The following is a 57,671-nucleotide window of genomic DNA, read 5'->3' as shown; positions in this document are numbered from 1 at the left end:
GCACGCCGACAACCACATGTTCTGGCTCGTGGTCAGTCTGCGAAGCCCAGAAGGTTAGACCGAGTTCTGCGCCGTCATGAGAAATGAATGCGTCCCGTTCAGGCAGAAACTGTGGAACGGGGTTGGTAACATTGGCAAGTGCGCCAGCCGTGACGGGATGAACGCACCCCGAGAGCAGGAAGGTCGCGTAAAGAATTATCAGCGCGCCAAAGCCCCACGCACTTCGGCGCGCAATGAGGGCAAGACCTCTCGTTCGAACCAGGGGTTGCGTTCTAGCCAAGACGTGTTTCTCCAACTCGGATGCGGTAATGTGAATATTCGCTCACTTGCATACTCCTTCCAGCATCGAACGGTTTCAGTCAAGCTGGATTTGCGACGTGCGCCCAGGTGCCAAGCCTGCGCATGGGCACCGATGAGCAAGGTCACTTTAGTGTTCGTCAACAGGTCGAGCGTTTGCGTTCGCCAGGTCTGGGCGCAAATCCGCATGGGCGGGCGGTCCCCACCATTTCGGTCATATCCGGGAAAGCAGAAGCCCATTGGCAGGATGGCGACCATTCCGGGATCATAAAAATCTTGCTCAGATATCTGCATCCAGTCGCGAAGCCGCGATCCCGACGGATCTTTGAAGGGCACACCAGAGCGATCAGCCTTGTTGCCTGGTGCCTGACTCGCAATGAGAATGCGCGCACCGGAATGCAGTTGAAGAATCGGGTTCGGCTGGCGATCCATCTGGCCTTCGCACAGACGGCAAGCCCGAATTTTTTCGAGTTGTGTTTTCAAATGGAGAGACATGGCGTTTCATACAGTTTCTAACTGTGTCCTGATTGCAGAAGGCCCGAGCCGATGCCCATATCCCGCATTATTGCCCCCCGTATGCATGATCTCGGAGCCGGTTTTCTGGTCCGAAGAATTCTTCCATTTCACGCCCACAAATCTGTGGGGCCTTTCGTGTTCTTCGATCACTTCGGTCCGACTGAATATCCGCCGGGCTCGACATTTGACGTTCGCCCTCACCCACATATCGGTCTTGCGACCGTCACCTTCCTTTTTGATGGTGCGATCCGACATCGGGATTCACTCGGTACCGACTTGGTGATAGAGCCCGGCGCCGTCAATTGGATGACGGCAGGGCGAGGCATTGTTCATTCGGAGCGCACTCCAGATACTCAGCGCGAGAACGGGCAAAACTTGCACGGCCTTCAGACCTGGGTTGCCCTGCCCAGGGATGAGGAGGACAGCGCGCCCACCTTTGTCCACCATAGTGCCGATACTCTACCGGAGTTCCTAGTGGACAATGTGACTGTCAAAATACTTGCCGGGACTGCATGGGACAAAACATCACCCGTTTCGTTTCCATGGCCGATCATTTACGTCGCTCTCGAAGCAACATCCGAATCCGAAATTGTCCTGCCTGGCGATCTCGCTCTGGAGCGCGCCCTCTATGTGGTGACGGGCGAAGCCAAAGTCGGTGATACGATAATAGGCGTTGGCCGTATGGCTGTGCTTGAACCGAATGTGGATGTGCCGGTTGTTATGGCTCCTGGCACAAAAGCGGTTATCTGCGGCGGCGCACCAATGGAATCACCGCGAAAGATCAACTGGAATTTCGTCTCAAGCGAGCCCGAAAAAATAGCCATAGCCAGGGCGGACTGGACTGCCGCAATGCGGGCTGGAGGCACGGCAAGATTTCCTGCGGTTCCGGGTGATGAGGATGAGTGGATTCCCCTTCCCTCGTGATTCTGGGGCCAGATTTCTGGTGAACCCCTTCCTTGCTGATTGATATCGCTCGTGCCAGATCATGGTCAACAAGAGTCTTTGACGGGGAATACAAAAATGAAGCGACTACTCATTTCGGCATCCGTGCTGACGCTCGCGGCCTGCGGCGCCCAAGAAACCGCGACTGACACACCGACCGTACCGGAGCCTGAAACATCATCGGAATTGTTGATGCCGCTGCCAGATCAGACCAGTGCGGATATTACAGCGGATGACCTCGCAGTTCGCATCAAGACCCTTGCCGACGACACATTCGAAGGCCGCGGTCCGGGGACCGAGGCTGGTGAAGCGTCGGCCGACTGGATTGCGGCTGAGATGCAGCGCATCGGTCTGACGCCTGCGGGAGACGATGGAAGCTTTTTCCAGACTGTCAAAATGGTGAACCAAACGGTCGACACGGGCGCCTCATACTTCAAGCTTACCACACCCGATGGTACGGAGCTGCCGATGACGCCAAAGGAAGACGTCGTTTTCTGGACCAAGCGCCAAAATACCAATGAGCTGAGCTTTGATCCCACCGACGTTGTTTTCGTAGGATATGGCTCTGTCGCTCCGGAATATGAGTGGAACGATTACGCGGATCAGGATTTCACCGGTAAAACCGTCGTCATGCTTGTCAACGACCCCGGATTTGCAACCGGTGACCCAGACCTCTTCAAGGGCAAGTCCATGACCTATTATGGGCGCTGGACATACAAGTTCGAAGAAGCGGCAAGACAAGGCGCGACTGCCGCTATTGTCATTCACGAGACCGAACCAGCCTCATACGGCTGGGACGTTGTGTCTAACTCGTGGAGCGGTGCGCAGTCCGATCTCGTGCGTGCTGATGGCGGTGCCGAGCGTACAATGCTCGAAGGCTGGATTACACGAGACACGGCCGAGTCCATGTTTGCCAGCGCAGGCCTCGATCTGGAGACACTGAAACAACAGGCGAAATCAAAAGACTTCGAACCTGTCGCGCTAGACGGAATAAAGGCGAGTGGAAAGATTTCGCAAGCCATCGAACAGCTTGAAAGCCGGAACGTTGTCGGAAAACTCCCAGGGGCAACCGCGCCGGATGAATACATGCTGTACACAGCACACTGGGACCACCTCGGAAAGAAGTCTGAAGAAAAGACCGGCGCGCCGGGCGAGGATTTCTATCAGGACCAGATATTCAACGGCGCCGTCGACAATGCGACCGGATCTGCCGCGCTTCTCGAGATTGCAGAAGCCATGGCAAGCGAAGAACTCGAGCGGTCGGCCCTTTTCCTGTCTGTGACGCTCGAAGAATCCGGTTTGCTTGGTTCGGCCTATTATGCCGAAAACCCGTTGGTGCCCCATCGCCAAGTCGTTGCGGGTATCAACATGGATGGTGCGCTGCCGATCGGCCGGACCAAGGACATGGTAGTTGTCGGATACGGCGCGTCCGAGCTCGAGGACATGTTGAAAGATGTGCTCGACGAGCAAGGCCGCGTGATCAAGCCGGATGCCAAACCCGAAGCCGGCTATTTCTATCGCTCGGACCATATCTCCCTAGCCAAGAAGGGCGTGCCCATGTTGTACGCCGATGGCGGTCAGGACAAGGTCGATGGTGGTGTGGCTGCAGGCAAGGCAGCCGCGGCGGTCTACACGGCTGAGCGCTATCACAAGCCAATGGATGAGTATTCGGAAGATTGGGATCTGTCCGGCTTTACCGAAGACATCCAGGCGCTTTGCCAGGTTGGCCTACAGATTGCCCAATCTGATGAATGGCCCACATGGTATGCGGGCAACGAGTTCGAATCTGTTCGCAAGAAGAGCCTGGAACAAGACTAAACGATCGTCCCCGCCCTGTTCGGCGGGGACTTTTTCCTGAATGGAATGACCTGACGCATGCTTTCGTATCAACACGGATTTCACGCGGGAAACCGCGCGGACGTAGTCAAGCACGCGGTCTTGCACTCGGTGTGCCGTCACCTGACACAGCGTAATGATCGCATTCTCTATGTGGAAACACATTCAGGTCGAGGACGATACGATCTTGAAGGCCCGCAGGCGCGAAAAGGAGATGAGGCCGGGGACGGCATTCTCTCCATGTTGGAGGGGCAGTCTCCTAAACCGCTTCGATCATGGGTCGAGTTCGTTGAGACGGCTGGTATCAATAGCTACCCCGGCTCTCCCGCTCATGCGCAGACCCTACTGCCTACGGATACTCGCTACGTGTTATTCGAAAAGCATCCAGCTGAATACGAAGCCTTGAATTATGCCATCGGTGATGACGACCGTATTCAGATCAAAAAAGCGGATGGATACGCCAGCGCGCTGAAACTGTCTCCCAGAAGCGGTGAAACCATGGTCTGTCTGGTCGATCCGAGTTACGAAACAAGTCGCGATATTGATGCGTTGGCGCTGTGGACTCCCAAAGCCCTGAAGCGATGGCCAAAGGCAGTGTTGATGCTTTGGCTACCATTGTTTCGTGATGGTCGTGAGAGCGAGTTTGGCGAGTATCTGACGACGCTCGGCGACTGCAAGGTTTACGGGGCGCGCTGGCCGGTCGATGCATTGCAGGAAACGGCCCTCGAAGGCTCCGCCATGGTTGTTTTCAATGGACCGAGGACGGCGGATGCTGAATGTGCCGCTATCGCAACTGCGCTCCAGTCATGGTGGTCAGACAAGCCGTTGGGAGCCTGAACGGCCATGCGATGCGATGTGCTTCTGATAGGCGGCGGACACGCACACATCACAGCGCTTCGCTGGCTCAAGAAACACCCCTGCCCGCACATGAAATTCAAGCTGGTGAACCCACGGGCCTACGCCGTCTATAGTGGCATGGTGCCTGGCTTTGTTGTGGGACATTTTGACCGAAGCGAAGTGGAGGTTGATCTGAACCGCTTATGTGTCGAAGCCGGGGTTGATATTGTCTATGATTCAATCGTTGATTTTGATCCGGTCGGGAAAACTGCGACCGGCGAAACGGGTGCATCCTATTCCTTCACTCAGGCGTCTATCAATGTCGGGATCGTGTCTGCGCCCGTAAGCCTCTCAGAAAAGAAAGGCAACCTGGCCGTAAAGCCGATGTCGCATTTCGTTGAAGCGTGGCAACAGGATTCAGGTAATCTCTCCAAAGGGGTTGCAATCATTGGAGGTGGCCTCGGCGGTGTTGAGCTTGCGCTAGCTGTTCGGCACAAGATGAACGCATGCCGCCTCCCTACATCCACCCCTTTGGCAATCGTGGATCGGTCGGAAATACTTTCATCAAGTACGCCATCATTGAGGCAGGCGCTACGCAAGCGCCTGAACGCGGCTAGCGTAACGATTATTGAAAACGCACAAGTGCGCGCGCATGAGAATGGCTGCCTGATGTTGGATTCTGGACAGTCCCTGACTGCACAACTGGTTTTATGGACTACTGGTGCCCGCGCGCCTGGCTGGCTGGAAGAATCAGGACTTGAGACGAGTGGCGGATTTCCAGTCATAAATTCATGCCTGCAGTCGATCTCACATCCAGACATTTTCATTTCAGGCGATGTGGCTTCTCTTCAAAAGGGTCACATACCCAAAGCAGGCGTGTATGCCGTGCGGCAAGGACCCGTCCTCATGCAGAATCTGATCGCGAAGCTGAGCGGCGCGCCTTTACAGAATTATGATCCGCAGAAGGATTACCTCAAACTTGTCAGCCTTGGGGCGCGTGCCGCAATAGCTGAAAAATGGGGTCACACAATTCAGTTTCCAGGTCTGTGGGGGCTCAAGACCCTGATCGACCGATCATTTGTTCAGGACTGAAGCGAGATGGATCCTGCAGACCGTGCTGCCGCCTCATCCAGAATGACGCCTGCCGCAATTTCGCTAGCATCCCTATCGCCTTCTTTCATCCGATCAAGCGCAGTTCGTTGCCGATCTAACTGTGCTGACAGTTTATCTGGATCAGTCAACCAATCCTGCGCCGCGGCAGCGATAAGGTCAGACTTAAGCCGGGTCTGAACAAATTCCGGCACGACTTCCTGATCATCGCTCACAATGTTGAGCAATGTAATATGGGTTTTACTGTAAAGCAGGCCGCGCGCCAACGCCCATGTGATCCATCCCGTCTTATACGCCACGATCATGGGCGTGTCCTGCATGGCAAGTTCCGTGGTCACTGTTCCAGAGCAAGCAAGCGCCAGATCTGCCGCTGCCATTGCGTCATATCGTGCGCCGGGATCGCTCGAGACAATCGACCATGACTCGATGGCAGGAAATTCCTCTCGGAATTGGGTGGCGACGTTGGACGCCGGCATGAAGACGATGTTGCGATCTGGGGCGTTCGATTTCAGCGCTTTGGCTGCGCTCACCAGTTCGGGAGCGACGCGCTTGATTTCGCTGGGTCTACTACCGGGCAACACAAGAACAAGTTGGGCGTCCTCGGATATATTCCGGCCCGCGCGAAAGCCGGATCCATTGCCTTGAACATGACGGGAAATGGCAGGATTGCCTATCACTGTGGTTTTCAGCCCGAAGGGCTCGTAAAATGGAACCTCGAGATCATGAATGCACAAAAGATGGTCGACCACAGAAGCCAGAGTCTTCGCCCGACCGGGCCGGGTCGCCCAGACTTGCGGTCCCACCAGCTTTACCAGCCGAATATCCGGTGCGCGCAACCGGACACGTTGAGCAACCCTCAGCATGAACCCCCAGGAGTCGACAAGAACAACAACGTCTGGGTCATCCGCGATGATGGCGTCGGCTGCTGAATCGGCGAGTCGAACAACATCGCCATACGCTCTGAGACCTTCGACGAATCCAAGGATCGACAGTGGACTGATATCAATTGCCGATTCAATTCCGACGGATGCCAGTTCACTGCCACCTATGCCGGAAATATGAACGTCCGGATCTCGACTGCGGATATCTTCAACAACTTCCCTCGCCAACAAGTCGCCAGATGTTTCGGCAGCGACCATATATATGCGCGGCGCGCTCACCGCCCTGTCTCTGGAGCAAAACCATAGATGAATATGCCGAGTTCCTCAGCGCGCTCGATCATCTTGCGGCGGTTGAGCAGCAGAGCGCCTCCCGCTTCTATTGCGAGGCCAGCGAGCCCTGCAGCGGCAACCTTCTCCACCGTCGAGACACCCGTGGTAGGCAGATCGATCCGGAGTTCCTGCGCGGGCTTTGGCCGTTTGACGAGAACGCCTTTCCGGCTCAAGGCTGACCCTCGGATTTCCTCTGGCAGAGCCGCGCAGCGATCCAGCATCGCATCAGTACCTTCCTGGGCTTCAACAGCCAAAACAAGCCCGTTGCAGACGACCGATCCCTGTCCGATATCAAGCGCACCCGTCGCAGACGCGACACGCGCAGCATGTTCTATGTCAAGAAATTCTTCTTCAGTCGGCTGATGACCTGCGATGACCCCCTCCGGCGCCAGCAATTGCTTATGCGCCTCGTGGCTGCCGAGAACTTTGAAGCCCTGCTTCTCGAACTCATTCACCAAGACACGCAGCAACGCATCGTCGCCCTTCTTGGCGGCAGACAACACTTTAGGGAGAAGGGTCACGCCTTTCACATCCAGTTTCAGATTGCTGAAATCTGGACGTTTGACGATGCCGGCAAATACAACTTCCTCACACCCCGCAGATTTCAGCTTTTTCAGTATTCCACCGACTTCACCCAGACCTATGGCTTCCCCCGGAAACCTGGCCAGTGCCGGATCATCAAAGCCCTTCAGGCGGAGCACATAGGCACCCTGCCCTTCCTCAATGGCATTCTCTGCGATGGCAACTGGTAGGTCGCCCAGTCCTGCGATGATACCGAGTGGAGCCATTACATCATCAACCTGGTTTGCAGATGGGGCGGTCGCCCTCACGGATGAATGTGATGATCTCCATGGCCAGCGGATTCTCCGCATAATCCTGCGACGCCTGTTCCAGCCGATCCTTGAACAGGCCATCTCCAAGAAAGATGGCTTTGTAAGCGGCGCGAATGTCCCGGATATCTGCTTTCGAGAAGCCTCGGCGCTTGAGACCGACCATGTTCAGGCCCGACAGTTTGGCGTGATTGCCGACGACCGATCCAAACGGAATTACGTCTTCCACAACAATCGCTCCCCCGCCGACGAAAGCATTCCGTCCGATGCGAGAGAATTGGTGAACGGCGGCAAGACCGCCGAACCACACATTGTCCCCGACTGTGATGTGGCCAGCCAGAGAAACATTATTTGCCATGACGACGTTATTACCAATGTGGTTGTCGTGGGCGATGTGCGCCCCGATCATGACAAAGCAATTGTTCCCGATTGTTGTAAGGCCGCCAAATTTGGGCATGCCGGAATGGGCGGTTGCATACTCACGAAAGACGCAGTTCTCACCGATAACCAGTCGAGAGTCCGGTGTCGATTCAAACCCTATAACTTGAGGCACACCACCCAATACCGCATGCGGGTGCAGGACACACCCCTCCCCCAGTTCTGTGTGACCGGTCACGACAGAATGCGTCATCAGGACGGAATTAGCCCCAATGCGTGCGTGTGGACCAATATGACAGAATGGCCCGACAACGACACCATCACCGAGAGCGGCTCCGTCCTCAATGTAGGCAGTGGGATGAATTTGTGTGGACATGAGTTTCCAAAAGCTGCTGGGACGCGCTGACTAACCCTTTTTCTTCGGGTTTGCGTTCTTCTGCAACCACGCGATCTCGCGCATCCATTGGCGGAGAGGTTTGGCAGGTGTTCCGCCCCATGTTTCGCCGTCTTCGATATTTCTGAACAAACCCGAAGAGGCCGCCAGAGATACACCCTCGCCGACTTTCACATGATCCGCGATTCCAACGCGTCCACCAAGCATCGTGCCATCACCGATCTGAACCGATCCTGAAATACCACCGAATGCCGCCATGAGAACCGAGCGACCAAGCACCACATTGTGAGCGATCTGGCACAGATTATCGATCCGTGTTCGTTCCCCGAGAATTGTGTCGTCAAAGGCCCCCCGATCGACACAGGAATTGGCCCCTATGGTGACATGATCCTGTAGGACGACGCGGCCATAATGTGGAGCATCCTCCGCCCCGCTGGGACCGGGCATGACGCCGAACCCTGCCTCGCCTATGCGGGCACCGGACAGTAGTCTCACATGATCCCCTATAAGCGCGCAGAATACGGTCGCGGCCGGGCCGATAACGCAATTGCGGCCAATCTGGACGCCTGGACCAATAACAGCATTCGCCCCGATGAATGTGCCGGCACCGATCACGGCGCCAGGTGCGATGGCAGCACCCGGTGCGATCCTGACGCTCTCGTCTATCGTGGCATCGGGCGAAATGGCAGACTCACCATGCCAATCCAAATGACGTGGACGAAACAGTTTTACCGCAGCTGTTCCGTGAACATGGCGGGGAAACTTTGAAACGATATAGGGTATGCCGTCGGGAATGCGGGCCACATTGGCATCATTTACGACAAGGGCTGAGATGTCGGGATTGATCTCGATAGCAGACTTTCCGTCTCCATCGAGAAATCCAAGGTCTCCCCGGCGGCCGTTCGCAGCCGAGGAGATACCTGTCAGTTCCAGATCTTCATCTCCGAAGAGACCGGATCCGGTCTGTTTGGCCAGTTCGCCAAGAGAAAGAGATCCAAATGGCGCGAAAAATCGAACGTCTACTGGCACGGATGTCTCAGTTTACTGCGCTGGCTGGTCAGGGATGCGCTTGCGGACGACCGAAAGTGTAGGCGTCGTAGCGTCCAACTTGCTGATGACCAGTGCGGAGACATCAACAGAATCCACGCCATAGATCAGAGCGCTCTTGGACAGCACGATCTGGGCATTTTTTTCACTCACGACCTGCAGGAGAACGGGCTCAAGCGCCTTGTTGAAATCGATAAGAGCCTGACGCTCGGTCAGCTGAAACTCGCTGGCAGCTTTTTGGCGGGCCTTGCCGAAATCACCGGCCTTCTTGTCGTATGCATTCAGGCGGGCAACCATTGCTGCGTCACCGGCAATCTGCTCGCGTGTCTTACCTTGAAGTTCAGTATTCAGCGCCTTGCCTTCAGCCTCAAGCGACGTCTTGGTTGGTGTCAGCTCGGTATTGATCTGAGATTCGATGCTTTGAAGCTTGGCCTGAATGTCTTTGCCAGCTTTGCTGTCGCGCAGGATTTTTGCCTCATCGATCGTAATGACCGTGGTGCCCTGAGCGAAAGATGCCGGCGCAACCAAGGCAATTGCGGCGAGTGACGCCACCATGGCGAAAATGAAGTTCTTGAGTCGGGACATTCTAGTCTCCTGTCTTTCAGCTTGAAATTAGAATCTTGTTGAGGTCGAGAACCGGAACGTTTCCGTCCGGTCATAGTCTTCCCGTTTGAGAATTTGAGAGAAATCGAACCGAATCGGACCAAACGGAGAGTCCCAGAAAACACTTAGACCGGCAGACGCCCGCATGGATGCAGCCGTCTTGGTGAGCCGGACTGCTGGCAGGCCGGTCGACTGATCGGTGAAGTAGATTGTGGGACCGACGTCAGGCCCACGAAGAGAGCCCAAGGCACCCGCCTCTGCGAATAGCGCGCTCTTGATACCGTATTCTTCAGGCAGGAAGCTCGGCAGGCTGAGTTCGAATGTGCTTTGATAATAGACATTACCGCCTTGCGAATTGAGGCGGCGAGTCTGAACAACTTCCCCAGTTTCAGGATCGACTACGCGGACGATCTCTCGCGGGCCGATGCCTGCGACGTCAAACCCGCGGAACGTGCTGCCACCCCGGAAGAAACGGTTGTTGATCCTCACGCCCTGGCCGTCTTCCAATGGGAAAACATACCCTCCGGAAACACGAAGGCTCGCAATTATATCGCGCCAGATGCCACGATACATGGTCGCGGTAGACTCAGTCCGCAAATACTTCACATCACCGCCAATACCGGCAAGGTCCTGGCTGAATCGGAAATCAAAGCCGCGCGACGGCCTTATCGGATCGTTGGTGCGGTCCCAGTAGAAATTATATCCGAGGATCGAGGACAGATCACTGCGTTCTGCCCGACAGATCGGATCTCTCAAGACGTAATCGCGCGAACATTGGTCAACAACGCGTTGGCCCGCACCGGCATCGCCTGGTTCGACGAGCCGATAGGTGTCGTCTGTGAGATCTTCTGGGGTGTCGGCCCCTGTGATCTGGACGCGGTCGGTAACAAAGAATCCGTCTTCGTCGATGATGTAATTACGGTCGAGAACGTTCACTTCATCGGTTTGCAATCTGTAGCTAAGGCCAAGCTGCATGCGTTCCGTAAGTGGGAAACCGAGGCGTACGCCCGCACCAATCGTATCGCTGGTGAAGCCCGAATAATCTTCATAGTCCTGGCGAGTAGCGTAGGCGTCAATACCGCCGGAAAGATTGCGATCAAACAGTCTTGGCTCAGTGAACCGGAAATCCAGAATTTGCTGACGGCTCGAAGCGGACACGCGAGCAACAACCGACTGACCGCGCCCCCTTAGATTGCGCTGTGACGCGCTGACGTCGAGCAGATAGGCATCCACGGATGAAAAGCCGGCCGCGAAGGACAGTTCGCCGGTTGGTTGTTCCTCGACCTTGATATCCACAATGGTCCGGTCCGGATCTTCCGACGGGGTCTCAACCACTTCGACATTCTTGAAGTAACCCAGAGCTCGGACGCGGTTCTTGGAACGATCAAGAAGGATGCGGTTGAACGCATCGCCTTCTGAAATTCGGAGTTCCCGACGAATGACCCGATCAAGTGTCTGCGTGTTGCCGACAATATTGATTCGATCGATGTAAACCCGAGGACCTTCATCCACAGCGAAGGTGACATCAATCAGACCCGTCTCGGGATTCACGTCCAACTGTGGACGAACATCAACAAAGGCGTAACCAGCAATACCCGCTGCGTAAGTCAGCGAGTCGATCGTGTCTTCAATCGAGTCGCCCCGGAAGAGCGTGTCGGATTGAATTGGCACAGCACGTTTCAGTGCCTCAGCATTAAGTTTCTCGAGCGCCGTCTCGACTTTGACCTCGCCGAAAAAATACTGGCGTCCCTCATCCACCGTCATGGTGATGTAGAAGTCCTTCTGGTCCGGCGTCAGTTCCGCCACAGCGGATGTCACGCGGAAATCGTAATAGCCATTGTTCTGATAGAACTGGCGCAAGAGGTCGCGGTCATATTCGAGGCGGCCCGGATCGTAATTATCATTCGAGCTGAAGAAGCGCCACAGACGTGATTGACGCGTGACGATCTCGCTGCGAAGGCGCGAGTCCGAGTAAGCCTGATTGCCAAGGAAGTTGATCGACCGGACACCGGTGACAGGCCCTTCGGTGATCTCGAAAATCAGATCAACACGATTTTGTTCCAGCGGTTTGTATTGCGGTTCGACTTTGGCGGCAAATCGACCGGACTGGCGGTATAGTTCGAGGATACGTTGAACATCAGATTGCACGCGAGCAGCAGTGAAGATGCCGCGAGGTGCCGCCTGGATGTCTTCTTTGAGCTTGTCATCATCTAGCGCGCTGTTTCCTTCAAAAACCACGCGGTTGATGATCGGGTTCTCAACCACACGAACGACCAGATTATCATCCACACGGTCAATCGACACGTCCGCAAACAGGTTGGTGGCAAACAGTGTCTTCAGGGATAGGTCAATGCGGTCAGGATCAAAGGAGTCGCCAGGCTCTACAAGCAGGTAGGATTGAACCGTACGCGCCTCGATACGCTGATTACCCTCGACAATGACGGAGCGGATGGTGCCGCCATAGCGACTATCTTCCTGTGCATCGGCAGTGCCCATGGGAACAAGCGCTGTGTTCACAGCCAGAACGCTGCTCGCCATCATGGTTGCTGCAAGAAACTTACGCATCGTCGACACACTCTCTGGTTAATTTCGGCATGCGGATCAGCCGCCTCTTGCTCCGAACAAGCCGGTCTCGATGATATCACCCCAAGTGATCACCACGACCATTCCCAATAACAGGATCAACCCGAATGTCAGGGCCACCTCCTGCACTTTTTGCGGCATTTCCCTGCCCGCAATGGCTTCATATGCATTAAATACAAGGTGTCCGCCATCCAATACCGGCAGCGGAAGAAGGTTGAAAAAGCCGACTCCTACTGAGATCGCGGCGCAAATGCTTGCCAGCATCCAGAACAGACGTTCGAGTTTCTGACCGGTCGTCGCCTGCTCCTGTTCCCAAACCTTGTTAACCACGCGGCGGGAAATATCTCCGATTCCCACAGGCCCCGTCATGGCGTGCATCGACATTTTTCCGGTAACGATTCGCGTAAGCATCGTCACTGTCCGATCGATCGTCGCGCCGGTTTCGAGAACGCCCTGCCCCAAGGCCTCTACCGGATTGTAGTAGATGTGTTCCCCATACGAGATCGGGGCGATACTCACGCCAATCGTGGCCTGGGGGACTTGCTGCCCGAAATCGTTTTCACGGACAATTTCATCAGGGGTAACGACCAAGGCTTTCTCGGAATCGCCGCGCTGAACAACGAAATCGATTGGTTCATTCGGGTTCAGGATGATCGCCATCAAGACTTCGGACGTATCGCTAACCGACTTGCCATTCACTGACATGACAACGTCGCCGGATTCCATTCCAGCTTCAGCAGCCGCGCCATCTGGCACTACTGCGGCAATGCCGACCTTCATGACCGGACGACCGTGAACGCCCAATATCAGAGCGAATATGAGGGTTGAAAGGATGAAGTTGGCAAATGGTCCTGCGAGACTGACGAGCGAACGTTGACCGACCCCGAGCTCTGGATATGCCCTACCACTCGGTCCCTGCTCTATCTTGCCGACATCGCCCGCCATCTGGCTCTCACCCACAAATTTCACAAAGCCACCGAGCGGAATCCAGTTCACGCGCCAGCGCGTGCCGTGCTTGTCAGTGCGCTCAAAAATCGGCTTTCCAAATCCCACCGAGAAAGACTCCACGGCAGCACCAAACCATCGCCCCACGATGTAGTGGCCGTACTCGTGAACGATAACCACGATGCCCATCATGAAAATCAGGCAAAATAGAAACAAGGGTCCCTGGCTGAGAAAATCACCCAAAACGTTATCCTCCCGTACGACGCTGGGTCTTCTCTAGTACATCGCGCGCCATTTCTCGACTGAAACGGTCCAGCAAGGCAATCTCCTCCAGAGTATCGCAGGCGATTCCGTGCATATTTCCCGAAAAATAGCGATTCAACGTCTCTTCCACGATCCAGCTTATGTCCAGAAACCCGCAATGGCCCGCAATAAATGCAGAAACAGCCGATTCATTAGCGCAATTTAATACGGTCGTTGCCTGAACACCGTGTGCATATGCCTGACGCGCCAGCCGAATGGCCGGGAAGCGCGTTTCATCAACATTTTCAAAGTCCAGCCGACCCAAGCTGGCGAGGTCCAGGCGGTCCACGACGGTTGGAACCCTGTCCGGCCAGCCCAGCGCGTAGGAGATCGGCGTTTTCATGTCTGGCGCACCAAGCTGCGCGATGACTGAGCCATCGGTAAAGTGCGCCATGCCGTGAATGATCGATTGAGGATGGACGATCACATCCAAGCGCTCCCCTTCGACATCGAAAAGAAATCCCGCCTCGATGAACTCAAGCGCTTTATTCATGAGGGTCGCACTGTCGATGGAGTTCTTGACGCCCATGCTCCAGTTCGGGTGGGCGGCCGCTTGCTTGGGGCTCGCCATGCGCATCTGATCCAGAGACGACGTGAGGAACGGCCCGCCGGATGCCGTGATTGTCAACTTTTCCAGAGAGCGACCATCGCCAAGACATTGAAAAATGGCTGAATGCTCAGAATCTACTGGCAGTATCGAGACGCCCCTGCGTCGCGCCTCGCTCAGAATGAGCTTGCCACCGCACACAATGCTTTCCTTGTTTGCGATCGCGACATCATTTCCCGCACGTATGGCAGATATCGTGGATTTGAGGCCAGCTGCCCCAACAATCGCCGCCAACATGCGCTCCACCGGGCGCGCTGCTGCTTCTGCGATCGCTGTTTCGCCTGCCGCCGCTTCGATATCAGTTCCAGCCAGCAAAGTTTTCAGGGTCGGCAGCTGGGACTCATCAGAAATCACCGCGATTTCAGCATTGAACGCGATAGCTTGCGCAGCGAGACCTTCTGCATCCGAGCCGGCCGCAAGCGCTACGATCTGAAATGTCTGCTCTGCATTGGCGTTGGCGTGACGGACGACATCCAACGCAGACTTTCCGATTGATCCCGTTGATCCCATGATGCTGATACGGCGGGTGGCCATCAGTACAGACCCAGTGCGGTCGAGAGTGACGGAAAGCTCCACAACAGAAGTGAACCAACGATTCCGACGGCGCCGAGGCCATCGACCCTGTCAAGAACACCCCCATGCCCGGGGAGCAGGTTGCTCGAGTCCTTCACCTTGAACCGGCGCTTGAGGCCACTTTCAAGCAGATCTCCGAGCTGTGCGGTAAATGACAGGCTGGCGCCCAAAAGCACCCACAAGATCAGACTGGAGTTCTGCAAATCCGCCGCAGCAATACCGCACACAGCCGTGAATAGGAGCGCGCCCGTTGCTCCACTCCAAGTCTTGTTCGGACTTTCCTGAGGCAACAGGCGCGGCCCACCCAAACCCCGCCCGACAAAATACGCCGCAGCGTCGGATGCCCAGACGAAGGACATGAAATACAATGCAACAGTGCGGCCATCCCAGGGTCCTTCGCGCAAGAACCAGAGACCAGCCGCCATGGCAGTAACATAGAACCAACCAAGCATAGCAGCGGATCGTATCCGCAAACCGCCCGCATTGGATGCAAACGAAAGCGCCAACCCGAAACAACCCAGGAAGACGTGAAGCCAGGTCAAATCCATAGGAAGGCTGAGGCAGAATAGTGCGGCGGCAAAGCTCAGAAGCCAGCCGCGAGGATGCCCGCTCATTCCAGCCCATTCCCAAGCCATGATACCGCCGAAAAGCGCACAAGCAGCCGCCAACCACCATCCGCCTGACCATACGACGAACAAGCCGGCAGGAATAAGGAGTGCTGCCGTCAGCAAGCGGAGTCCAAGCTGGGAAAAGCGGCTCTCGGGCGGGGTCCAGTCGCCCATTATGCGCTCCCCTTCGAAACAGCGCCAAAGCGGCGCTCCCTTTCGCTATAGATCGCAACCGCCTTCTCCAGAAAGGAACGATCGAAGTCTGGCCATAACACGTCGAAGAACACGAGTTCGCTATAAGCGGCTTGCCACAACAGGAAGTTGCTCAAGCGGTATTCCCCACTCGTTCGGATGAGAAGATCTGGATCCGGCATATCGACCGTATCGAGATAGGAAGCGAAGATGTCTTCAGTCACATTCTCAGACGCCAACTTGCCGCTCTCGACATCCGCGGCCAGTCTGCGCGAAGCGCGCGCAATCTCCTCGCGCCCCCCATAGTTGAACGCGATGTTCAAATAGAAATCAGCATTGTCCGCAGTTTCACGTTCCGCCCTCTCGACCAATCCAGCTATGTCATCCGGCAGACCCTGGCGCCTGCCGATAACTCTTATCTTCACGCCTTCCTTTTTGAGCCTTCCGAGATCTTTCTTAATGAAAGTTTTCAGGAGCCCAAACAGGGCGTTGACCTCGGATGCGGGCCGACGCCAATTCTCAGTCGAAAAGGAATAAACTGTCAGGTATCGAACACCAATCTGGCCAGCCGCCTCAACAGTGCGTCGAAGTGCTTCGACTCCTCGCTCATGCCCTGCAGCTCGTGGCAATCCACGAGCGTTAGCCCACCGACCATTCCCATCCATGATGATGGCAATGTGAGCGGGTACGCGAGATGCGCCCGCATGCGAGTCGGACGGCGCAGAGGCGTCGTCGGTCGACATCAGACCTGCATTATCTCCGCTTCTTTGGTTTTCAGTGCGTCGTCAACCTTGCTGACATAGAGGTCTGTCAACTTCTGGACTTCTTCAGACAGCGTACGGTGGCGATCTTCGCTGATATCACCATCCTTTTCCATCTTCTTGAGCGTGTCCATGCCATCCCGGCGAATATTGCGGACGGATACCCGTGCTGCTTCAGCATATTTGCCAGCAACTTTTTGGAGTTCAACACGGCGTTCTTCATTCAGCGGCGGGATCGGAATGCGCAAATTCTGGCCGTCCGTAACAGGGTTCAGGCCCAAGCCGGAATCCCGGATCGCCCGCTCAGTCGCACCAACGACAGTCTTGTCCCAAACATTGACCGACAACATGCGGTTGTCAGACACGGTGACCGACGCGACCTGGTTCAACGGCACCGTTGAACCATAGGCTGGGACCATAACCGCATCTAGCAGGTTCACCGAGGCCCGGCCCGTCCGCAGACCGCTGAATTCAGTGGAGAGAGACGCCAGGGCGCCTTCCATCCGGCGCTCAAGATCCTTCTTGTCATAGCTCATGACACTTACGCTCCATGATTGTTGATTGTTGTCGATGTGCCCTTCCCATGAAGGACTTTGAGGAGAGACCCCTCTTCCTTAAGCGAGAAGACCACGATCGGGATGTTGTTGTCGCGCATAAGACTCACCGCAGAGGGGTCCATCACGCGCAAATCCTTGGCCAGCAATTCCTGATAGCCAACCTCGTCGTAGCGCGTCGCATTTGCGTCGATTTTGGGATCCGCTGTGTATACGCCGTCGACTTGCGTTCCCTTGAGCAGGGCATCGCAGTTCATTTCGATCGCCCGCAGCGCAGCCCCGGTATCTGTCGTGAAGAATGGGTTTCCAATGCCGGCCGCAAAGATCACAACGCGGCCTTTTTCCATGTGTCGCTGGGCCCGGCGGCGAATATAGGGCTCGCAAATCGACTCCATTCGGATTGCCGATTGCACGCGCGTCGGGACGCCAATGCTCTCAAGCACGCTTTGCATGGCGAGAGCATTCATGATCGTGGCCAGCATGCCCATGGAATCGGCCTGTGCACGCTCCATGCCCTTGGCCGCGCCCGCGACGCCGCGAAAAATGTTTCCGCCGCCAATGACGAGGCAGACTTCCGCGCCAGTGTCCTGAGCTTGCTTGATTGCATGTGCGAATTTCTCGCACGTCGGAATATCAATTCCGAATTGTCCGGGGCCCATCAGCGCCTCTCCGGAGAGCTTCAACAACACCCGTTTGTATTTCAAGGGGCTGGAGTCGGACTCTTCGGTCTGCATGGGCGGTGTCTCCGGTATTATCGGCCTTATAGGCTCCTAAAAGATTCCCGGCCGCCTGTCATGGGCGACCGGGATGTTCAAAGCCCTTTGCGGGCCGAAAGGCAAGCGTGATCAGCTGCCTTTTGTCATGGATGCAACTTCGTCGGCGAAGTTGTCTTCTTCTTTCTCGATGCCCTCACCCAGCTTGAAGTGCACGAAGCCTTTCAGCGTTGCGCCCTGCTCCTCGAGGAATTTACCAACCGTCTGGTCAGGGTTCATCACAAATGGCTGCTCTACAAGAACAACTTCTTTGTAGAACTTCTGCATCCGGCCAACGATCATCTTCTCGATGACATTGTCAGGCTTGCCGCTTTCGCGAGCCTGCTCGGTAAGTACGCGCTTTTCAGCCTCAACAATCGCCGGATCCAGCTCATCAGTGGTGGCGGAAGCAGGCGACGTTGCCGCGATATGCATCGCAACCTTGCGGCCAATTTCTTCCAGATCGCCAGAACCGTCGAGGGCGACAAGCACACCGACTTTGCCCATTCCGGCCGTTTCAGCATTGTGGATATAGGAAGCCACCTTGCCGTCCGCCGTCAGCTTCGCACTGCGACGCAGGGTCATGTTCTCGCCAACGGTCGCAATCAGGCGTTTGATCAGGTCATCCACAGAACCTTCGCCATCCGGCGCTGGAGCAGAAGATAGCCCCTCGACGGACCCGTCCGTTTCGAGTGCAGCTTTGGTGATTCCAGCCAGCGCCGCCTGGAATTTCTCATTCCGGGCGACAAAGTCGGTTTCAGCGTTCAATTCCACAATTGCGCCGGTCTTGCCGTCGTCCGAGACTTGGACTGAAACGAGACCATCAGCGGCGGTGCGTCCAGATTTCTTGGCTGCTTTCGAGAGGCCTTTCGCGCGCAGCCAATCGGTGGCCGCGGCTTCATCGCCATTGTTTTCGACGAGCGCCTTTTTGGCATCCATCATGCCTGCGCCAGTCTTCTCGCGCAGTGCTTTAACAAGCGCAGCGGTAATCTCAGCCATTGCTGTATTCCTTCAGTTTGGTCTTCAGGTCAGACGCCTGTTCCTAGGCGCCTGTTGTATCTTCGGCGGTTTCGCCTTCTGCGGCCACAGCCACGTCAGCTTCAGCCATGGCGTCGATATCTTCTAGCTCACCAAGGTCAACACCAAGGCCAGCCGTCGACTCTGCCAGGCCGTCCAGTACGGCATCCGCGAACAGGTTGCAGTAAAGGGAAATGGCGCGCGCAGCATCGTCATTACCAGGAAAGCCATAATCGGCGTCAGCCGGGTCACAATTTGTATCAAGCACGGCGACGACCGGAATTCCCAGCTTGCGAGCTTCCTGGACAGCAATCGCTTCCTTGTTCGTATCGATCACGATCATAGCAGCCGGCAGGCCGCCCATGTCTGCGATACCGCCAAGAGAGAGCTGAAGCTTGTCACGGCGACGCTCAAGGTCGAGCAATTCTTTCTTGGTGAGGCCTTGGCCGCTGTCACCGCTTTCAAACATCGCGTTCAGCTCTTTGAGCTGCTTGATGGAATTCGAAACAGTGGACCAGTTGGTCAGCGTGCCGCCGAGCCAGCGATGGTTCATGTAATACTGAGCGCAACGGCCAGCAGCTTCGGCAATCGGCTCCTGGGCCTGACGCTTGGTGCCCACGAACAGGACCCGACCACCTTTTGCGACCGTGTCGCGCACAAAGACCAGGGCCTGGTGCAGCGAAGGGACGGTCTGAGACAGGTCCATGATGTGGATTCCCGAACGATCACCGTAGATATACGGCTTCATGCGAGGATTCCAGCGGTGGGTTTGGTGACCGAAGTGAACGCCAGCTTCGAGCAGCTGACGCATGTTGAAGTCAGGTAGGGCCATAGATTTTCTCCATCCGGTTGGCCGTCACGAGTGGAACGTTGGACCCCTATGGCCCGTCGCACCGGATGCACCCGTGAACTGGTTTCTGATGTGGCGGCTTATACAGAAAATGCCGATGCCTGCAAGAGTTCTGGCGCGGCTTTTGTCAGGCAGCCTTGAGGGGCTCGACGCGCTCCACGCCGGGCGCTTCTTTCAGGGCCCGCTGTGCACTCAGGCCAATCGTGTAAGTTGCCGGCAGCTTCATGGTGACAACCCGGCCGTCTTCCAGTGGCATTTCGATCAGGAGTTCGCCCTGTTCAAGGTCCTGAAGCTTTGCAAGATGGCCAACCACTCCCGCCAGATCGCCAACATATGCGCCAACAGCGAGCCGAATCTTGAGCGCCCCCATCGCCTTCGACAATCTGGCTGCTTCAAGCTTCAGTACCCGTTCAGCGTTCAGTTTGATTTCTTCGGCGTTTCGTTTCACCCCAACGGTGATCGCCACCGCATTGCCGACCTGAAGCAGATCGTAATTTTGGGACAAGGTTTCCGGGAAAACCATCATCTCGACTTCGCCAGATGGGTCGGAAAGCGTCAGGAACGCAAACTTGCCGCCATTGCGCGCAGGTTTATCGCTACGCGCGCGGACGACGCCGATCATCTCGAGCGGCTTGCCGTCCGAGGCACGATCCTGCACCTCCATGGCCAGGGTCACGCGTTCGCGGTCCAATCCCTCAAGCACGTCATCCAGGGGATGGCCAGAGAAGTAGAACCCGATCGACTTGAACTCCTGATCCAGTTTCTGTTGACCATTCCAGGCCCTGGTTTTCGGCAGCACCGGCCTTAGTGCAGGTTCGGCCTCGGCAAACAGACCGCCCTGCCCGCCTTGTCGGTCCTGGGCTGCACTAACCGCCAAATTTGCCAGCAGCGGCGCTGACTCCAGCATTCTGGCGCGGTTCGGCTCCATGCCATCGAATGCGCCGGCCTTGGAAAGCGATTCAAACGCTTTCTTGTTCACATGTTTCGGATCGACGCGTTCAGCGAAGTCGTAGAGATCCGCAAAGCGACCATCCTTGTCCCGTATCTCGACGACATGTTTCATGGCCTCAAGCCCGACGCCCTTCAGTGCGCCGAGCGCATATACGACCGCGCCATCACGCACATCGAAGTCTGCCGAAGAAGTGTTTACATCAGGAGCCAGAACCGGAATTTTCAGTCGCTTGGCTTCCTGGAAGAAGGCCGCGAGCTTGTCAGTGTTGCCGATATCAAGACTCATCGAAGCGGCGAGAAATTCGACAGGGAAATGCCGCTTCAGGTAGCCCGTATGGTAACCGATCAACGCATAGGCCGCCGCGTGAGATTTGTTGAAACCGTAGCCGGCGAACTTCTCCATCGTATCGAAGATGTCGTTGGCGAGCTTCTCTTCCATGCCCTTTTGCTCAGCCGCACCTTCGACAAAACGCTTCCGCTGGGCGATCATCTCCTCGACTTTCTTCTTACCCATGGCGCGACGCAGAAGGTCGGCTTCGCCGAGGGAGTAGCCAGCGATCTCTTGCGCCATCCGCATGACCTGCTCCTGATAAACAGGCACGCCATAGGTGGCCTCAAGGACAGGTTTCAGGTCCGGATGCTGATAGACAACGGAGGACGGGTCTTCCTTGCCCTGGACATAAACCGGAATGTTTTCCATCGGACCGGGGCGGTAGAGTGAGATGATGGCGATGACGTCCTCAAGATTGTGCGGACGCACCTTCTTGAGCGTATCCCGCATCCCGGCGCCTTCGAGCTGAAACACGCCCAGCGTCTCGCCGCTTGCCATGAGGTCGTATGTGGCCTGATCATCCAGGCTTTGCCATTCCGGCCCGACATCCCGGCCGTCCCGTCGGATCAGCTTGAGCGCCCGGTCGATCACGGTCAGGGTTTTCAGTCCGAGGAAGTCAAACTTCACCAGCCCCGCCATTTCAGCGTACTTCATGTTGAACTGGGTTGCCGGAAGATCCGCCCTCGGATCATTGTAGAGCGGCACGAGCTCGACCAGCGGCCGGTCGCCGATCACAACACCCGCTGCGTGCGTGCCCGCATTTCGGTACTTGCCTTCCAGCGACAATGCGACTTCGAGCAATTCCCCAACACGCTCGTCAGCGTCAATTTCATCCTGGAATTTTGGCTCGTCGTCGATTGCATCCTGCAGCTTGGGCGGATTGGCGGGATTGAATGGGATCAGCTTGGCAAGCCGATCGACCTGACCATATGGCATCTGCATAACGCGGCCGACGTCGCGGACGACAGCCTTGGCCTGCAATGTACCGAATGTGATGATCATGGCGACGGAGTCGGCACCGTACTTGTCACGCACATAGCGGATAACTTCCCCTCGCCGTTCCTGACAGAAATCGATATCGAAATCCGGCATCGACACACGTTCCGGGTTCAGGAAGCGTTCGAAGAGTAGATCAAAGCGGAGCGGATCAAGGTCTGTGATCAGGAGCACCCAAGCGACGAGCGAGCCCGCACCGGAACCCCGCCCCGGCCCCACCGGGATGCCATTGTCCTTGGCCCACTTGATAAAGTCGGAAACAATCAGGAAGTAGCCGGGAAACCCCATGCGCTCGATGATCGTCAGTTCGTAGTCAAGCCGCTCAAAATAGGTATCCCGCTCGGCATACAGCTTGTCCGCCGCGCCAAGACGGTATTCCAACCCCTCCAGGGCTTGCTTGCGTAGTTCTTCTGATTCCGAACGTCCTTCATTCGAAAAGTTCGGCAGGATGGGCTGGTGCGTCTCTGCCTTTACCGCGCAGCGCTGGGCGATTTCAAACGTGTTCGCAATGGCTTCGGGAATGTCAGCGAACAATTCCCGCATTTCTTCAGCTGTTTTGAGATATTGGGATGCATCGACACGCTTGCGATCTTCCTGGCCCAAATACTGGCCATTCGAAATACACATCATTGCGTCGTGTGCCTTGGCGTCCGACGGCTTCATGAACCGGGCATCATGCGTCGCTACCAGCGGCAAGCCCAGTTCATAGGCGAGGTCAATCAACCCCTCTTCGCAAGCATACTCATCTTCGGTACCATGACGCGTGATCTCTACATAGCAGCGCCCCGGATAAGCCGAAGCAAGCGTGGAGAGTTCGGTCCGAGCGTCCGCGATACGAGCCTTCAAAAGATGGCGCGCGACTTCACCTTCCGCGCCGCCGGTCAGCAGGATCAACCCGTCTGTTTTGTCCAGCAACAACTCCCGTGAAAGCTTTGGCACACCGTCGGCTGCGTCCAAATAGGCCCGCGACGACAACAGCATCAAGCGCTTGTAGCCTATCTCGTTCTGCGCATAGAGCGACACCCGTGTCGGTTCGCTCTTTGGCATACCGTCTGTCACATCGAAACAGCATGCCATGATGGGCTGGATACCTGCATCCGTCAGCGTCAGCGAGATTTCCAGTGCGCCATACAGATTGTTACGATCAGTAATCGCCACAGCAGGCATTCCCTGCTCGACACACCAAGCCTTCAGGCCCTTGGGCGTGATCATGCTTTCGAGCAAGGAATAGCTCGACCGGACGGCAAGATGAATGAAGGGCGACTCAGTCACGGGAAATCTCCTTTTCACAGGATACTGTGCCGCGCGCATCACCACCAGACCAGAGGCCGGGCGCGGCCTTCCACAACTTAGTCCGGCTGGTAATCGACCAGCTTGCCATCAGCCAAGGTCAGGACGCGATCCATGTGGCGGATCAGTGACAGATTGTGCGTTGCCACCAGCACAGCAGCGCCCTCATCGCGAACCATTTTTATCAGGGTCGCGAACACGCGCTCCGTCGTACCAGGGTCTAGGTTTCCGGTAGGCTCGTCGGCGATGACAAGACGCGGATCGTTTGCCAGGGCGCGGGCAATTGCGACGCGTTGCTGCTCCCCACCCGACATTTGCGCGGGTTGGTGATGGCCGCGCTCATCAAGCCCCATTTCACCCAACAAGTGTTCGGCCTTTTCGCGCGCAGCAGATTGTCTCGTGCCTGCGATCATCAGAGGCATCGCCACATTATCCGCTGCATTGAATTCTGGCAGCAAGTGATGGAATTGGTAGACGAAGCCGATCTTGGCCCGACGTATCGCCGTGCGGCCCTTGTCGTCCAGGGCGAGGCAATCAATGCCATCCAGCATGACCTTGCCAGATTCTGGCCGCTCCAGCAGGCCAGCAGTGTGCAACAGAGTGGATTTTCCGGAACCAGATGGACCGACTAGTCCGACCAACTCACCTGCATTCAGCTGTAGATTGGTTCCACTGAGAACGTGCAATTCTCCAGCGGCCGTCTTGTAGTACCGGTCAATATCGCGAAGTTCGAGAACGGGTTGGGCCATTATTCAAACCTCAACGCGCTGACCGGGTCCTGACGGGAAGCCCACCAAGCCGGAATGATCGAAACGAGCATAGACATGCCGAGCGCATATAGACCGGTCTGCAGGACTTCGCCCCAATCGAGGATCGCAGGCAGGCCCTCGAGACCGTAAACTTCCGCGTCGAAAACTTCACCCGGCACAAACAGATTGATGAAAGCCTCCACAGCATCGATGTTGGTGACAACAAGAATGCCGATCGCCATACCAAGCAACGCACCCAAGGTGCCAAGTATGGTTCCAACGAGCAGGAAGACACGGAGCACACCGCCGCGTCCAAGACCAATCGTTCGCAGGATGGCGATATCGCGTGTCTTGTTCTTCACCAGCATAACAACGCCGACGATGATGTTCAGTGTGGCAATACCCATGATCACCATGACGAGCATACGCACCATGGTCCGCTCAACCTGCAATGCGTTGAGATAGCCCGCGCGCTGGCTTTTCCAGTCAAATACGTAAAGCGCATTGCCGGTAGCTGCCGCTATGGCCTCCATGGCCGCGGCTGTTTTGTTCGGATCATCCAGTCGGATATCCAGCATTTGGTAGCGATCCTTGGACTGAAACAGGATCTGCGCCTGCTCCATCGGCATAAAGATATAAAGCCGGTCGAGCTCAACGCTTCCCGTCTTGAAAACGTCCCCGACAGTGTAGGCCTTGCTGCGCGGCGTTGATCCGAGAGGTCCGGCATTAGTCTGCGATGTAATGATCTCTACCTTGTCGCCCGGCCGGACACCGAGGCCTTCCCGGCCAGCAGCCAGAAATGCCCCCATCATGACGACATTGCCGCCATTCTTGCCTTCGCCAAACCCGGATTCAATGGCCGCCGCCCCGCCATCCTTCAGGAAAGGCATAGTGGCGAGGTCTTCCTTGCGGACGGCCCGCACGGCCGCCCCCGTCTTGCGACCATTCGCCGTCACGAGCACATATTCTTCAATATACGGTGCGACACTGGACACACCATCAATCAGAGAGATCGTCTCCGCAATCTGTTCGGCTTCTTCCTCTGTGTACGACGCAACAACGCCGTAGACATGTGGCTGACCGCCCAGCAAAGCATCCAGCAAGGTCGCCCTGAAGCCGCTCATGATGGACATGGTGATGATCAGCGCAGCAACCGCAAAGAAGATGCCGACAAAGGAAATGATCGATATCAGGCTTGCACCGCCATGCTCTCGCTTGGCGCGCAAGTACCGCCAGGCGAGTGTGCGCTCCAGCTTCCCAAACGGCGCGGCGGCTGACGGAATATCACTCATTCGGGCCGCACCTTGCTGAGGGCATCCGCGAGCGGCATCTCTGATTTCTCACCCGTTTTGCGATTCTTGACTTCAACGACACCGTTCTTGATACCACGTGGTCCGATGACAATCTGCCATGGTAGACCAATCAGATCCATCCGCGCGAACTTGCCGCCAGCCCTGTCATCAGTCTCGTCATATAGCGTGTCTATTCCGGCAAGTTCGAGTGCCTGGTAGGCTTGTTCGCAAACCGTGTCACATTCCTCATCGCCGACCCGCATATTGATGATTCCGACCTGAAACGGCGCAACGCTTTCCGGCCAGACAATCCCATTCTCGTCATGACAGGCTTCGATAATGCCGCCGACCAGACGCGAAACGCCAATGCCATAGCTGCCCATCTCGACCGGCACCATTTGGCCGTCCGGTCCCTGGACAACTGCGTTCATGGGTTCGGAATACTTGGTGCCGAAATAGAAGATATGGCCGACTTCAATACCGCGCGCAGAGACCTTCCGGTCTTCCGGCAGTTCAGCGAAGGCGGCTTCGTCATGCATCTCTTCGGTCGCGGCATAGTATTGCGTCCGCTTTTCGACTTCTGCTGTCAGGTCAGACGTGAAGTCCAGGTCCAGACCCGGAGCAGGCATATCCAGCAGGGTCTTGTCGCAGAAGACGGCGCTTTCGCCCGTCTCAGCGAGGATGATGAATTCGTGGCTCAGTTCCCCCCCAATCGGGCCAGTATCTGCGCGCATGGGCACACTGGTCAGGCCGAGGCGCGAGAACGTGTTGAGATAGGCGCAGAACATACGGTTATAGGAGTGTCGCGCATCGTCTGCCGTCAGGTCGAAGGAATAGGCATCCTTCATCATGAACTCACGCCCGCGCATCACGCCGAAGCGCGGGCGGATCTCGTCCCGGAATTTCCATTGTTGGTGATAGAGGTTCAGCGGAAGCTGCTTGTAGCTCTTCACATATGAGCGGAACACATCGGTGACGAGTTCTTCATTCGTGGGGCCGTACAGCATATCGCGGTCATGGCGGTCGGTGATGCGCAGCATCTCCTTGCCATAGGCTTCATACCGACCGGACTCGCGCCAGAGGTCAGCTTGCTGCAGTGTTGGCATCAGCATTTCCACAGCGCCAGCGCGGTTCATCTCTTCGCGCACGATCTGTTCAATCTTCTTGAGGACGCGTAGGCCAAGCGGCAGCCATGTGTAGATGCCTGCTCCGTTCTGGCGAACCATGCCGGTGCGCAGCATCAGCTGATGCGAGGCGATGGCCGCATCTGACGGGGCTTCTTTGGATACGGGCAGGAAATACTTCGACAGACGCATGGAATCTCCGTGATCGCGCGGTGAACGAAGGCCACCTAGCCGCAGCGCCCCCTATTGCGCAAGCCAACGTGGCACGATGATGGCTGTAAGACCTGTCAGAACAACTGCGCCCCCCGTGGCCCAAAGCGCTTTTTTGGCAAGCATGGGGTTTTTCGGCGCCGCTTCTTCCGTTCCGTCAATCGTGGAATCGTCTTCCCACTGCCCCTTCACGCCGATCGGAAGAACGACAAAAAAGGACAGCCACCAGGCAATGGTGAAGACAACACCAGCGCCGAAAATGGTCATCAGTGGGCTTCCTTCGGGGTTTCCATCAGTTCGATCAGGACACCGTTCGAATTCTTCGGGTGGACGAAAATGATGGGAGTGCCATGGGCGCCAATCCGGGGTTTTCCGAGGACTGTGGCACCACGCTTGCCCATCTCTTCGACTGCTTCGTTGATGTCATCCACTTCAAAGCAGACATGATGCTGGCCGCCTTTCGGGTTCTTCGTGATGAAGTTGGCGATAGGGGATTCGGCGTTCAACGGCTCGATCAGCTCAATCTGGCTATTCGGTAGATTGACGAAACAGACCTTTACGCCCTGCTCCGGCATGTCGAACGGCGTGGTGATATCTTTGGCGCCATAGAGTGTCCGATAGGTTTCGCAGGCGGCTTCAAGATCCGGCACTGCGACACCGACATGGTTCAAGGGACCAATTTTAAACTCTGACACGGGTTTCAACTCCTCAGGACGATCACTTCTATTACGGGACGGTGACCAAATGTTTCAAGACAAGCGTTCCGCAGGGCGCGGCCGACGGTACGCTCGACTGCATCATCGTCCATTCGGTCGCGTTTCTTCATGCGACCAATTGCATCCTCGGCCGCGATCTCAAGCGGCTCGATGCTCTCATCAGCAAGGCGACCATCGGTTTCCGACAAGCCTTTCGCCAACACGATGGGGCCGTCGAGTATGTCTCCATCATCGTCCAGCGTCATGGACGCGAAGATGATTCCAGCCCAGGAAAGCTTCCGGCGTTCCTCAATTCCCTGCGCACCTTCCGGCACCAGCCGATCCCCATCCAGAAACAACCGACCGGCTGGAACGACGTCAACAATCTGGGCCTTTCCCGGTGCGATCCGGATCAGGCTGCCATTTTGCGGCGTTACAGCATGGGGAACCTGCAGTGATTTCGCGAAATTGGCATGTTCCATGATGTGCCGACGCTCGCCGTGCACGGGAATTGATACTTGCGGTCGCACCCATCCATACATGCGGCGCAGCTCGTCCCGGCAAGGGTGACCGGAGACATGTATCGGATATGGCACCATGCGCGGTGTGATCACCCTGACGCCCTGCTCTGCCAGTGCATTCTGAAGCGCAAAAATCCCCTTTTCATTGCCTGGGATCTGTCGGGACGAGAAGATCACTGTGTCGCCTTCATGGAGCGACACATTACGATGATCCCGCCGTGAAATTCTCGTCAATGCGGCCCGCGCTTCACCCTGACTTCCCGTACAGAGATACAGGATGTGTTCGGCGGGAATCTGGCTCGCTTCGGATTCGTCAATGAATTCCATATGCGGCGGCAATATGCCGACGGATTTTGCCGCGTCCGTAATGCGATGCATGCTGCGCCCGACCAGACATACAGCCCGGCCCGCCGTCTCGGCAGCTTCAACGATCGATTTCACTCGTGCCACATTTGATGCAAATGTGGTCACGGCCACGGCTTGTTTCTGCTCGGCGATCAGATCTATCAGCCCTTGCTTCACCGACTCTTCGGACCCGGACTCCCCTTCTTCGAAGACATTGGTTGAATCACAGACCATGGCGAGAACGCCTTCATCCCCCAAGGCAGTCAGGCCTTTGACATCCGTCGCAGATCCGATCTGGGGATCCGGATCGATCTTCCAGTCGCCGGTGTGCAGGATCGTGCCCAGCGGCGTCTTGATCGCCAAGGCGTTCGGCTCGGGAATTGAGTGAGTCAGCGTGACATAGGTAACCTCGAACGGCCCGGCCTGAACTGTTCCGCCCAGCGCAACCGGCTTGAGCCAGGACGGGTCCACGCCCCGCTCAACCATTTTCGAGCGCACGAGCTCTGCCGTGAATGGCGTCGCATAGATCGGGGCCTTTGTTTGCAGGCGCGGATATAACAGGCCGACTGCGCCGATATGGTCCTCATGCGCATGTGTCAGGAATACCGCGTCGATCTTCTCCCCGATCAGATATTCGGGATCCGCGCAGATCAGGTCGATCCCCGGCGTCTCAAGTGATCCGAACGTCACACCAAGGTCGGCAATGATCCAACGGCGGTCGTGCGCCGGGCCGTAGCCATAGGCATTGAGGTTCATGCCGATCTCATCGCAGCCCCCCAGGGGGAGGAAAACCAGCTCGTCCTCTATACCGTTCGTGTCTGCCATAGGTCTCAACTGTTCCGTTTGTAGATTTCGAGCAGGCCACGAATGGTAATATCCTGATCGTAATAATCTATTGTTTCGCTGGCACCTTCAAAGAGGGAGGCCACACCGCCGGTGGCAACCACTTTCATGGGCTTTCCATATTCAGCCTTGATGCGGGTTACGAGCCCATCAATGAGATCGATGTATCCCCAGAAGACACCTGACTGCATGGCGCTGATCGTGTCTTGGCCGATCACTTGGGCTGGTTTCTGGATCGCGATGCGTGGCAGCTGCGCCGCCGCATCATGTAGTGCCCGCATGGACAGGTTGATACCGGGAGAGATGATGCCGCCCTCAAAGCCGCCATCTTCCGCCACAACGTCAAACGTTGTCGCCGTTCCACTATCAATCACAATGAGATTGCCGGAATAGGTCATGTGCGCCCCGAGCGCGCTCACAATCCGGTCGGCCCCAACCTGTTCGGGCCGGTGAATGCGCACTTCAACACCCGTTTTCAGATTGGGATCCCCAATGAACAAGGGCTCGAGATTGAGATATCGACGCGCAAGATTACGAAAATTGAACTGGGCTTGAGGTACGACGGTTGAAATCACGCATCCTTTGATGTGCTTCAAGTCCATCCCATACATGTCCGCCAGCCGCCACAACCATGCCGCGTGGTCGTCGGCGGTCTTGGTGGCATCGGTCGCGCTGCGCCACTGGTTGACCCAGGTATCGCCGTCATGAATGCCGAACACCGTGTTCGTGTTGCCTACATCAATTGCCAGCAGCATCGCTTAGCTACTCCCTATCAGGCTGACATCACCAGCCCGGACTATCTCCTGACGTCCATCGGGCAATCTGAGCACCAGCGACCCGTCTTCCGCCATATCTTCCAACACGCCTATCAGGGGATCGTCGTTTCGCGAAACCGAGATCGTCTGACCGAGCCCCTCAGCGACCTTCAGCCAATCTTGCCGCAACGTCTCAAATCCTTGTCGCGCTTGTTCAAGACGACGCCCAAACGCACCGCGAAGCGCCGTCAGGACATCTTCCGGGGTCAGGACTGCGTCGCCCCTTAAAGAATGCAATGATGTTGCCATTTGGCCAGCGCCCTCAGGTGCGGAAGCCACATTGATCCCAATGCCTGCGGCGACCCAGAACTCAGCGCCTTGCCCGCCGGTTTCGATCAAAATGCCGGAAATCTTGGCGCCATTCACGCGCGCATCGTTGGGCCATTTCAAACGGACGGGGGCGTCTGGAGCGAGCTGCGCAGCCACATCAGATACAGCCAATGCCCCGGCGAAGGGAATACGAGAGGCTACTGGAATGCCGCAGGGCTCATGAAACAGCGCAGTGGAAAACAAGTTTCCAGACGGTGAGATCCATGGACGCTGCAAACGGCCGCGCCCAGCTGTCTGAGTTTCTGCGACAAGCCAGCAATCGTCGAAATCGCCAGCCTTCGCCCGTCGCCTCGCTTCGGAATTTGTGCTGTCTATGACGCCAAGGTGGTAGACGGGCCAGGTTAAGCTCAACCTGCAAGTCCCAGAGCCGCTGTGCCCGCCCACCCTGATAGTGCGCTTATGAAGAACAGGAACAGGATACCGGCAATCAGCGCTGCGAGCAGAACTGTGATCGTCACGGGGCCATCGACCGCCTCGAAACGCTCTGTTGGCTCATCAAACCACATGATCTTGATCAGACGGAGATAATAGCCAAGCGATACGACAGACGCGAGCACGAGAATTATGACGACTGGCATCAAACCGGCCTCAACCCCGGCGGACAACACTTCCCATTTTCCGAAGAATCCACCGAACGGTGGAAGACCCGCCATTGAGAAGATCAGAATGGAAAGAGCTATCGCCAGCACGGGGCGCTTGCGCATCAAACCACCAAGCTCGTTAATTCCTTCCACCATGCCGCCTTTACGACGCATGGCAAGCACGCCCATGAACAGGCCAAGCGACGCAATTACGTACAGCGTCATGAAAACCAGCAAAGGCCCCGCACCCAATTCCGGACCCGCGGCTACAGCGACGAGCGCGTAGCCCATATTCGCAATCGATGAGTAGCCGAGCAGACGCTTGATGTTGGTCTGTGTCAGCGCGCCCAGCGAGCCGATAATCATCGACAGACCGGCAATGATGCAGAGGATCAGCTGCCACTGGTCGATCACGTCGCCAAACATGGTGAACATGACATTCGCGAAGACCACCATGCTCGCCATTTTGGGCGCGGAGGCGAAGAACGCAACGACAGGTGTCGGCGCGCCTTCATAGACGTCCGGCGTCCAGATATGCATTGGCGCAGCAGAGACTTTGAAGGCGAGACCGACAATCATCAGGACCATGCCGAACATCATGCCGATCGATGGGTCCGCTGCAGCGATCACGGCATATTCTGTCGAACCGCTGAACCCGTAGACGAGTGATGCGCCATACAGCAGCATGCCAGATGCAAGCGCCCCCAAAACGAAGTACTTCAAGCCAGCTTCGGACGCCTTGGCAGAATCCCGATGGAACGCAGCCAGCACATAGGAAGACAGACTAAGCGTTTCGACGCCCATATAGAGCGTCATCAAGTCAGCCGCCGACAGGATCATGCCCATGCCGAAGGAGGCGAGCAGTATCAGCAGGGAATATTCATACCGGATGGTACCATGCCGCTTCAGGAAACCCTCAGATGTGAGCAGCGCAAATCCTGCCAGGACATAGCTGACAAATTTCGCGAAGTTCACGAACGTGTTCGTACGAACGAGGCCATTGAAGGCTTCGCCGCCTTCATAGTTCATCAGAGAAAACGCGGCGGCCGCAAATAGGGCAAGAGCGCCGAACTTGATAGATACGCTGTTGAAACGATCCTTCAGCGTGGCGCCCACAAGCACGCCTATCAAGGCAGTCGCAACGAGCCAGAGTTCAGGCCCAACAGTCAGTATCATGGCAGTGAAATCAATCACGAGATCAGCCTCCCGCCATCAGGTTCAGAATGCGCAAGGCAGAACCTTCGGTAATGTTGAAAATCAAATTGGGTGCAACACCAAACAGGATTGTGAGGATTGCGAGTGGAGCAATGCAGATCCATTCAATCCTGTTCATGTCCTTGATCGTGTTCAGATCAGGATTGGTGATTTTTCCAAACACTGTCCGGCGATACAGGGTGAGCATATAAACGGCCGAAAAGATCACACCAAGCGCGGCGCCAAACGCTGCCCAGGTTGAAGCCTGGAAGCCACCGACCATGGTCAGGATCTCGCCGATGAAGCCAGACGTGCCCGGAAGACCGACATTGGCCATGGTGAACAGCATGAAGAACGTGGCATAAACCGGCATCCGGTGAACCAATCCGCCATAGGCGGAAATTTCACGAGTGTGCATCCGGTCATAAACGACGCCAACGATCAGAAAGAGCGCGGCGGAGATCAGGCCGTGGCTCAGCATCTGAAAGATGGCGCCCTGTACGCCGGCTTCGTTGAAGGCGAACACGCCGAGCGTAACAAAGCCCATATGCGCAACTGACGAATATGCGATCAGTTTCTTCATGTCCGTCTGACGCCACGCGACCAGCGATGTGTATACGATCGCGATCACCGCTAGTGCGAACATCATCGGCTGAAACAATTGGCTCGCGTCCGGGAACATGGGCAGTGAAAAGCGCAGGAAGCCATAGCCGCCCATCTTCAGAAGGATGCCTGCCAGCAAAACGGATCCCGCAGTCGGTGCCTGCACGTGCGCATCCGGCAACCATGTATGGACCGGCCACATCGGCAACTTCACGGCGAACGACGCCATGAAGGCCAGCCACAGCCAGGTCTGAACGTTCGGATCGAAGGAATACTTCTCCAGAATCTCGAAGTCAGAACCACCAGCAACCTGGTACATGTACACGACGGCCACGAGCATCAGCAGTGAACCGATCAGCGTATAAAGGAAGAATTTGAACGCCGCATAGATCTTGTCCTTGCCGCCCCAGATTCCGATGATCAGGAACATTGGGATCAGTCCAGCCTCGAAGAAGATATAGAACAGGACGAGATCCATCGCAGTGAAGACACCGATGATAAAGGTTTCAAGAACGAGAAAGGCGACCACATACTCTGTCACGCGCTTGTGGATCGAGTTCCAGCTGGCGAGGAGGCAGATAGGGATCAGGAAAGTGGTCAGCAAAATGAGCGAAATGGACAGGCCATCAATGCCCATCTTGTAGCTGATGTTACGATACCAGCTGTATTGCTCCACCAGCTGGTAGCCCGACTGGGACGCATCAAACGCACCAAATGCTGCGAGCGATGCAATGAACGTGGCGCCAGATATGATCAGGCCAGCCAGAAGCGCTGTGCGCCCCTCGGTATCACTGGACGATGCATCTCGGCTGCCAGCTGTCGCTGCGCGCACGAGCATGATGATGAGTGCACCTGCCAGCGGCAGGAACGTCATCGCTGAAAGAATGGGAAAACCGCCCATTAGTTGGCTCCTCCAGCGCGCAGCCACAGTATTCCGCCGAATACAAGTGCAGCACCGATAATCACAAATGCGTAGTGGTAGAGATATCCGGTATGCATCTTCGACAAGCGCCCAGCCGAAGCCTTGGTCACGGCCACAACACCATCAGGCCCGATGCCGTCGATGATCTTTTTGTCAGCCTTCCAGAAGAGATTGCCGAGCATGGCCGAGCCCTTGATGAGCGTGGCCTGATAGATCTCGTCAAAATACCATTTGTTGTAGAACAGCGAGTGCAACGGACCGCCACTGTCGGCGACACGCTTACCAACACCCCGGTTGAAGTAATAGGTGAACGTCGCAATCAGGAAGCCGGCAATCGTGACGACCAGCGGTGCGTACAACACCCATTCAGGCACATTATGACGATCATGAAGGACATGGTTCTCTGCGGCGCGATAGATCGCGCCAGCCCAGAACGTCTCATTAATGCCGTCCACGAACGCGTCGTAGAAATAAACGCCCGCGAAAATCGCCCCTAGGCTGAGCAGCCCCAGCGGCACCAGCATGACGAGCGGGCTCTCATGCGGCGTGTGATCATGTGCGTGGCCATGTGCGTCATCAGCCGCATGCGCATCTTCATGAGCGTGGTCATCATGATGATCATGCGCTTCCCACGTCTTCGGACCGTGGAACGTCATGTAGATCAGGCGCCAAGAATAGAAGCTCGTCAGGAAGGCTGCAATCAGGCCGAACCAGAAAGCTACCTGACCGAACATGACCTTGGACTGGCCAGCGGCGAAAGTGCTTTCCAGGATGGCGTCCTTGGAGAAGAAGCCAGCGAAACCGATCTGGGTGTGCGGAATACCGAGGCCGATAATGGCAATCGTCCCGATCATCATGGCCGCATAGGTGAGCGGCATGAATTTGGCGAGCCCGCCCATGCGACGCATATCCTGCTCATGGTGCATGCCATGGATAACCGAGCCAGCGCCAAGGAACAGAAGCGCCTTGAAGAAGGCGTGCGTGAAGAGGTGGAACATGGCCGCTTCATAGGCGCCGACACCTGCCACGAAGAACATGTAGCCAAGCTGGGAACAGGTCGAATAGGCGATCACGCGCTTGATATCGTTTTGCGCCATACCAACCGTGGCCGCATAGAGCGCGGTCACCGCACCCACGATGGTGATCATGCCTGCGGCGTAGAATGTGTACTCATAGATCGGCGACAAGAGGCAGATGAGATAGACGCCTGCGGTCACCATGGTTGCGGCGTGGATCAGGGCCGATACAGGGGTCGGACCTTCCATCGCATCCGGCAACCAGACATGCAGGAAGAACTGGGCCGACTTGCCCATAGCGCCAATGAAGAGCAGCACGCCGATAACTTCCAGCGCGTTCAGATTCCAATGCAGGAACGGAATCACCAGGTCCCGGACCGGTGCCGCTTCCGTGAAGCCAACGGGCACAACGGCCGCATTGTTGCGCACGGCGTCCAGTACGGGACCGAACTCGACTGAACGGAATACAAAGAAGACGGCCATGATACCCAGCGCAAGGCCGAAATCGCCTACACGATTGGTAACGAAAGCCTTGATGGAGGCGTCGTTCGGCGCCTTGTTCTGGTACCAGAAGCCGATCAACAGGTAGGAGGCGAGACCCACGCCTTCCCAGCCGAAGAACAGCTGGATGAAATTGTCAGCGGTGACCAGCATGAGCATCATGAAGGTGAAGAGCGACAAATAGCTGAAGAAACGCGCCTTGTGCGGATCCTCGCTCATGTATCCCCAGGAATAGAGATGCACGAGGCCGGATACGCCGGTGATCACCGCCATCATCACAATGGACAACGTATCGACGCGGATTGCCCAATTCGCCTGGAATTCGCCGACGCTTATCCAAGGCATGAGGGTAATCACATGCTGTTTGATTTCCATCCCCGTCGTTGCGGCGACAAGACTTGCATGATGCTCCTCGGTGCCCGTGTGACCGCCAAGACCTGCCACATAGGCAAACAGTTGGATCAGCGACAGCGCGCCTGCTGATAGTACGACAGCAGTGGTCAGCCCCATGACGACCTTGTCGCCAATCTGCTTGTGCACCAGGCCGGTCAGCGCCACGAGCCCCGGCGCAAGGACGATGTACAGGATCAGGATATCTGGAAGCATCGCCTTACCCCTTCATCAGGTCGACATTTTCGACCGAGATATCACCGCGGTTGCGGAAGTAGACGACGAGAATGGCAAGACCAACAGCTGCCTCGGCTGCTGCAACTGTCAACACCAGCATTGCGAAGACCTGCCCGGCAATCGTGCCACTGAATACCGCAAAGGCGATGAGGTTGAGGTTCACCGACAACAGGATCAGCTCAATCGCCATCAGGATGACGATGATGTTCTTGCGGTTCACAAAGATGCCTACGACCCCGATTGTAAACAGGGCCGCCGAAACGGCGAGAAAATGGGAAAGCCCAAGGTCCATGTCTTAGATCCCCTGCCCCGGAGTGGGGTCTTTCAATTCATAGGCATCGCTGCGACGGCGCGAGGTCTGTTTGGCAATGTTCTGACGCTTGGTCTCTGGACGGTGGCGCAGCGTCAGCACGATGGCACCAACCATGGCAACGAGCAGGATGATGCCCGCCATCTGGAACAGCAGCAGGTATTGCGTATACATTACCTGTCCTATGGCCTCGGCATTAGTCTCAGCGCCCGGAGATGCATCGAAATTGGTCTCCATGTCTGCCGTGCCGATCACCGATGCCAGCACGATTTCGGCGGCAAATATGATCCCGACAAGCACAGCGAACGGCCAGTATCTCAGTGTGCCGCGCTTGAGCTCGACGAAGTCGACGTCCAGCATCATAACGACGAACAGGAACAACACAGCAACCGCGCCGACATAGACAACGACCAAAAGCATGGCCAGGAACTCAGCGCCAATCAGCACAAGCAAACCGGCCGATGAGAAGAATGCGAGAATGAGCCACAACACCGAATGAACGGGGTTGCGCGCCATGATCACCGACAGCGCCGATACGAGCACGACGGCCGCGATCAGATAGAAAGCGATGACTGCCACAGCCCTACTAGGCCCCCTTCTTTGCAGGGCAGAATGCCCCATGAGTTAATAGTTTCGGCGGCCTAGCGATAAGGCGCGTCGAGTTCCAGATTCTTGGCGATCAGTCGTTCCCAACGATCTCCATTCGCGAGCAGGCGGTCCTTGTCATAGAACAGCTCCTCGCGCGTTTCAGTGGCGAATTCGAAGTTCGGCCCCTCCACGATGGCATCGACCGGACAGGCCTCCTGACAGAAGCCGCAGTAGATGCATTTCGTCATGTCGATGTCGTAGCGCGTGGTNNCAATCGTGATGGCCTGCGCCGGGCAGATTGCCTCACACAATTTACAGGCGATGCAGCGCTCTTCACCGCTGGGATAACGCCGCAAAGCATGTTCCCCACGGAAGCGCGGAGAAAGAGGATTTTTCTCAAACGGATAGTTCACCGTTGCCTTGCGCGTGAACACTTCCCTTGTCGCCACGACGAGCGCGCCGAGGAAATCGGTCAGGAGCGCGCCGCGGATGGTTTGAGCCAGACTCATGACTGAACTCCCAGATAAACGACATAGCCGGACACAATCAGAACCGCCACGAGCGAGGTTGGCAGGAAGATCTTCCACCCCAGGCGCATCAGCTGGTCATAGCGGTAACGAGGGACAATCGCCTTCACCATCGCGAACATGATGAACAGGAACAGGATCTTGAACATGAACCAGAACAAGCCGGCGAACGCATTCACGAAGGGATGGTCGCGGACGAACTCCTCGCCCAGTGCGAATGGACCATGCCAGCCGCCCAAGAACAGAATCGTCATCAGGGCGCACATCAGGACGATGTTAAGATACTCGCCCAGCATGAACAGTAGGTAGGGCGTTGAGCCGTACTCCACTTGGTAACCAGCGACGAGCTCGGATTCGGCTTCCGGCAAATCGAAGGGGGGCCGGTTCGTCTCAGCGAGCGCTGAGACGAAGAAGATAATGAACATCGGGAACATGACGACAATCAGCGGGAAGTGCTGGAAACTGAAAGCATGCCAGGTCCAGATACCGCCTTCCTGAGCGTTGACGATATCCGTCAGGTTCATGGAGCCGACGAGCAGAATGACGGTCACAATAACGAAACCGATCGAAACTTCATAGGAAACCATCTGCGCCGCCGAGCGCAGCGCGCCGANNTCGACGCCCAGCCGCCCATGATGATGCCATAGACGCCCAGCGAACTTATGGCGAACAGGTAAAGCACGCCAACATTGAGGTTCGAGATGACCCAACTGGTGCCGCTTGCCGTACCGGGCGCAACCGGAATCGCCGCCCAGGCTGCGAAGGCCAGCGTACAGGTCAGGATTGGCGCGATGAGAAAGACGGTCTTGTTCGCACCAGCCGGAATCACGATTTCCTTGAGCAGGAATTTTCCGAAATCGGCGAATGACTGCATCAAGCCGAAGGGCCCGACGACGTTCGGACCTTTGCGCATCATCACACCAGCCCAGACCTTACGGTCCAAAAGCAGGAGAAATGCGATCGATAACAACAGGACGAGCGTGAACAGTGCGATCTGTCCGAGGACCAGCAATGGCCCCCAAAGTTGCCCGAGAGACTCGACGTAGTTGCTCATGGCGCCCGCCCTACTCCGCTGCTACCGGAGTGTCCAGCGCTGAGGCCAGCGCAGAACATTCGGCCATCGTCTTGGACGCCCGTGCGATCGGGTTCGTCATATAGAAATCGTCAAACACCGGACGGAATGTCGCGGTAGTAAGGATTGTCGGAGCGGTCGTGATTGGCGTTTTGAGGGCCTCCGCACCCATCGCGCCGGGCGCGAATCCCAGCCCGGAGAAAGTGGTACTTTCACCCTCAGGACCGCGCAACTCAGCGCGCAGCGCATCGGCGGTGTCATAAGGTAGTTTCTTGCCAACGACCTCCGACAAGGCTCGGAAAATAGCCCAGCCTTCGCGCGCTTCGCCTTTTGGCTGCACAGCGCGGCTGGTCATCTGGACGCGGCCTTCTGTGTTCACAAAGGTTGCCGACATTTCGGTATAAGCGGCACTCGGCAGAATGATATCCGCGCGTGCGGCCCCCGCATCTCCATGCGAGCCGATGTATATGACCTTCGCATCGCCAAGACCCGACAGATCGAGCTCGTCAGCTCCGAGTAGCACAACGGTATCCATACCACCGGACAGTATTTCTGCTGTCGCAACTCCGCCCTCGCCGGGCACAAACCCGATGTCTAGCGCACCAACACGGCCTGCCGCGTTGTGAAGAACGCCAAATCCGGCCCAACCGTCCTTTATCGCACCAATTTCGTTTGCCAGTTCCAGCGCTTTTGCGAGAACTGCCGCGCCATCTTCGCCGCAGAGTGCGCCCTCACCGACGACGATCATCGGTCGCCCGGCATCGGAGAGCACTTTGCCGAAGTCCGAATTGCGAATATCTGTGAGGGCTGATGCACCATCACCGAGCCAAGCATGCTCATATGTCAGATCCGCTGCTTCGCCGATACGACCCACTTTCAGGTCAGCCCAAAGCCATGCCTTGCGGATGCGCGCATTCCAGACAGCGGCTTCAACGCGCGGATTCGTACCAATCAACAGCAAGGCGTCGGCATCCTCTACGCCAGCCAGTGTGCCATTCAGGATATAACGTTCGCGCACCCCATCTGTGCCATATTGCGCCCCGGCGGGACGACAATCTGTATTCTCCACACCGAGCTCTCGGAAAAAATCAAGCGCTGCCTTGGCCTGCTCAACCTCGATCAAGTCTCCGGCGACAACGCCGATTTTTTCAGGGGATGCCGACAGCGCCTCTTTCACGGCCGCAAAAGCCTCGCCCCAATTAGCCGGGCGCAGTTTGCCGTTCTCGCGAATGTAAGGCTTGTCGAGGCGTTGGCGGGCTAAGCCATCCCAAATGAAACGGGATTTGTCCGACAGCCACTCCTCGTTGATGCCTTCGCTCACTTCAGGAAGGATACGCATCACACCATCGCCCTTGGCGTCCACGCGGATCGCTGCGCCCATGGCGTCCATCACATCAATAGAGGATGTTTTACGCAGCTCCCATGGGCGCGCATTGAACGCGTATGGCTTGGACGTCAGCGCACCAACCGGGCACAGATCGATGACGTTGCCAGACAGTTCGGATGTCAGACTCTTTTCCAGATAGGTTGTGATCTCAGCATTCTCGCCACGCGAAATCATGCCGAGTTCCTCGACCCCCGCCACTTCGGCAGCAAAGCGTACGCAGCGCGTGCACTGGATGCAGCGGGTCATGATCGTCTTGACCAGCGGGCCCATATTCTTGTCTTCGACGGCGCGCTTGTTCTCGTCATAGCGACTGCCGGCGCGGCCATAGGCCATGGCCTGATCCTGCAGGTCGCACTCGCCGCCCTGGTCGCAGATCGGGCAATCCAGCGGGTGGTTGATCAGCAGGAATTCCATGACGCCATTGCGGGCTTTTTCCACATAGGCGCCCTTGGTGCGGATGTTCGGTGCCGATCCATCCCGGTTCGGACGCATGTCACCCACGGTTTGCGCGCACGAGGCAATCGGTTTCGGCGCGCCTTCCCATTCGACCAGGCACATGCGGCAGTTTCCGGCCACCGACAGGCGCTCATGATAACAGAAGCGCGGAATCTCAGCGCCCGCTTCCTCGCACGCCTGCATCAGCGTGTACTGGCGCGGCACTTCGATGTCCTGGCCATCGACATTCAACTTGAAAAGGTCGTCGGACATATCTCTACTCCGCTGCCACGACTGCACCCTGCACCATGGCGCGCGGCAGTCTGTACTGGTTGATGCGATCCTCAATCTCATGGCGGAAGTGGCGGATCAGGCCCTGAATCGGCCAGGCCGCTGCGTCACCGAGTGCGCAAATCGTGTGGCCTTCAACCTGCTTGGTTACATCCAGGAGCGTCTCGATCTCATCATGCTCGGCTTCGCCTTTGACCATTCGCTCCATGACGCGCCACATCCAGCCTGTGCCTTCACGGCACGGCGTGCACTGGCCGCAGCTTTCATGTTTGTAGAAGTATGCGAGACGGGCAATTGCCTTGATCAGGTCGGTGTCCTTGTCCATCACGATCACCGCCGCCGTGCCCAAGCCTGATTTAAGGTCCCGCAGTGTGTCGAAATCCATGTAGGCGTCCATGATCTGCTCAGCCGGCACCATCGGCACGGACGATCCACCGGGGATCACCGCCTTGAGATTGTCCCAACCACCCCGGATACCGCCGCAGTGATTATCAATCAGCTCACGGAAAGTGACCGACATTTCTTCTTCGACATTACATGGCTTGTTCACGTGCCCGGAAATACAGAACAGTTTCGTGCCCGCATTGTTTGGACGGCCAAATCCGGCAAACCACTCAGCACCGCGGCGAAGAATGGTCGGAGCCACTGCAATCGACTCGACATTGTTTACTGTTGTTGGGCAGCCATACAGGCCAGCATTGGCCGGAAACGGTGGTTTCAGCCGGGGCTGTCCCTTCTTGCCTTCAAGGCTTTCCAGCAAGGCTGTCTCCTCGCCGCAAATATAGGCGCCGGCCCCGTGATGGACATAGAGATCGAAATCCCAGCCATTCACATTGTCCTTGCCGATCAGCTTAGCCTCATAAGCCTCCTTGACGGCTTTCTCGAGCGCATGCCGTTCATTGATATATTCACCACGTAGGTAGACATAGCATTTATGGGCGCGCATCGCGCGGCTTGCCACCATGCAGCCCTCAATGAGCAGATGGGGATCATGCCGCATGATCTCGCGGTCTTTGCAGGTACCGGGCTCGGACTCGTCAGCATTGACGACGAGATAGTGCGGTCGATCACGCACTTCCTTCGGCATGAACGTCCATTTCAGACCGGTCGGGAAGCCAGCGCCGCCGCGACCACGCAGGCCGGAGGCCTTGATCTGGTCGCATATCCAGTCTGGCCCCTGATCCAGCATCTCCTTGGTGAGGTGCCAGGCGCCGCGTTTCTTCGCCGCTTCGAGGTCGGGTGAGTGCAAACCATAGAGGTTTGTGAAGATGCGATCCTTGTCCTGCAGCATGGCCTAGTCCTCATCATCCTTGCTGGAGGCAACTTGCCCCGCATCGACCCGCTTCGAGAACTCGGTCTCGCCACCCGTGGCCAACTCTTTTGCTTGCGCGATCCAGTCTTCCCGCTCAATGCGACCCGGGAAGCTCATATAGTCTTCAACCCAATCAACATTGGCTGGCGACCAGTCCGCGATCTGCCGGAAGGTGAAGATGCCGAGCTCATTGAGCGCATCTTCGTTCTTAGGGCCGATACCTTTGATGCGCTTCAGATCATCATGGCCTTCAGCAGCGATCGTGACCGATTCCGGCTTTTCTCCGGAAACAGCAGCAGGCGCAGATCTCTCGGCGGTTTCTGTCTTCGAGATCAGCGTCGTCTTGCCGGTGTTATCCTTTTGGGGGACTTCACGTTGTGTGTTCGTCGGCGCGGATTCCGCTGGCTTGCCAGCAGCCGTCGGCTCTGGTTCCGGCTCTGCGGTCGGTAAATTGGGCAACGCAACCGACTGGTTACGTGTTCCGTCGAACAATTGCGGATCGGTCAGAATGGCGGTGCCACCTTCCGGCGCGCTATTGATGCGGTCAACTTGTGGACCGGGATGCGCCTCGACGCCATTCTTCAGCTTGTTGAGAATCATCCCCAGCGAATCTGGCGTCAAATCTTCGAAATAATCGTCATTCACCTGAACCATCGGTGCATTCACGCACGCGCCAAGACACTCAACTTCTTCCCAGGATAGACGGCCGTCATCGGTCACGAACATTTGCTTGCCGATCTCGGTCCGGCAGACCTCCTTCAGCTTTTCGGCGCCGCGCAACTGGCAAGGCGTCGTGCCGCAGAGTTGGATGTGGTACTTTCCGACCGGCTGCAGACGGAACATCGTGTAGAAGGTCGCGACTTCATAGACGCGGATATACGGCATCTCCAGACGGTCGGCGACTTCACGCATTGCAGGCTCGGATAGCCAGCCACTATTGTCCTTTTGCGCCAGCCACAGCATCGGGATCACCGCAGACCGCTGCTTGTCAGCCGGGTACTTGCCGCGCCAGAACGCAATCTTCTCTTCGGTCTCGGGCTTGAACGCGAATGTGTCGCCTCCAGCCTCCATGTCAAAACGGCGTAGTGCCACTACTCGCCCCTTTTCGAAAAACAGCGACGGGCTTCATCCTTGAGAGGATGTTCGTCAAAAAAGCGTGTCTGCGCAGTACTCATCGGTCGATTTCCCCGAACACGATATCGAGTGAGCCCAAGATGGCGGACACGTCCGCCAGCATGTGACCCTTGCTGAGATGGTTCATCGCCTGCAGGTGCGGATAGCCCGGCGCGCGAATCTTGGCGCGATACGGGCGGTTCGTCCCGTCTGAGACGAGATAAACGCCGAACTCGCCCTTCGGCGCCTCGATAGCGACATAGGTCTCGCCTTCCGGAACATGAAAACCTTCAGTGTACAGCTTGAAGTGATGGATCAGCGCTTCCATCGAATTCTTCATTTCGGCGCGACGCGGCGGCGCAAGCTTTGAACCGGGCACAAGGACAGCCCCGGGCCCCTCCTTTGACATCAGGTCAATGCATTGCTGCATGATCTTCACCGACTCGCGCATCTCTTCCATGCGGCAGACATAGCGGTCATAATTGTCGCCATTCCGTCCAACCGGAATTTTGAAGTCGAGCTCGGAATAGCATTCATAAGGCTGCGAGCGGCGAAGGTCCCAGGCAAACCCGGACCCACGCACCATTACGCCCGAGAATCCCCACTCCATGATGGTCTTCTCATCGACCAGGCCGATATCGACATTGCGCTGTTTGAAGATGCGGTTCTCGGTGACCAGGCTCTCGATGTGATCGAGCTTTCCGGGGAACTGCTCACACCATTCCGCAATATCGTCGATGAGGTTCTGCGGCAGGTCCTGATGGACGCCGCCAGGGCGGAAATAAGCGGCATGCATGCGGCTGCCGGAGGCGCGCTCATAGAACACGCACAGTTTTTCACGTTCTTCAAAACCCCAGGTAATCGGCGTCAACGCGCCTACGTCAAGGATCTGCGTTGTTACATTCAGCAAGTGCGACATGATCCGGCCGAGCTCTGAATAGAGCACGCGAATCAGGCTTGCCCGCCTGGGGACTTCGACGCCCAGCAGCTTCTCGACTGCCAGGCACCAAGCGTGCTCCTGGTTCATGGGGGAGCAATAGTCCAGCCGGTCGAAATATGGCATTCCCTGCAGAAATGTCTTGTACTCCAGCAGCTTCTCGGTGCCGCGATGCAGCAAACCGATATGGCTGTCCACACGGGTCACGATCTCGCCGTCGAGATCGAGAATCATGCGAAGGACGCCGTGGGCGGCCGGATGTTGAGGACCGAAATTCAGTGTGAACTTTCGGTCTTCCATTTCGGAGATGTGCGCGGTGTCAGCCATTATTCAGAAGGCTCCTCGGCTTTCTCGTCCCCGGGAATATGACTGGTCATACCCTCCCACGGTGAGAGGAAATCGAAATTGCGATATTCCTGCGGCAGTTCGACCGGCTCATAGACGACGCGCTTTTCAAGGTCGTCGTAACGCACTTCATAATGGCCTGTCAGGGGGAAGTCCTTACGCAGCGGGTACCCCTCAAAGCCGTAGTCGGTGAGGATGCGGCGAAGGTCAGGATGATCGGAGAACTGGATGCCATACATGTCGAAGGCTTCCCGTTCGAACCAGTTTGCGGCAGGCCAAAGCCCGACAATACTCGGAACGGGTGTGTCTTCATCGGTCCTGATACGTACCCGCACACGATGATTCATCCGCATCGAAAGAAGATGATAAACGACTTCGAACCGCTCGGTCCGCTCCGGATAGTCGACCCCACAAACATCGACAAACGTCTCGAAATTGCACTGCTGGTCGTCGCGCAGGAAGCGCATCAGGCTCACAATGTGATCGCGCTCGGCAAACACAGTCAGCTCGCCAAGCGTCACGTCCGCAGACTTGACGGCATCCGGCTGGCGCGCGGCGATGTGAGCGCCCAGCTCACCCAGGGCTTCGATAGCTTCTGTGGTCATCATGTCAGCTCCTACCGTTCCAGCGAGCCTTCGCGGCGAATCTTTTTCTGCAGCTGCAAGAAGCCGTAAACCAGCGCTTCAGCAGTCGGCGGGCACCCCGGAATATAGATATCGACCGGCACGATTCGATCGCAGCCACGAACAACGCTGTAGCTGTAATGGTAATAGCCGCCGCCATTGGCACAGCTACCCATGGAAATCACATAGCGTGGCTCTGGCATCTGATCGTAAACCTTGCGCAGGGCTGGCGCCATCTTGTTGGTCAGGGTGCCGGCAACGATCATCACGTCCGACTGGCGGGGTGAACCGCGCGGCGCCATACCGAAGCGTTCAAGATCGTAACGCGGGTTGCCAGCATGCATCATTTCCACGGCGCAGCAGGCAAGGCCGAACGTCATCCACATCAGGGAACCGGTGCGCGCCCAAGTGATCAGATCGTCGGCTGCGGCGGTGAAATAGCCTTTATCAGCCAATTGGTCTGACAGGCCGGTATAGAACGGGTCATCATTGCCGGGCTGGAAGCCGCCTTCGACTCCCGTCCGCGCGCCGCCAAGAGCATATGTCTTGTAATCGTCAGCCATTATTCCCACTCCAGCGCACCGCGGCGCCACTCATAAACAAATCCGATGGTCAAAACACCGAGGAAACCAACCATGGACCAGAACCCGACCAAGCCAATCGTTCCAAGGCTTACTGCCCACGGGAACAGAAATGCCACTTCCAGGTCAAAGATGATGAACAGAATCGCGACGAGATAGAAGCGCACATCGAACTTCATCCGCGCGTCGTCAAAAGCGGGGAAGCCGCACTCATATGCTGAGTTCTTTTCCGGATCGGGATTGCTGGGCGCCAGAAGCACCGAACCTAGAATGAACAGGCCGGAAATCACGGCACCGATGACCAGAAAAATGATCACGGGCAAATAGTCGAGTGCCAAGCGTTCGATCTCTGACATGGTACCTTGTCTCCTGCCGCAGGGGTGGCTTGATCTGGCGCCGGATTAGGACGGTTTCGCCTATGGCGCAACAGACAGACGCAATATATCGCAGCAACTCAGTCTAGCCTGAATTATTGCCCAACTCACGTGCACTATACTGCGGCGGTGCGTCACGGCGCAAAGCAGAACGGGCGCAGCAGGCTCGGCGCCATAGCCATGAATTCAATCGGCTTTTTGCGATCCATTCGCAGCCAAAGGATCAGTGAGCAGGTACGCCGAGTGCCTCTAGCGTTTCAAACGACAGCTGACCCACACCCAAGCCCTGCTCCCGCTGGTACTCTTTCAGCGCGCTCATCGTTGCGGGCCCGAATTTGCCATCAATTTCGACCGCATGACCGACTTGTGAAAGCGCTTTCTGAAGGGCAGTAATCGTCTCGGGAGATATATCTTCGTCGCACAACACAGGCTTCCATTCTGCCCTCCCCTCGCCTGTCACGATCCGTTTCTCGACCGTGCGGTACGTTGCCGGGATCGAGACGATTTCTTCACGGGCGGGCTTGACCAATTGTTCGATCATGAGAGTTTCATACTCCGCTGGTATCGTAACCGGCTCGACACGTGCCGGTTCGACCAGGACCTGCTTCACGAGCGTATGATACGCTGCTGGAACTATGCGTGTCTCGGACTGTTCAGGCTTCACAATACGCGTGCGTGTAATTGTCTTGTACTCTGCCGGGACCTCGACCGACACAAGCACGTCATTCTGAAAAGCTTTGCTGGCCTCATCCTCGCCGGCAATCTCGCGACCAGCCACCTCGTCCTTCAAATCCAGGGTCGAATAAGCCTGCCGGACCAGCACTTGTTCGGTGTAGGTTTCGTATTCTGCCGGGATCACAACCGTCTCTGTTCGTTCCGGCCGGACCAGCACTTGCTCTGTAACCGCCTCATAGACTGCAGGCACGATCCTATACTCGGTCGCGGCCTGTTTGACCTCGACCAACCGCGACACTGTTTTGTACTCGGCGGTATAGATACGAATTTCGGTGCGTTCGGGCTCGTGCAGCACCTGCTCGGTCACGGTCTCGAACGTTTCCGGAATCAAAACAGGCGCATGGCAGGTTCCAGTTATGTTTTCGGCCAGCGCTGGTCCCATCAACAGAAGGCCAGCAGCGGTCGCGATCATCGGTTTGAGTTGCATGAACCTGCTCCAGCCGCCACCGAAACATACAAGCGTTCCAGTCTACCAATTACCACGCATTTCAACCATGCACTCATATTCCGCAACCCTCCCCGCACCAGGGGATACGCACCCGCCACGCAGTTTCCTCTGCGCTCAATTTACCGAGACACTGGTGTTCTGTGCTCCAGCCAGTATTAGAAAGCCGAATCCCAGCCCCGAGGTACTCCATGATCCCCAGATACACCCGCCCCGAAATGGCAGCCATTTGGTCTCCCGAATCCAAATTCGGCATCTGGCTGGAGATAGAGACCCTCGCAGCCGAAGCCATGGAGCTGAAGGGTCTGATCCCGGAGGGAGTCTCCGCAGCGGTCCGCGAACGTGCGGCGTTTGACGTCGATCGAATCGATGAAATCGAGCGGGAAGTGAAGCATGACGTCATCGCCTTTCTGACAAATGTTGCAGAACATGTTGGTGACGAAGCGCGCTTTTTGCACAAGGGCATGACCTCTTCAGATGTCCTGGACACATGTTTCAATGTTCAGCTTGTACGTGCAACCGACCTCCTGCTGGTTGGTGTAGACCGCGTCTTGGCCGCACTGGAAAAACGGGCCTTTGAACACAAGCTGACACCCACAATTGGCCGCAGTCACGGGATTCATGCAGAACCCACTACATTCGGTGTGAAACTTGCCGGCTATCATGCCGAATTCCAGCGCGCACGGACCCGCCTGGTGCTGGCTCGCGAAGAAGTGGCGACATGTGCAATCTCCGGCGCAGTTGGTACATTTGCAAATATCGACCCGTCGATTGAGACTCATGTTGCCGAAAAGCTCGGTCTCAGCGTCGAGCCCGTTTCTACGCAGGTCATCCCGCGCGACCGCCATGCCATGTTCTTCGCAGTCTTGGGTGTGATCGCGTCCTCTATTGAACGGCTTTCAACAGAAGTACGTCACCTTCAGCGCACCGAAGTGCTCGAAGCCGAAGAGTTTTTCTCGGCGGGCCAGAAGGGCTCATCCGCCATGCCACACAAGCGTAATCCCATTCTGACGGAGAACCTTACGGGTCTTGCCCGGCTTGTCCGATCCGCTGTGACGCCTGCCATGGAAAATGTTGCGCTCTGGCATGAGCGCGATATCTCGCACTCCTCGGTCGAACGTGGCATCGGACCGGACGCGACTGTGCATCTTGATTTTGCGCTGCACCGTCTTGGCGGCGTGATCGAGAACCTCTTGGTCTATCCCGAAAACATGATGAGCACGATCGACAGCATGGGTGGCCTCCACAATTCGCAACGCATCTTGTTGGCCCTCGTCGAAAAAGGCGTCAGCCGTGAAGACAGCTATCGTCTGGTACAACGCAATGCGATGCGGACCTGGAAGAAGGAAGGTGACCTTCTCGACCTGCTCAAACAGGATGAGGATGTATCATCCCGACTGACAGATTCCGAACTCGAGTCCTTGTTCGACCTTGGCTACCATTTCAAACACGTGGACACGACCTTCGAGCGCGTTTTCGGACGCTCCTGAAACAAGGTCATTTGAGGACGGCGATTAGATCCTGCTAAGCGCCGTTCTTGCCTTCTCGGCAACGGACGACCAGGCGCCAGTGGTTACATCCTTCTCCGTCGCGATCCACGAGCCACCTACTGCCACCACATTTGGCAGGGCCAGATACTCACCCGCATTATCGGCGCTGACACCGCCCGTCGGCATGAATTGGAGATGCGGCAGCGGTCCGGACAGCGCCTTGAGCGCGCCAACGCCGCCAGCAATCGCGGCCGGAAACAGCTTCAGCATCTTGAACCCTTCCTCATAGCGCGTCATCGCTTCGCTCGCGGTCGCCACGCCCGGAATTGTGATGCCCATATAATCACCGAGTGCGTCCAGCAGGCCGGGCGACATGCCGGGAGACACAAGGAAGTCGGAACCGGCATTCATTGAATTCACCACGTCCTCCTTCGTCAAGATTGTCCCCGCCCCCACGATCAAATCCGGCTGCGCCTTCTTCATTTCCTCAATGACCTTCAAGCCACTTGGCGTGCGCAGCGTCACTTCAGCGATCGTGAGACCGCCCTCAACAAGCGCGCGCGCCAATGGAGCCGCTGCGTCCACATCAGGCACCACAAGCACAGGAACAATCGGTGCCCGTTGGGCGGCCGCTTTCAAGGCATCAAGCGAGGAATTCATTTAAGCGTCTCCTGGGCATAGTAGGCAGCAGCGCCAATCAGAGGCGCCTCGGGGTCGTGCATAAGGCGTACCGGACAATTCGCAAGGTAGCCAGACATCGGCCCACGTACACGGAACCGGGCAACTGACTCAGGTCGTCGCAGATAATCAACGATTCGCTCAGTTACCCCACCAGCCAGAACGACACCGCCAAGCGCTCCATTTGCCAGCGCCAGGTCGCCGACCGCCCCCATGACGGCTTTCGCGCGCATGGCAATTAACTGATCAAACATCTCGTCACCTTCGTCAGCCCGGTGACGCATTTCCTCAGGCGAGATGTCTTCCAATTCGCGCCCGAAGACTTCGCAGAATGCGCGATGGACGAATTCGAGTCCCATGCCCGACGCAACCAGTTCGTTCGATACATAGCCCTGAGTCCGCATGAGAACACTCGCTATGTCGAATTCCAATGCGTCCCTTGGCGCATAGGCGATGTGCCCGCCCTCACCCGTGAGAACCTGCCAGGCATCGTCGCCCAGGGGAAACAAGGATGCCACACCGAATCCGGTGCCAGGCCCGGCTACTATTACAGGCAGTTCCGGTATTTCTTTGCCAGGCAAGATTTCCTCAAAATAGTCTCCGGAATGCTCAGGTACCGATCGGGCCATGGCGGTGAAATCATTGATGATTTTAATGTCGTCAAAGCCGAATACCTCGCACAGGTGCCGGGCTGAGACGTGCCAATCTCGATTGGTCAGCATGACTTCTCCGTCCCGCACAGGGCCGGCCATGGCAAAACAGGCATGCTTCGGCTCTAAACCGGTGTCTTGCAAGTATCGGCGCAACGCAGCGGCAAATGTTTCGAAACTATCCCCGGACAGTTTTGAAAAATCACTGATCTCGACTTTGCCGCCCCGCTTCTCAGCCACGGCGAACCTAACATTGGTTCCCCCTACATCCCCTACCAGAACGGGCTCACCCATCAGATCAATCCCCCCGGTTCGAGAAATTGAACTGGCTCGCCCCATTGGCGGCAGGGCCTGCCAATTCTCGGAAATAGGTGCACATTTCGCGGCCGAGTCCCATCCCGTTCTCGTTTGGCCTGTATTCGTCCGGGATGCGCTTTGCAAACTCTTCCGGATCAACCTTGATATCGAGCACACCGCGCTCGGCATCAAACACAATCATGTCGCCATTTTGCACTTTCGCGATCGGGCCGCCGCGTGAACCTTCCGGACTCACATGGATCGCTGACGGCACTTTACCGCTCGCGCCTGACATACGACCATCCGTGACCAACGCCACCTTGAAGCCCCTATCTTGCAAAACTGCGAGCGGCGGCGTGAGTGTATGCAATTCAGGCATGCCATTCGCCGCTGGTCCCTGGAACCGAACAATCGCGACAAAGTCCTTGTCCAATTCTCCTGCATCAAATGCAGCTTTCAGCGCTTCCTGGGAATCGAATACGATCGCAGGTGCTTCCACAATGCGATGCTCCGGTTTTACAGCGGACACCTTGCTGACGCCCAAGCCAATCGGACCGTCCATCATCCGCAGTCCGCCATCCTTGGAGAATGGATCAGATACGGGGCGCAATATGTCCGTATTGGCACTGGTTTCCGGTGCAGGACGCCAGGCGGCTTTGCCATCTTCCAGATAAGGCTCCGCCGCGTAGCCTGATATCGGACCAGCCACACCCATGGCGTTGCCATCCATTAAACCGGCATCGAGCAACTCACGTACGAGGAAACCCATACCGCCTGCTGCGTGAAAATGATTCACATCAGCTGGCCCGTTTGGATAAACACGCGCCAGCAGCGGCGTCACCGCGCTGATATCCGCAAAGTCTTCCAGAGTTAGAATGATGCCCGCAGCAGCTGCCATGGCTGGCAAGTGAAGTGCATGATTGGTAGACCCCCCCGTCGCCATCAGACCTACCACGCCATTCACAATAGACCGCTCATCGATCATTTCGCCCGCTGGCATATAGTGATCGCCCTGCGCATGGATCTCCGCGACGCGATGTGTGGCTGCACGTGTCAGCGCTTCGCGAATAGGTGTGCCTGGATTGGCGAAGGCAGCGCCTGGCAAGTGGAACCCCATGACTTCCATCAGCATCTGGTTCGAGTTCGCTGTGCCATAGAATGTGCAAGTACCCTGCGTGTGATAGCTTTCCGATTCCGCTTTCAATAGCGCGTCACGACCAACCTTGCCTTCCGCAAATAACTGGCGAACGCGTTGCTTTTCAGGATTGGGCAGACCGGACGGCATGGGCCCAGCTGGCACGAAAACAGACGGGATCCAGCCAAACCGTAGCGCAGCGATCACGAGGCCGGGAACAATTTTATCGCAAACACCCAGATGCATTGCGCCATCAAACACGTCGTGACTCAGGCCGATGGCCGATGCCATCGCAATCACGTCGCGAGAAAACAGTGACAGCTCCATACCGGTAAAGCCCTGTGTGACGCCATCACACATTGCAGGGACGCCTCCGGCGACTTGTGCAATGGCATTCACCTCCCGTGCGGCATCCCGAATAATAGCGGGGTAGTCCTGATACGGCGCATGTGCTGAAAGCATGTCGTTGTAGGCTGTGATGACGCCAATGTTCGGCCAACCCGCGCCGAGTAATTGTGTCTTCTCAATCACCGCGCATCCCGCCGAGGCGTGCGCCAAACTGCTTTCAGACATTCTCCGTCGGGCGAAATCCTTGGGGCGGCGACTACGGATCATTTCGAGATATGCTTGGCGCGAGTCACGTGACCGCTCTCGAATACGCGCGGTCACTTCTGCGATTGTCGAATTCATCTCAACCATTATGCTGCCCATACGACCGTCAAACGCGGCCCCAATTTATCGATTGCATATTTAATAGGCTTTTCCTGCACGGATGACATTATCGCCGTGTCGAACACTGCCTTTTTCGCTTCTCCGAAGATTAGCAGAATCACGGACGACGCACTCGTTACGCCCTTGCCTGTAAGGGTAATACGCTGCGGATTTTCACCGGCGACCGGACACCCGGTCGCATCAACGGCTGCAACCACATTTTCACTTTCCAGAGCGGCTGACAGATCCTTCGAACCCGGAAACCAGCTGGCGGTATGACCATCCTCACCCATACCAAGAAAAACCACGTCTGCGGGCTCACAGTGCGGGGCATACGCCTTGTCTCTGTCTGCCACAGCTTCCTGTGGCATGGCGTCCATTGTTTTCATCGGCAGAAAGCCTGCAGCTCCGGCGTTTGCCTTTAGCAGTCGGCTGCGTACGAGGCGCTCGTTGGATGCGTCGTCTTCAGGGTTGACCCAACGTTCATCGACGAGACCAACCATGACCCGCGCCCAATCCAGCTCGGTCGTGGCAAGGGCATCAAATATCGGCCCCGGCGTTGAGCCACCTGACACCATCAGCGACGCGGTGCCTTTCAGCTCCAACGCCTTCGTCAGCCCACCTGCTATGAATTGCGTTACAAAGCGCGTTGCCTCATCGCGGCTGTCAAACATCATGAATTCATGCGCCAATCCGCTCATGATCCCTCCCACCATGCCCGATTGTCGCGGTCCATCATCATGGCAGCAGCGAGTGGGCCATCCGAACCGGCTGTGTAGGCTTCGGGGCGATCACCTGATTTTTCCCAGGCTTCGATAAGCCCATCAACCCAAGTCCATGCCGCTTCAACTTCATCCTTGCGCATGAAGAGGGACAGATTTCCGCGTACTACATCCATCAACAGACGCTCATACGCGTCCGGATACCGAACTGTGAAGCTTTCGGCGTAGGAGAGATTCAAGGGGAGAGACTTGACGCGGAGGCCGCCCGGGCCCGGCTCCTTGATTTGAACGAACAGGCGCACACCTTCATCCGGTTGCAGACGAATAACCAGCTTGTTCGCACTCTCATACCCCTCCCCGAACAAGGAATGGGGAGTTGGTTTGAACTGAATGATGATATCCGAGTGACGCTGCGACATCCGCTTGCCAGTCCGCAGATAGAAGGGGACGCCCGCCCATCGCCAGTTGTCGATATTGGCCTTGATCGCCACAAAGGTCTCAGTCGAGCTGACGGTTTCAGAACTCAACTCTTCCAGATAGCCTTTCACGGGCTTGTTGTCTTTCACACCAGCCTTGTATTGCCCGCGAACAGTTTGCTTCTTGGCGGCTTCGCCCGTGATCGGTGTCAGCGCGTTGAGCACCTTGATTTTCTCGGTACGAACATCATCATCGTCGAGTTGGTTCGGCGGCTCCATAGCCGTCAGGCACAGCAGCTGGAGCATATGGTTTTGCACCATGTCTCTCAGGGCACCGGATTTATCATAATAATCTGCACGTCCCTCGAGACCCAAGTCTTCAGCAACCGTGATCTGAACATGGTCAACATAATTGCGAGACCAAATTGGCTCGAACAGCATATTGGCAAATCGCAGGACCATGAGGTTCTGTACCGTCTCTTTGCCAAGATAATGGTCAATCCGAAAAACTTGGCGTTCGGCGTAGACTTGAGCAACACCGTCATTGATCGCCTTGGCAGATTCCAGATCGGTCCCGATCGGCTTTTCCAGCACAACCCGAGTGTTGCCCTCTGACAGGCCCGCCTTGCCCAGTGCTTCACATATTTGAACATACAGGCGCGGCGACGTAGCGAGGTAAAATACGCACGGACGGTTGTCATCCAGTGTCAGGAAAGATTTGAGGGTGGCCCAATCTGCATCTTCCTGTGTTGCATCAATGGACACATACTCAATGAACTTCTCGAACTTGGACCATTCCTTCGTATCCCAGTTGTCGCCAGACGCTGACTCACAGGCTTCTCTTGCCATCTTGCGATATTCTTTGGTGTCCATCTCACTGCGCGCAGTGCCAACAATACGGCTGGATTCCGGAATCTGGCCATCCAGCCATCTGTGAAACAAGGCAGGCAAGAGCTTGCGCCGGGAGAGGTCACCTGTCCCGCCGAAGATAACGATGTCGAACGGATCGACAGGAATGAATTTTGCCATCAGGCAGTCTCCAGAGCGCTCGAGGTGAACATTGTCGGAATCAGGCCGAATTCGGATCGATCCCAAGTATTTTCTAGTTTGTCAGCTTATTCGTCAGACTCGCAAAGGTCGTGAAACGCAAATTTTGGTATCATCATTCTTCACTTTAGCTTCGCCTCCCCGGCTGGTAGTGCTTCTCTGCAAATTTTGCAGACTCTTTGATCAACGGTCTGGACGAATAGACCAAACATGTGACAACGTTGTTTTCGGTGTTCTTAAGCGGAGGAAGCACGAGATGTCCAGCACTAGAACGCGTTTGGAAGATCTTGCCTCAATCGCGGGTGTGTCGATCGCAACTGTTTCGCGCGCCCTCAACAACAGCTCCGCAGTGAATGATGAAACCAAGCGTCGGGTCTGGAAGATCGCCCGCGAGCACAACTATAATTTCCGACCATCCATGCCCGCGCTCTTGTCCGGCGCTGCTGCGACGATTGCAGTCGTCGTGCCTACATTGGCTGGGCGCCAGACGGAAGTCTCTGACCCGTTCTTTCAGGAACTGATCAGCGGCCTCAGTGAGGCTGGGCGTTTGGCTGGCTGCGATGTGCTGATCTCTTATCTGGCCCCGAAAAACCAGGACGACCTCGCCTCCATCATGACCGCGAACCGTGCTGAGGGCGTCATATTTCTTGGCCAGAGCTTCTTGCACGAAAGATTCAACCAACTGGCCGAAACTGAAAGCCGTTTCATAGTTTGGGGCGCGGAAATCCCCGGCCAGAAATACTGCTCTATCGGCTCGGATAACTTGCGCGGCGGCAAACGGGCGACGTCTCACTTGCTGAATCTCGGCCGCCGGCGAATCGCTTTTGTCGGTGATACGTCCAATCCAGAGATTCTGCAGCGCTATGAAGGCTATATCTCTGCGCATCGTCGGGCTGACATTCCGCTCGATGCGGACCTCACGCTCCAGTCAAGTTTTGACGTAGAATCCGCCGAAGCTGCCATTTCCAGCCTGATGGAGCGCGGCGTCACGTTTGATGCTGTTTTCGGAGCAAATGACCTGATTGCCCTGGCCACCATTCGCAGCTTGCTCAGAGAGGGAGTGCGTGTGCCCGATGACGTCTCGGTGATTGGTTATGACGATCTTCAACTCTCCGCCTATGGCTATCCTGCCCTGAGCACGATCTCACAGGATCCTGCGCGGGCTGGGCGGATCCTTGTCGCCAAGCTGATTGCGTCGGTGGACACAGGCAGCATGCGATCTGAGCGTCTGCCAACCGAACTTATCGTTCGCGAATCCTGCGGCTTGTCCTAGTGGCGGGAAATCCGACACGAGTATGGCGGGACGCGTGTCTTGTTTTGACTATCGATTCCGACGCACATTAGAACCTGATCAGATGAAACGTCTGTCATCGCAGCCACCACTTCGGTCCCGCCAATATTGAAGACGCACTCAATCGTTTCGCCTTCCCATAGCCGACGAAACACGAGCAAGTCCCCGGACAAGTCGATAAATTCGATTTCGCCATATTGTAACGCGGGCGAGCTGGCGCGCACACGCGCGAGCGTGCGTGTGAATTGAAGCATGGATTGGGGATCGGCTTCCTGAAGATCTACCGCCAAATCCGCATGGCCCTGGCCCAGAGGCAGCCACGGCTTGGCATCGCTGAAACCACAATATGTATCGGCGCTGGCCCAGGGCATTGGCGTGCGAGCGCCATCGCGGCCGAGCGTGCGGGGCCAGTTCGCGATTGCTTCAGGGTCCTGCAAATCCTCAAACGCAATCTCCGCCTGCGGTAGGCCAAGCTCCTCGCCTTGATAAAGGATGGGATTTCCGCGCAGGCAAAACAGCAAAGCTGTGGTCAATTTGGCCCGAACAACAGGATCGGCACCCTCCAACCAGCGGCTGACACACCGCGGCGCATCATGATTTGAAAAGGCCCATGATGGCCAGCCCTCTCCTGGCGCGCCAAGCCAGTTGCTTTGGGATGTGGCTATCGCTTCGGCTCCCAATCGCTTCGCATAGAGGAAATCGAAGTTGTAGGCGGAATTGAGATTCTGTTCCCCCTCCGTATAGGCCCGCATCTCTTCAAGCGGGTTTGGACCTGGAACTTCCGCGACCGAAAATACTTCTCCATATTCGTCCATAAGCATTCGCAAGCGCTTCAGGAATTTGGGCAAATCGGGATGCGATTGATTGTGAACATGTTCCTGAAGGTCAAAGGGACGCGACACATTTCGGGGTGCAGGAATTTTCGGCGGATTGTCCCGCAAGTCCGGATAGAACAGGGAAAAATTGAGCGCATCGAGTCGGAAACCGTCCACGCCGCGATCCAGCCAGAACCGCATCACATCGACGAGCGCATCCTGGACATCCGGATTGTGCAAATTCAATTGCGGCTGGCTCGGCAGGAAATTGTGCATGTAATATTGCTGCCGTCGCGCATCCCATGTCCAGGACGGTCCGCCAAACACAGCCTGCCAGTTGTTAGGCGGTGTTCCATCGGGTTTTGGATCGCTCCAGACATACCAATCCGCTCGAGCATTGGTTCGGTCCTCTCTGCTCTCGGCGAACCAGGCGTGCGCGTCGGATGAGTGTGCATAGACCTGATCGATTATGATTTTCAGGCCGAGTGCGTGCGCTCGACTCAAGAGTGCGTCGAAGTCTTCCAGCGTGCCAAATGCCGGATCGACATCGCAATAATCGGCCACATCATATCCGAAATCCCTCATGGGGGATGTAAAGAAAGGCGATATCCAGACACCGTCCACGCCGAGTGAGGCCACATGGTCCAGCCTCTGCGTTATGCCTTTCAGATCGCCAACGCCATCCCCATTCGTATCCTGGTACGACCGCGGATAAATCTGATAGATGACCGCACCCTTCCACCAAGGCTGTGCGCTTTCCAATGACATTGCGTTCGGCATGGTCTGAAATTCCCGTCAATTCTGACCAGCATCGCACCGCTCCGCGATTTTTCAATCATCTAAGCGCCGCCAGGACAAGCGGCCCGGAAACGGACTGTATTGACTGAAAATTTGGAAATCCGCCTGGCAGGGGCAGAAGGACTTGAACCCTCGACCCTCGGTTTTGGAGACCGATGCTCTACCAACTGAGCTATACCCCTACAGGCGAAAGAGCGGTTTGCCTCAAATGCCGTCATGCCGCAAGACTAGAGCTTCAGCCCATGGAGAAAAATTGTGTCCCGCATCCCCTATCCCGACGTTGACGCCCTTCCTGAAGACCAGAAAGCCTTTCTGGATAAGCTCGCCCCGCTCAATATCTTTCAAATGCTTGGCCATGCTCCTCATCTGCTGAAACCCTTTGTCGGCATGGGCACGGCCTTCCTTCAAAACGGAAAACTGGATCCGATCACCCGCGAATGCGTGATCCTGCGTGTCGGGTACTTGTCCAATGCTAAATACGAAACGAGCCAGCACGAGGCTATCGGATTGGCGATCGGCATGGATGGCGAACTGATCGAAGCGGTGAAATCTGGTCCAAATGCCGACGGCTTGAGCCACGAGCAGAAACTGGCACTGACCTTTACAGACCATCTGGTAACGCATCCCCATCCGTCAGACGGCGCGCTCAAACCGGTTCTGAAACATTTCGGACCGTCCCTGCTGGAAGAGCTGGTTCTGCTGATCGGCTACTACATGATGGTCTGCCGCTTCCTTGAGACATTCGGCGTGGAAGTCGAAGAGGGCGGTCCAAAAGGCGCTGACATCAAACTCGACTGACGCCCGATAAAAAAAAGGCCGCCCCTTATGGGACGGCCTTCTCGTTACTGCCTGATGGGAACAGGG

The 57,671-nt window shown here is 56.5% G+C and carries 52 protein-coding genes, 1 tRNA gene and 1 pseudogene (1 of these 54 running past the window's edge); 7 read left to right on the top strand and 47 right to left on the bottom strand.

The features are described 5' to 3' along the window. Together B2P82_RS10040 and B2P82_RS10035 are read right to left on the bottom strand one after the other, a co-directional pair. Positions 1–280, bottom strand: partial view of an alpha/beta fold hydrolase gene (locus tag B2P82_RS10040; RefSeq protein WP_290496929.1) — the 5' end (the start) only. The gene continues 779 nt to the left of window position 1, outside the view; the window shows 280 of its 1,059 coding nt (coding positions 1–280); its start codon is at positions 278–280; its stop codon lies off the left edge, out of view. After that, positions 199–729, bottom strand: a complete 531-nt coding sequence (locus B2P82_RS10035; RefSeq protein ID WP_233347579.1) for a uracil-DNA glycosylase family protein — start codon at positions 727–729, stop codon at positions 199–201. The genes B2P82_RS10040 and B2P82_RS10035 overlap by 82 nt, the downstream gene beginning before the upstream one ends. A gap of 114 nt (positions 730–843) precedes the next feature. Between B2P82_RS10035 and B2P82_RS10030 the strand changes: the two genes are divergently transcribed. The 4 genes from B2P82_RS10030 to B2P82_RS10015 all read left to right on the top strand — a co-directional run bounded on the left by B2P82_RS10030 (position 844) and on the right by B2P82_RS10015 (position 5,520). After that, positions 844–1,737, top strand: a complete 894-nt coding sequence (locus tag B2P82_RS10030) for a pirin family protein (protein ID WP_349679742.1) — start codon at positions 844–846, stop codon at positions 1,735–1,737. Positions 1,738–1,833: 96 nt separating this feature from the next. Next, the gene (locus B2P82_RS10025) at positions 1,834–3,573 is read left to right on the top strand and encodes a M28 family metallopeptidase (protein ID WP_290496928.1); all 1,740 of its coding nucleotides are present in this window, start codon (positions 1,834–1,836) and stop codon (positions 3,571–3,573) included. A 171-nt stretch (positions 3,574–3,744) separates the two neighbouring features. Then, complete coding sequence (gene rlmJ / locus B2P82_RS10020; protein ID WP_290496927.1) at positions 3,745–4,428, top strand: 23S rRNA (adenine(2030)-N(6))-methyltransferase RlmJ; 684 nt, start codon at positions 3,745–3,747, stop codon at positions 4,426–4,428. Positions 4,429–4,434: 6 nt separating this feature from the next. After that, positions 4,435–5,520: a slr1591 family oxidoreductase gene (locus B2P82_RS10015; RefSeq protein WP_290496926.1), complete on the top strand. Its 1,086-nt coding sequence runs from the start codon at positions 4,435–4,437 to the stop codon at positions 5,518–5,520. On the opposite strand, the gene B2P82_RS10010 is transcribed toward B2P82_RS10015, so the two are convergent. From B2P82_RS10010 to B2P82_RS09825, 38 genes and pseudogenes are all read right to left on the bottom strand, one after another. Next, positions 5,511–6,698 (bottom strand): lipid-A-disaccharide synthase, encoded by a 1,188-nt coding sequence (locus B2P82_RS10010; protein WP_290496925.1) that lies wholly within the window; start codon positions 6,696–6,698, stop codon positions 5,511–5,513. The genes B2P82_RS10015 and B2P82_RS10010 overlap by 10 nt on opposite strands. Continuing rightward, positions 6,695–7,537 (bottom strand): LpxI family protein, encoded by an 843-nt coding sequence (lpxI, locus tag B2P82_RS10005; RefSeq protein ID WP_290496924.1) that lies wholly within the window; start codon positions 7,535–7,537, stop codon positions 6,695–6,697. Before lpxI ends, B2P82_RS10010 begins: the two co-directional genes overlap by 4 nt. 7 nt (positions 7,538–7,544) lie before the next feature. After that, a complete protein-coding gene (lpxA, locus tag B2P82_RS10000; protein WP_290496923.1) occupies positions 7,545–8,333 on the bottom strand; it encodes an acyl-ACP--UDP-N-acetylglucosamine O-acyltransferase in 789 nt (262 codons plus the stop codon). Between the two features lie 30 nt (positions 8,334–8,363). Next, positions 8,364–9,380 carry a UDP-3-O-(3-hydroxymyristoyl)glucosamine N-acyltransferase gene (gene lpxD / locus B2P82_RS09995; RefSeq protein WP_290496922.1) on the bottom strand — a complete coding sequence of 339 codons (1,017 nt, stop codon included), beginning with the start codon at positions 9,378–9,380 and terminating at the stop codon, positions 8,364–8,366. A 12-nt stretch (positions 9,381–9,392) separates the two neighbouring features. Further along, positions 9,393–9,983 (bottom strand): OmpH/Skp family outer membrane protein, encoded by a 591-nt coding sequence (locus tag B2P82_RS09990; RefSeq protein ID WP_206990482.1) that lies wholly within the window; start codon positions 9,981–9,983, stop codon positions 9,393–9,395. A 27-nt stretch (positions 9,984–10,010) separates the two neighbouring features. Next, positions 10,011–12,566: an outer membrane protein assembly factor BamA gene (gene bamA, locus B2P82_RS09985; protein ID WP_290496921.1), complete on the bottom strand. Its 2,556-nt coding sequence runs from the start codon at positions 12,564–12,566 to the stop codon at positions 10,011–10,013. A 36-nt stretch (positions 12,567–12,602) separates the two neighbouring features. Further along, positions 12,603–13,772: a M50 family metallopeptidase gene (locus B2P82_RS09980; RefSeq protein WP_290496920.1), complete on the bottom strand. Its 1,170-nt coding sequence runs from the start codon at positions 13,770–13,772 to the stop codon at positions 12,603–12,605. A gap of 4 nt (positions 13,773–13,776) precedes the next feature. Next, on the bottom strand, positions 13,777–14,973 hold the full coding sequence (gene dxr, locus B2P82_RS09975) for a 1-deoxy-D-xylulose-5-phosphate reductoisomerase (RefSeq protein ID WP_290496919.1): 1,197 nt from the start codon (positions 14,971–14,973) through the stop codon (positions 13,777–13,779). Further along, positions 14,973–15,794 carry a phosphatidate cytidylyltransferase gene (locus B2P82_RS09970; protein ID WP_290478794.1) on the bottom strand — a complete coding sequence of 274 codons (822 nt, stop codon included), beginning with the start codon at positions 15,792–15,794 and terminating at the stop codon, positions 14,973–14,975. Before B2P82_RS09970 ends, dxr begins: the two co-directional genes overlap by 1 nt. Beyond that, the gene (locus tag B2P82_RS09965) at positions 15,794–16,555 is read right to left on the bottom strand and encodes an isoprenyl transferase (RefSeq protein ID WP_290478793.1); all 762 of its coding nucleotides are present in this window, start codon (positions 16,553–16,555) and stop codon (positions 15,794–15,796) included. Before B2P82_RS09965 ends, B2P82_RS09970 begins: the two co-directional genes overlap by 1 nt. Further along, complete coding sequence (frr, locus tag B2P82_RS09960; protein ID WP_290496918.1) at positions 16,555–17,109, bottom strand: ribosome recycling factor; 555 nt, start codon at positions 17,107–17,109, stop codon at positions 16,555–16,557. Before frr ends, B2P82_RS09965 begins: the two co-directional genes overlap by 1 nt. A gap of 5 nt (positions 17,110–17,114) precedes the next feature. Continuing rightward, positions 17,115–17,861 carry a UMP kinase gene (gene pyrH / locus B2P82_RS09955; RefSeq protein WP_034812325.1) on the bottom strand — a complete coding sequence of 249 codons (747 nt, stop codon included), beginning with the start codon at positions 17,859–17,861 and terminating at the stop codon, positions 17,115–17,117. A 111-nt stretch (positions 17,862–17,972) separates the two neighbouring features. Then, on the bottom strand, positions 17,973–18,878 hold the full coding sequence (tsf, locus tag B2P82_RS09950) for a translation elongation factor Ts (RefSeq protein WP_290496917.1): 906 nt from the start codon (positions 18,876–18,878) through the stop codon (positions 17,973–17,975). A 43-nt stretch (positions 18,879–18,921) separates the two neighbouring features. Next, positions 18,922–19,728 (bottom strand): 30S ribosomal protein S2, encoded by an 807-nt coding sequence (rpsB, locus tag B2P82_RS09945; RefSeq protein ID WP_206990490.1) that lies wholly within the window; start codon positions 19,726–19,728, stop codon positions 18,922–18,924. A gap of 145 nt (positions 19,729–19,873) precedes the next feature. Further along, a complete protein-coding gene (gene dnaE / locus B2P82_RS09940) occupies positions 19,874–23,335 on the bottom strand; it encodes a DNA polymerase III subunit alpha (RefSeq protein ID WP_414651595.1) in 3,462 nt (1,153 codons plus the stop codon). Between the two features lie 38 nt (positions 23,336–23,373). Next, on the bottom strand, positions 23,374–24,063 hold the full coding sequence (locus B2P82_RS09935; protein ID WP_290496916.1) for an ABC transporter ATP-binding protein: 690 nt from the start codon (positions 24,061–24,063) through the stop codon (positions 23,374–23,376). Further along, positions 24,063–25,355, bottom strand: coding sequence for an ABC transporter permease (locus B2P82_RS09930; RefSeq protein WP_290496915.1), 1,293 nt, complete (start codon positions 25,353–25,355; stop codon positions 24,063–24,065). Before B2P82_RS09930 ends, B2P82_RS09935 begins: the two co-directional genes overlap by 1 nt. Beyond that, positions 25,352–26,671, bottom strand: a complete 1,320-nt coding sequence (proS, locus tag B2P82_RS09925) for a proline--tRNA ligase (RefSeq protein ID WP_290496914.1) — start codon at positions 26,669–26,671, stop codon at positions 25,352–25,354. The genes B2P82_RS09930 and proS overlap by 4 nt, the downstream gene beginning before the upstream one ends. Before the next feature lie 51 nt (positions 26,672–26,722). Beyond that, complete coding sequence (locus B2P82_RS09920) at positions 26,723–26,956, bottom strand: DUF1467 family protein (protein ID WP_290496913.1); 234 nt, start codon at positions 26,954–26,956, stop codon at positions 26,723–26,725. After that, a complete protein-coding gene (gene mce, locus B2P82_RS09915) occupies positions 26,956–27,384 on the bottom strand; it encodes a methylmalonyl-CoA epimerase (protein WP_206990495.1) in 429 nt (142 codons plus the stop codon). Before mce ends, B2P82_RS09920 begins: the two co-directional genes overlap by 1 nt. Before the next feature lie 5 nt (positions 27,385–27,389). After that, positions 27,390–29,075 (bottom strand): ribonuclease J, encoded by a 1,686-nt coding sequence (locus tag B2P82_RS09910; protein ID WP_290496912.1) that lies wholly within the window; start codon positions 29,073–29,075, stop codon positions 27,390–27,392. A gap of 5 nt (positions 29,076–29,080) precedes the next feature. Beyond that, entirely contained in the window at positions 29,081–29,848 is a 768-nt protein-coding gene (locus tag B2P82_RS09905; RefSeq protein ID WP_290496911.1) for a type III pantothenate kinase, read from the bottom strand. 3 nt (positions 29,849–29,851) lie between these two features. Next, positions 29,852–30,622 (bottom strand): biotin--[acetyl-CoA-carboxylase] ligase, encoded by a 771-nt coding sequence (locus tag B2P82_RS09900; RefSeq protein WP_290496910.1) that lies wholly within the window; start codon positions 30,620–30,622, stop codon positions 29,852–29,854. Beyond that, positions 30,586–32,013, bottom strand: coding sequence for an NADH-quinone oxidoreductase subunit NuoN (gene nuoN / locus B2P82_RS09895; protein WP_206990499.1), 1,428 nt, complete (start codon positions 32,011–32,013; stop codon positions 30,586–30,588). The genes B2P82_RS09900 and nuoN overlap by 37 nt, the downstream gene beginning before the upstream one ends. A gap of 4 nt (positions 32,014–32,017) precedes the next feature. Further along, positions 32,018–33,517, bottom strand: a complete 1,500-nt coding sequence (locus tag B2P82_RS09890; protein WP_290496909.1) for an NADH-quinone oxidoreductase subunit M — start codon at positions 33,515–33,517, stop codon at positions 32,018–32,020. Continuing rightward, a complete protein-coding gene (gene nuoL, locus B2P82_RS09885) occupies positions 33,517–35,661 on the bottom strand; it encodes an NADH-quinone oxidoreductase subunit L (protein ID WP_290496908.1) in 2,145 nt (714 codons plus the stop codon). The genes B2P82_RS09890 and nuoL overlap by 1 nt, the downstream gene beginning before the upstream one ends. Before the next feature lie 4 nt (positions 35,662–35,665). Next, positions 35,666–35,974, bottom strand: coding sequence for an NADH-quinone oxidoreductase subunit NuoK (gene nuoK, locus B2P82_RS09880; protein WP_034812289.1), 309 nt, complete (start codon positions 35,972–35,974; stop codon positions 35,666–35,668). Positions 35,975–35,977: 3 nt separating this feature from the next. Further along, complete coding sequence (locus B2P82_RS09875) at positions 35,978–36,571, bottom strand: NADH-quinone oxidoreductase subunit J (RefSeq protein ID WP_034812287.1); 594 nt, start codon at positions 36,569–36,571, stop codon at positions 35,978–35,980. 62 nt (positions 36,572–36,633) lie between these two features. After that, on the bottom strand, positions 36,634–37,089 hold the full coding sequence (gene nuoI, locus B2P82_RS09870; RefSeq protein WP_290496907.1) for an NADH-quinone oxidoreductase subunit NuoI: 456 nt from the start codon (positions 37,087–37,089) through the stop codon (positions 36,634–36,636). After that, a pseudogene (gene nuoH, locus B2P82_RS09865) lies at positions 37,086–38,161 on the bottom strand (NADH-quinone oxidoreductase subunit NuoH). Before nuoH ends, nuoI begins: the two are co-directional and overlap by 4 nt. A 10-nt stretch (positions 38,162–38,171) precedes the next feature. Further along, positions 38,172–40,274, bottom strand: a complete 2,103-nt coding sequence (nuoG, locus tag B2P82_RS09860) for an NADH-quinone oxidoreductase subunit NuoG (RefSeq protein ID WP_290496906.1) — start codon at positions 40,272–40,274, stop codon at positions 38,172–38,174. Positions 40,275–40,278: 4 nt separating this feature from the next. Beyond that, positions 40,279–41,583 (bottom strand): NADH-quinone oxidoreductase subunit NuoF, encoded by a 1,305-nt coding sequence (gene nuoF / locus B2P82_RS09855; RefSeq protein WP_290478780.1) that lies wholly within the window; start codon positions 41,581–41,583, stop codon positions 40,279–40,281. A gap of 3 nt (positions 41,584–41,586) precedes the next feature. Further along, positions 41,587–42,696 (bottom strand): NADH-quinone oxidoreductase subunit NuoE, encoded by a 1,110-nt coding sequence (nuoE, locus tag B2P82_RS09850; RefSeq protein WP_290496905.1) that lies wholly within the window; start codon positions 42,694–42,696, stop codon positions 41,587–41,589. A 79-nt stretch (positions 42,697–42,775) separates the two neighbouring features. Then, positions 42,776–43,981 (bottom strand): NADH-quinone oxidoreductase subunit D, encoded by a 1,206-nt coding sequence (locus B2P82_RS09845; protein ID WP_290496904.1) that lies wholly within the window; start codon positions 43,979–43,981, stop codon positions 42,776–42,778. Continuing rightward, positions 43,981–44,607: an NADH-quinone oxidoreductase subunit C gene (locus tag B2P82_RS09840; RefSeq protein WP_242517303.1), complete on the bottom strand. Its 627-nt coding sequence runs from the start codon at positions 44,605–44,607 to the stop codon at positions 43,981–43,983. Before B2P82_RS09840 ends, B2P82_RS09845 begins: the two co-directional genes overlap by 1 nt. A gap of 8 nt (positions 44,608–44,615) precedes the next feature. Next, positions 44,616–45,185, bottom strand: coding sequence for a NuoB/complex I 20 kDa subunit family protein (locus tag B2P82_RS09835; protein ID WP_034812271.1), 570 nt, complete (start codon positions 45,183–45,185; stop codon positions 44,616–44,618). Beyond that, a complete protein-coding gene (locus tag B2P82_RS09830) occupies positions 45,185–45,559 on the bottom strand; it encodes an NADH-quinone oxidoreductase subunit A (protein ID WP_034812269.1) in 375 nt (124 codons plus the stop codon). Before B2P82_RS09830 ends, B2P82_RS09835 begins: the two co-directional genes overlap by 1 nt. Before the next feature lie 241 nt (positions 45,560–45,800). Further along, the gene (locus B2P82_RS09825) at positions 45,801–46,739 is read right to left on the bottom strand and encodes a peptidoglycan-binding domain-containing protein (protein WP_290496903.1); all 939 of its coding nucleotides are present in this window, start codon (positions 46,737–46,739) and stop codon (positions 45,801–45,803) included. Between the two features lie 209 nt (positions 46,740–46,948). Here B2P82_RS09825 and purB point away from each other — a divergent pair, with 209 nt between their 5' ends. Next, positions 46,949–48,247, top strand: coding sequence for an adenylosuccinate lyase (gene purB, locus B2P82_RS09820; protein WP_290496902.1), 1,299 nt, complete (start codon positions 46,949–46,951; stop codon positions 48,245–48,247). A 24-nt stretch (positions 48,248–48,271) separates the two neighbouring features. Here the strand turns inward: purB and B2P82_RS09815 are convergent, their stop codons facing one another. From B2P82_RS09815 to zwf, 5 genes are read right to left on the bottom strand one after another with little or no spacing between them, the layout of a single operon-like run. Then, positions 48,272–48,907 carry a bifunctional 4-hydroxy-2-oxoglutarate aldolase/2-dehydro-3-deoxy-phosphogluconate aldolase gene (locus tag B2P82_RS09815; protein WP_290496901.1) on the bottom strand — a complete coding sequence of 212 codons (636 nt, stop codon included), beginning with the start codon at positions 48,905–48,907 and terminating at the stop codon, positions 48,272–48,274. Continuing rightward, a complete protein-coding gene (locus B2P82_RS09810) occupies positions 48,904–49,869 on the bottom strand; it encodes a glucokinase (protein WP_290496900.1) in 966 nt (321 codons plus the stop codon). Before B2P82_RS09810 ends, B2P82_RS09815 begins: the two co-directional genes overlap by 4 nt. 4 nt (positions 49,870–49,873) lie before the next feature. Continuing rightward, positions 49,874–51,706 (bottom strand): phosphogluconate dehydratase, encoded by a 1,833-nt coding sequence (gene edd / locus B2P82_RS09805; RefSeq protein WP_290496899.1) that lies wholly within the window; start codon positions 51,704–51,706, stop codon positions 49,874–49,876. Continuing rightward, complete coding sequence (gene pgl / locus B2P82_RS09800; protein WP_290496898.1) at positions 51,706–52,419, bottom strand: 6-phosphogluconolactonase; 714 nt, start codon at positions 52,417–52,419, stop codon at positions 51,706–51,708. The genes edd and pgl overlap by 1 nt, the downstream gene beginning before the upstream one ends. Continuing rightward, on the bottom strand, positions 52,416–53,885 hold the full coding sequence (gene zwf / locus B2P82_RS09795) for a glucose-6-phosphate dehydrogenase (protein WP_290496897.1): 1,470 nt from the start codon (positions 53,883–53,885) through the stop codon (positions 52,416–52,418). Before zwf ends, pgl begins: the two co-directional genes overlap by 4 nt. 274 nt (positions 53,886–54,159) lie before the next feature. Here zwf and B2P82_RS09790 point away from each other — a divergent pair, with 274 nt between their 5' ends. Beyond that, positions 54,160–55,176, top strand: coding sequence for a LacI family DNA-binding transcriptional regulator (locus B2P82_RS09790; RefSeq protein WP_206990513.1), 1,017 nt, complete (start codon positions 54,160–54,162; stop codon positions 55,174–55,176). Here B2P82_RS09790 and B2P82_RS09785 read toward each other — a convergent pair. Together B2P82_RS09785 and B2P82_RS09780 are read right to left on the bottom strand one after the other, a co-directional pair. Next, entirely contained in the window at positions 55,173–56,789 is a 1,617-nt protein-coding gene (locus B2P82_RS09785) for an alpha-amylase family glycosyl hydrolase (RefSeq protein WP_290496896.1), read from the bottom strand. The two genes, B2P82_RS09790 and B2P82_RS09785, sit on opposite strands and share 4 nt — an antisense overlap. Positions 56,790–56,913: 124 nt before the next feature. Beyond that, positions 56,914–56,989: transfer RNA gene (locus B2P82_RS09780), tRNA-Trp, on the bottom strand. 73 nt (positions 56,990–57,062) lie between these two features. Between B2P82_RS09780 and B2P82_RS09775 the strand changes: the two genes are divergently transcribed. Further along, on the top strand, positions 57,063–57,605 hold the full coding sequence (locus B2P82_RS09775) for a carboxymuconolactone decarboxylase family protein (protein ID WP_290496895.1): 543 nt from the start codon (positions 57,063–57,065) through the stop codon (positions 57,603–57,605). Positions 57,606–57,671: the final 66 nt, after the last annotated feature.

The organism is Hyphomonas sp. UBA4494, assembly GCF_002388935.1.
Taxonomy (GTDB): domain Bacteria; phylum Pseudomonadota; class Alphaproteobacteria; order Caulobacterales; family Hyphomonadaceae; genus Hyphomonas.
This window is presented reverse-complemented; position numbering and strand designations above follow the sequence as displayed.

Coding starts and splice junctions, on each gene's coding strand:
- B2P82_RS10035 (WP_233347579.1), bottom strand. CDS start 729: ATGGATCGCCAGCCGAACCCGATTCTTCAACTGCATTCCGGTGCGCGC.
- B2P82_RS10030 (WP_349679742.1), top strand. CDS start 844: ATGCCCATATCCCGCATTATTGCCCCCCGTATGCATGATCTCGGAGCC.
- B2P82_RS10025 (WP_290496928.1), top strand. CDS start 1,834: ATGAAGCGACTACTCATTTCGGCATCCGTGCTGACGCTCGCGGCCTGC.
- B2P82_RS10015 (WP_290496926.1), top strand. CDS start 4,435: ATGCGATGCGATGTGCTTCTGATAGGCGGCGGACACGCACACATCACA.
- lpxI (WP_290496924.1), bottom strand. CDS start 7,537: ATGGCTCCACTCGGTATCATCGCAGGACTGGGCGACCTACCAGTTGCC.
- lpxA (WP_290496923.1), bottom strand. CDS start 8,333: ATGTCCACACAAATTCATCCCACTGCCTACATTGAGGACGGAGCCGCT.
- B2P82_RS09990 (WP_206990482.1), bottom strand. CDS start 9,983: ATGTCCCGACTCAAGAACTTCATTTTCGCCATGGTGGCGTCACTCGCC.
- bamA (WP_290496921.1), bottom strand. CDS start 12,566: ATGCGTAAGTTTCTTGCAGCAACCATGATGGCGAGCAGCGTTCTGGCT.
- dxr (WP_290496919.1), bottom strand. CDS start 14,973: ATGGCCACCCGCCGTATCAGCATCATGGGATCAACGGGATCAATCGGA.
- B2P82_RS09970 (WP_290478794.1), bottom strand. CDS start 15,794: ATGGGCGACTGGACCCCGCCCGAGAGCCGCTTTTCCCAGCTTGGACTC.
- B2P82_RS09965 (WP_290478793.1), bottom strand. CDS start 16,555: ATGTCGACCGACGACGCCTCTGCGCCGTCCGACTCGCATGCGGGCGCA.
- frr (WP_290496918.1), bottom strand. CDS start 17,109: ATGAGCTATGACAAGAAGGATCTTGAGCGCCGGATGGAAGGCGCCCTG.
- pyrH (WP_034812325.1), bottom strand. CDS start 17,861: ATGCAGACCGAAGAGTCCGACTCCAGCCCCTTGAAATACAAACGGGTG.
- tsf (WP_290496917.1), bottom strand. CDS start 18,878: ATGGCTGAGATTACCGCTGCGCTTGTTAAAGCACTGCGCGAGAAGACT.
- rpsB (WP_206990490.1), bottom strand. CDS start 19,728: ATGGCCCTACCTGACTTCAACATGCGTCAGCTGCTCGAAGCTGGCGTT.
- dnaE (WP_414651595.1), bottom strand. CDS start 23,335: ATGCGCGCGGCACAGTATCCTGTGAAAAGGAGATTTCCCGTGACTGAG.
- B2P82_RS09935 (WP_290496916.1), bottom strand. CDS start 24,063: ATGGCCCAACCCGTTCTCGAACTTCGCGATATTGACCGGTACTACAAG.
- B2P82_RS09930 (WP_290496915.1), bottom strand. CDS start 25,355: ATGAGTGATATTCCGTCAGCCGCCGCGCCGTTTGGGAAGCTGGAGCGC.
- proS (WP_290496914.1), bottom strand. CDS start 26,671: ATGCGTCTGTCGAAGTATTTCCTGCCCGTATCCAAAGAAGCCCCGTCA.
- B2P82_RS09920 (WP_290496913.1), bottom strand. CDS start 26,956: ATGACCATTTTCGGCGCTGGTGTTGTCTTCACCATTGCCTGGTGGCTG.
- B2P82_RS09910 (WP_290496912.1), bottom strand. CDS start 29,075: ATGGCAGACACGAACGGTATAGAGGACGAGCTGGTTTTCCTCCCCCTG.
- B2P82_RS09905 (WP_290496911.1), bottom strand. CDS start 29,848: ATGCTGCTGGCAATTGATGTAGGCAACACGAACACGGTGTTCGGCATT.
- B2P82_RS09890 (WP_290496909.1), bottom strand. CDS start 33,517: ATGGGCGGTTTTCCCATTCTTTCAGCGATGACGTTCCTGCCGCTGGCA.
- nuoL (WP_290496908.1), bottom strand. CDS start 35,661: ATGCTTCCAGATATCCTGATCCTGTACATCGTCCTTGCGCCGGGGCTC.
- nuoK (WP_034812289.1), bottom strand. CDS start 35,974: ATGGACCTTGGGCTTTCCCATTTTCTCGCCGTTTCGGCGGCCCTGTTT.
- nuoG (WP_290496906.1), bottom strand. CDS start 40,274: ATGTCCGACGACCTTTTCAAGTTGAATGTCGATGGCCAGGACATCGAA.
- nuoF (WP_290478780.1), bottom strand. CDS start 41,583: ATGCTGCAGGACAAGGATCGCATCTTCACAAACCTCTATGGTTTGCAC.
- B2P82_RS09845 (WP_290496904.1), bottom strand. CDS start 43,981: ATGGCTGACACCGCGCACATCTCCGAAATGGAAGACCGAAAGTTCACA.
- B2P82_RS09840 (WP_242517303.1), bottom strand. CDS start 44,607: ATGATGACCACAGAAGCTATCGAAGCCCTGGGTGAGCTGGGCGCTCAC.
- B2P82_RS09835 (WP_034812271.1), bottom strand. CDS start 45,185: ATGGCTGACGATTACAAGACATATGCTCTTGGCGGCGCGCGGACGGGA.
- B2P82_RS09830 (WP_034812269.1), bottom strand. CDS start 45,559: ATGTCAGAGATCGAACGCTTGGCACTCGACTATTTGCCCGTGATCATT.
- B2P82_RS09825 (WP_290496903.1), bottom strand. CDS start 46,739: ATGCAACTCAAACCGATGATCGCGACCGCTGCTGGCCTTCTGTTGATG.
- purB (WP_290496902.1), top strand. CDS start 46,949: ATGATCCCCAGATACACCCGCCCCGAAATGGCAGCCATTTGGTCTCCC.
- B2P82_RS09815 (WP_290496901.1), bottom strand. CDS start 48,907: ATGAATTCCTCGCTTGATGCCTTGAAAGCGGCCGCCCAACGGGCACCG.
- B2P82_RS09810 (WP_290496900.1), bottom strand. CDS start 49,869: ATGGGTGAGCCCGTTCTGGTAGGGGATGTAGGGGGAACCAATGTTAGG.
- edd (WP_290496899.1), bottom strand. CDS start 51,706: ATGGTTGAGATGAATTCGACAATCGCAGAAGTGACCGCGCGTATTCGA.
- pgl (WP_290496898.1), bottom strand. CDS start 52,419: ATGAGCGGATTGGCGCATGAATTCATGATGTTTGACAGCCGCGATGAG.
- zwf (WP_290496897.1), bottom strand. CDS start 53,885: ATGGCAAAATTCATTCCTGTCGATCCGTTCGACATCGTTATCTTCGGC.
- B2P82_RS09790 (WP_206990513.1), top strand. CDS start 54,160: ATGTCCAGCACTAGAACGCGTTTGGAAGATCTTGCCTCAATCGCGGGT.
- B2P82_RS09785 (WP_290496896.1), bottom strand. CDS start 56,789: ATGCCGAACGCAATGTCATTGGAAAGCGCACAGCCTTGGTGGAAGGGT.